Below are 56,994 nucleotides of genomic sequence, written 5' to 3' on the forward strand. Positions count from 1 at the left end.
GCGTACAAGTCAATGCCTGATGACCATAGCAAGTCGGTCCCACCCCTTCCCATCCCGAACAGGACCGTGAAACGACTTTGCGCCGATGATAGTGCTGCAACCAGTGTGAAAGTAGGTTATCGTCAGGCTAGTTATTAGAAAAACCCCTCCTCAGCCTGAACGCGCTCAAGATCGCGCTCAGTGCAGAGGAGGGGTTTTTTGCGTTTTGGAGCGAAAATCGTAAGTGCGTCGCTACGCACCAAAGCAAAAAACCCGCTCTGCCTATGCGGCATGCGGGTTTTTGAGCTTGAATGAAACAAGCTGATTTGTATTCATGGTGCCTCGGGCCGGAATCGAACCGGCACGCCTTGCGGCGGCGGATTTTGAGTCCGCTGCGTCTACCAATTCCACCACCGAGGCGACGCGTCCAGCATTATCACTGATTTGCAACCAGGCCGCAACCCTGCTGGATTTATATTTGTACAAGCTTTTGTGCCCGGTGCGGGGCGGGTATCATCAGCGCATGAATAATTCCAAGATACGCGAAATTATCCTGGGCAAGCCGCTCGATCCGCTGCGCAGCGAAACCCGGCATTCGATGGCGCTGGTGGCCTTCCTGGCCTGGGTCGGGCTGGGCGCGGATGGCCTGTCCTCTTCCGCCTACGGGCCAGAGGAGACCTTCCGCGCGCTGGGCGCCCACACCCATTTGGGTCTGTACATGGCAATCGCCACCGCCGTCACCGTGTTCGTGATCGCGCTGGCCTACAACCAGGTGATCGAACTGTTCCCCACCGGGGGCGGCGGCTACCGTGTCGCCACCAAGCTAGTGGGGCCCTACATGGGGCTGATCTCGGGCTGCGCCCTGATCCTCGACTATGTGCTGACCGTTGCCATCTCCGTTGCTTCCGGGGTGGACGCGCTGGCGTCCTTCCTGCCGCTCGGCTTCCAGCCCTACAAGCTGCAGGCAGAGATGTGCTTCATCGGGCTGCTGATCGTGATGAATTTGCGCGGCCTGAAGGAGGCGATCCAGATCCTGCTGCCGATCTTCCTGGGGTTTGTTGCCACCCACCTGGTCCTGATCGTGTACGGCATCGTGGCCCACGCCGACCATCTGCCGGCCCTGCTGCCCAACACCCTGGCCGAGACCGGCAACCTGGCCGGCCAGATCGGCTGGGCCGGCGTGGCCGGGATGCTGCTGCTGGCCTATTCGCAGGGCGGCGGCACCTACACCGGGTTGGAAGCGGTGTCCAACAACGTCAATCTGCTGGCCGAGCCGCGCGTGCGCACCGGCAAGATGACCATGCTGTACATGGCGCTGTCGCTGGCGGTGACGGCGGGCGGTATCATCCTCCTGTACCTGCTGTGGGATGCGCGACCGGTACCGGGCGAGACCCTCAACGCCACCGCCTTCAAGACCATCATTGCCAGCATGGGACTGGGCGGGCCTGTGCTCAACCAGCTGCTGCTGGCCATCGTGCTGGCCTTCGAGGCCGGGCTGCTGTTCGTGGCGGCCAATACGGGCTTTTTGGGCGGGCCGTCGGTGCTGTCCAACATGGCGGCCGATTCCTGGGTGCCGCACAAGTTCCGCTACCTGTCGACGCGGCTGGTCACGCAGAACGGCATTCTGGTGATGGGGCTGGCGGCGCTGGCCATCCTGGTCTGGACCGGCGGCAGCGTCACCCTGCTGGTGGTGCTGTATTCGATCTCGGTATTCCTGACCTTCGCCATTTCCCTGTTTGGCCTGTGCCTGTACTGGTCGCGCAACCGCAGGAAGGGGGCGCACTGGAAGCGGCGCCTGTTGCTGTCGGCGCTAGGTTTCGTGATCTGCGCCGGCATCCTGGTGGTGCTGTTGGTGGAGCGCTTCACCCAGGGCGGCTGGGCCACCGTGGTCATCATCGCGGCGATTGCCGCGCTGTGCATGTGGATACGCAAGCACTACCGCGAGACCAAGCAGGCCATCCATTCCGTGGACGAGGTGTTTTCGCAGCAGCCGTTCGGCGGCCACCAAGGTGAGATCGCGCCCGATCCGCACCAGCAGACCGCCGTGTTCATCGTCGGCACCTCGCGTGGCGGCGGCCTGCATGCGCTGCTGTGGGTGCTGCGCATGTTCCCCAACCACTTCAAGAACTTCCTGTTCGTGGCGGCGCGCACGGTGGATGCGCACGCCTACGGCGGCGAGGGCGCGATGGAGCAGATGCGCGAGGACGCGGCGCGCACGCTGGAATTCTTTGTCGACTTCTGCCATAGCCACGGGATGGCGGCCTCGTCCTACATTGGCTTCGGCACCGACGCGGTGGAAGAGGTGACGCGCTTGTGCGAACAGATCAGCGAGGAATTCCCGAACGCGATTTTCTTCACCAGCAAGCTGATCTTCGCGTCCGATAACTGGATGACGCGCTTGCTGCACAACCAGGCCGCGCTGGCGGTGCAGCGGCGTTTGCACCTGGAGGGATTGCAGATGGTGATATTGCCGATGAAGGTCTAGGCCACGGCAGCTTTTGTGCAAATCCGTGATCGCGCGCAGTCTCGCAAGCGCATCTTCGATGACGTATTCAGGTACGGTCTCGACGCGCTTGGCCTTGCGCGCTTCCAGGTCCAGCAGGTCTGCTGTCAAATAGTGCCGGCAATATAGCGGCCATGCTACATGGCAGGAAATCATCCATGTGAGTCATCTTTGCGTTCGCCCTACCGTATAACATAGCCATCTTTACCTGAACGGGAGCAGGGGGATGGCGATCAAATGGCGAGTCGCGGTGTTGTTGGGCTGCAGCTTGGGCGGTGGGGCGTGGGCGCAAACGGCACGTGACCTGCCGATGCCGGAGGGCTGCCAGGTGGCGGCGCCGCAGGCGCCATCCGCCGACGTGGTGCAGCCGCCCGTGTTTCCTCCCGTACAGCTGGAAGTGCGCACGCCAGTGCCGCCCACCGCCTTCCGCAGCGCCGGCCGCAGCTATCTGGTGTATGAGCTGCATTTGCGTAACTTTACCGACGAGCCGCTGGCCTTGTATGGGCTCGATGTGATCGCGGATGGCCACGTCATCCAGGCGCTGCGCGGCGCGGCGCTCAAGCGAGTGCTGCAGCTGGCTGGCCCCCGGCAGGCAGGCTTGCAGCTGGGCGGCGGCCAGGGCGCGGTAGCCTTGCTGTGCCTGGCGTTCCAGGACACGCCCGTACCGGCGCGCCTGGGCCATCGCATGCTGCTGGGTGGGGCATATGCCGACGGTCCGGTGCTGGTCGTGGACAGCGCCGTCCCGCCAGTGCTGGGCCCTCCGCTGGAAGGCGAGGGATGGACTGCCGACAACGGCCCCAGCCTGCAATCGCACCACCGCAGCGGCGTATTTGTCGCGGGCGGGCTGGCGCAGCTGTCGCGCCGCTTTGCGCTGGACTGGAAGCAGTACCGCGATGGCGCCAGCTACAGCGGTGATGCGCGCGATGTGCGCTCCTATCACGCCTACGGCAAGACCGTGCTGGCCGTGGCGGACGGTGTGGTGGTGGCCGCGCGCGACGGCATGCCCGACAATATTCCCCGCACCCCGGCCGGCTTCACACCGGCCGTGCCACCCACCATGGACAACCTGGCGGGCAATTTCATCGTCATCGATCTGGGCCAGGGGCGTTACGCCCAGTACGCCCACTTGCAGCCGGGCAGCGTGCTGGTGCAGGCCGGGCAGCGCGTGCGGCGAGGGCAGGCGATGGCGCGGGCCGGCAATTCCGGCGACGCGCGCCAGCCGCATCTGCACTTCCAGGTGGCCAGCACGCCGGACTTCATGGCCAGCGAAGGCTTGCCCTACGTGATAGAGCGCTTCCGTATCCAGGTGGCGCCCGGCAAATGGGAGCAGCGATCCCGGGAATTTCCGCTCGATGGTTCGGTGATCGACTTCAGCCAGCCGTAGCAGGATCAGGCCACCAACTGCGGCACGCAATCCGGCTGCATGCGCTGCTCCAGCAGCTCGAACATCTCGTCCTTGGACAGCACGTAGCGTTCCAGCAGCACGTCGCGCAGGGACACGATCAGTTCACGGTAGTCGGCGATGGAAGCCAGCGTGTAGCTGTACAGCTCGTCGGCCTTGGCTTCCACTTGGGCCAGGGTGCGCTCGCCGCCGGCGTCCGACTTGAAGCGGCTGTAGTCGAGCTTGGAGCGCGAATACATGGACAGGCGGTTGACCATGGTGTCGAGCAGGCTGGTGGCCTTCTCGATGTCGTTCTGGCTGCCCACGGAAATGCCGCGCGCGCCGTAGAACAGTTCCTCGGCCGCGACGCCGCCGTACAGCTGTATCACTTCGCGCTCCAGTTCCTCCAGCGTGCGCAGGGCAACGTCGTCGGCGGCCGACAGCACATAGCCGAGCGCACCCAGCTTGGATACCGACTCGGTACTGATCTTGAGCAGCGGCGAGCGTTCCTTGACCTCGGCCAGGCTCAGCCCTTGGCGCAGCCAGGGATCGATCTGCATGAAGAAGTGGCCCAGCTCGTGCAGGGCCACGCGTTCGCGTTGGCGCTGCTTCTCGGCCGTGGTGGCGCGGTCGGTCAGGCCGATGGTGGCGCGTTCGAAGGCGCGGAACATGAGGGCCGTGTCGATCATGCATTTTTCCTGGATGGCCAGCATGCTGGCGCGCTCCACCACGGTCTGCAGCAGCGCCGGGCTGAGGTTGGCCGTGATGTCGGCGATCTGCTCCAGGTTCAGGTGCTCCCAGTCCACGCAACCCTCGGCCTTGCGGGCCAGGAAGGCGCGCACCAGTTCGCGGCGCTCGCTCTTGTTGGGCAGGCGGAAATTGATCTTGACCGAGAAGCGGCGCAGCATGGCTTCATCCATCTGCGAGTTGGCGTCGTCGAAGTTGGAGGCCACCACCCAGATCACGCCCGCGGCCTGGTCGCTGCGCACCCCGTCCAGCAGGCCCAGCAGGGTATTGGCGGTGTCGTCTTCCCATTTCTTTTCACCACGGCCGCGCGGCATGAACAGGCCCTGGGCCTCGTCCAGGAAGATGATGCAACTGCCGCGTGCGCTGGCCTTGCGGTGCAGGGCGTGCAGGGCCTTGGAGCCGCCGCCGATGTAGCCCGATTCCAACGCCGAGGCCGAGGCCTGGATCAGCGGGATGTCGAGCCGCTTGGCCAGGTAGCCGGCCAGCTTGGTCTTGCCGGTGCCGGCCGGGCCGGTCAACATGACGTTGAAGGGCTTGTCGATGTCGTGCTCCTTGTACAGGGCACGGTTGCGTATCATGTCTTCCAGGTGCAGCACTTCCTGCTTGATGTCTTCCATGCCGATCAGGTCGTCCATGCTGCCCTGCAGCTGGTCCGGCGTCAGCACGCTGGCCGCCACTCCCGTGCCTGGGATGCCGAATTTCAATACGAACAGCACCAGGCCCACCAGCAGGATATCGAAGGCGTGGCGGCGCAGGAAACCGGCCGCGCCGGACAGCGCGCCGGCGTCCTCGTCCTGCAGGGCGGCCTTGTGGGCGGCCAGGAAATCGTCGCGGGCGATGGCGTAGGGAATGCCGTTGCGCAGCAGCACTTCGCGTTCCAGGCTCAGGTGCGAGGTGCTGGGCACCTTGACCACGTGCAGGGAGGGGGCATTCTTGTACTTGAAGATGTAGCGCGGCGTTTCCGTCAGCGGCCCGGCGATCACCAGGTACTCCAGCTTGTCGCGCTGCTGGGCCAGGGCCGTGATCTGGGAAATGTCCTGCGAACGCAGCAGCGGTGCCGGGTCCTGCGCCACGTCGCTGCGCCAGTTGAATACCAGCACGCCTGCCGTGAACAGCAATAACAGCGCCAGGCGCACATAGTTGTTGCGCAGGGCGACTTGAATTTTGTACAGATTGAACATGATGTGATCCGACGGAAACGACATCGGTGCGGGCCAGGGCGCGAGGGTGGGGCGCGGCAGCCGCAGCCACCTAAGGGACTGCCATACACAGTGCTGTACGGCAATAAAGACAGGTAAAACTATAGCGCCTTGGCGGCCGTTTGTGACGTTTTGGGTGGAAAAAAACAGCCGAACGCAACAGCTTATGGATAGCCTGGCAAGCAAATCGCCGCCTGTCGCCTGTTTTTGCAGCCCGTCGCGCATTTTGCGCGCTTGGCCCCCGCATATCTGCGGCCCGTCGCAAGCCGCTGGAGTTGCCAGGCGTGGATGCTAATCTAGCCATGCCTGCCGCTGCAAACGAACCCACACAGCGGGGCGACTACCACTTAAACGACACCCTATTCCATTGGAGCCCATCATGCAAAAGTCCCTGATCGCCGCCGTCTTCGCCCTGTCCGCCATCGCCGCCGGCGCCCATGCCGCGCCGCAAAGCGCCAACGAACCCATCCAGGGCAGCGTGCAGATCAAGCGCGCCCCCGGCTATGACATGACCAAGGCCGAGTTCCTCGACTATGCCTATTCCTACCGCCTGGAAAATGGCCAGGTGGTGGAATTCACCGAAGATTCCGGCCGCTATTTCGCCCAGCTGCGCAGCAAGAACATGGCCTACAACCGCGTGGAAATCTTCCCGGTGGACGCCAGCACCTTCGTCACCAGCAGCGGCGCCCGCATCGCCTTCCGCGACGAGGGCAGCACCGTAGGCGTGAGCAACTTCGAGCGCCTGCCCAACCGCCTGGCCGCCAAGCTGCCTGCCAACACCATCATGATGGCCCGCCGTTAAGCCCGTTCAAACCGGCCATGGCGTCGTTGCGGCTCCTCGCCGTGCATCAGCACTGCCTTCGTCGCCGCGCCTAGCCCTGCCCAGTTTGAACGGGCTTAGGTCGGGCATGGCGTCGTAGCTGCTCCCGCCGTGCATCAGCACTGCCTTCGTCGCCGGGCCTGGCCCTGCCTGGTTTGGACGGGCTTGGGGCAGCCTCATTCCTGATTAGCGCGCCGGTACAGGCGGAACCTTTCCTCTCGGTCGGAAGCGCGCCGGCCCTCCCACAGCAGCTGCCACTGGCCGCCCCGGTAGTCGGGGCGGATCTCGCGCTCATCGCGCACCCTCAAGCTATCCTGCAGCAACAGCAGTTCGCAGCGCCCGCCGGCCGGGCTGGTGAACGGCAAGCCGCCATAATAGGCAAACGAGGCGCGCTGGGCCGGGCCGACATTGGTTTCTATGCAGCGTACCCCGGGCGGCAGCTTGTCCGCAATCTGGCGCGCCACGGCCGCATAGCTCTTGCTGTAATTGACTTCCGGTAGGAACAGGGTCATCAGCAGGATCCAGATCAGTATCAATCCCCCCGACGACAGCACCACGGCGCGCCACAGCACCGAGGGCTGGCGCGACAGGCGCCAGTGCACCAGGGCGATCCAGCCGGCCGTGGCGGCGGCCGCCACCAGCAGCGCCACCAGGCCCAGCTCGGGCGTGAAGCCGGGCACCAGCTTGAGCGCGTTCCTGGCGGCCTTGGGCGGCCAGCCGGTCAGCTTGGCGAACCAGAAGATCCAGATGATGGCCGCGCCCAGGGTCAGCACCATGACCGAGAACCAGTCGATGGCGTTGATGGCGCCGCGCTTCATGGTCAGCAGGCCGAAGGCCGCCATGATGGCCAGCGGCGGCAGCAGTACCAGCAGCTGGCCCTGCTCGGGGGAAGGATGGAACAGCGCCAGCAGGGCGCTCATGGTGACGAAGGTGACCGGCACCACGATGTGCAGCACGTGGCGCTGGCGGCGCCAAGCCCACACGGCCCAGCCGGCAAAGGGCCAGGCCGGCCAGAAGAACCAGATGCCTACCCGCAGGAAGAATTTGATGGAATCCGGGCCGGGCAGTCCCAGCTGCCCCAGGTTCCAGTCCAGCCAGCCGGCCACCGGATCCAGGCCATAGGGTCGCGCCAGCATGGCCGGCGCCAGCCACAGGGCGGCGATGGCGGCGCCCGCCAGCAGGGCCAGGCCCATGTGCGCCAGGCTGCGCGCGGCCGGCATTTCCAGGAAGCGGGTGCAGACAAACAGGGCCAGCACCAGGAAGGCCGGCGTGACCCAGCCCCGGGTCAGGGCCAGCAGCCCCACGGCCAGCCCGGCCAGGGCGGCGTTGCGCACCGACGGCAGTTCCATGTAGCGCACGGCGCGGTACAGCAGCAGGGCGGTCAGGGCCACCTGCAGCGCTTCCGGTGTGGTCTCGTGGCTGTGCGCCAGCAGGCCCAGGCAGCCCAGGTAGATCAGTACGGCGGCATCGGCCAGGGTGCGGCCGAAGTTGTCCGGTTCCGGCTGACCGCCAAAGGCCAGGCGCAGCGGCTGGGCGTCCTGGCGCCGGCCCAGGCTGAAGGTGGCGTACCACAGTGACAGTCCGCCCAGCACGAAGGCGCCCATGGTGCCGATGCGGGCCGCCAGCACGTCGCCCAGCAGCCAGCCGAACAGCTTGATGCCCAGCGCGCCCAGCCAGAAGGCCAGCGGGCCTTCCTCCGGCCAGGCCAGCCCGGCCACGTTGGGCAGCAGCCAGTCCTGCCAGGTCCCGTGCGCCATGCTCCACATGATGCCGAAGCTGGCGGCATCGTCATTCTTCCACGGTTCGCGCCCGATCAGGCCGGGCAGGATGTACAGCAAACCGAGCGCGAACAGGGCCCAGCGGGGCAGCGCCAGGGTGGCGGCGGCGGGAAGACGGACTGGCTTCATCGGGGACATCGGAAAAAAGAATGCAGTATGAATGAAAAAAAGGCAGCCGTAGCTGCCTTTTTTCGCGACGCGGCGGAGATCAGCCTGCGGCGACGGAAGTCTTGGAACCGACGGAACCGAACTTCTGGCGGAATTTTTCCACGCGGCCGGCGGTGTCGACGATCTTGTGCTTGCCGGTGTAGAAGGGGTGCGATTCAGCCGACACCTCGATTTTCACCAGCGGGTACTCTTTACCTTCGTGGGTGATGGTTTCGCGGGTGGCGATGGTGGAGCGGGTGACGAACTTGAAGTCGCACGACAGGTCGTGGAACACAACTTCGCGGTAATCCGGATGGGTATCTGCTTTCATTTGTAGCCTCGGTTGGGTTGGTAGCCAAACAATACTTCGGCGGTCTGTGCTGCTTCTTGACCCGATTACTGTCCACTTGCCAGTGGTTGAAAATAGTGCAACCGCAGATTATACACTGTAGCGTCTGCGGCTGCAATGGCGCGCCTTCCGCCGCCTTTAGCCGCCCCTGCGCATCATGTCGAAGAACTCGGTATTGGTCTTCGTAGCGCGCATCTTGTCGAGGATGAACTCCATCGCCTCGATCTCGTCCATCGAGTACAGCAGCTTGCGCAGTATCCAGATCTTCTGCAGCTGGTCTGGCTTGATCAGCAATTCCTCGCGACGGGTGCCGGACTTGTTCAGGTTGATGGCCGGGTAGACGCGCTTCTCGGCCAGGCGGCGCTCCAGGTGCACCTCCATGTTGCCGGTACCCTTGAATTCCTCGTAGATCACGTCATCCATGCGCGAGCCGGTTTCGATCAGGGCGGTGGCGACGATGGTCAGCGAACCGCCTTCTTCCACGTTGCGGGCGGCGCCGAAGAAGCGCTTGGGACGCTGCAGGGCATTGGCGTCCACACCGCCGGTCAGCACCTTGCCGGAGGCCGGGATCACGGTGTTGTAGGCGCGCGCCAGGCGGGTGATGGAGTCCAGCAGGATCACCACGTCCTTTTTCATCTCGACCAGGCGCTTGGCTTTTTCCATCACCATCTCGGCGACCTGCACGTGGCGGGTGGCCGGCTCGTCGAAGGTGGAGGCCACCACTTCGCCGCGCACCGAACGCTGCATCTCGGTCACTTCCTCGGGACGCTCGTCGATCAGCAGCACGATCAGGGTCACGTCCGGATGGTTGGCCGTGATGGCGTGCGCGATGTGCTGCAGCATGACCGACTTGCCGGACTTGGGCGAGGCCACCAGCAGGCCGCGCTGGCCTTTGCCGATGGGGGCGATCAGGTCGATGATGCGGCCGGTGATGTTCTCGGTGCCGTTGATGTCGCGTTCCAGGCGCAGCGGCTCGTTGGGGTGCAGCGGCGTCAGGTTTTCAAACAGTATGCGGTGTTTCGAGGCTTCCGGCGATTCGCCGTTGACCTTGTCTACCTTGACCAGGGCGAAATAGCGTTCGCCATCCTTGGGGGTGCGCACCTCGCCTTCGATGGAGTCGCCGGTGTGCAGGTTGAAGCGGCGGATCTGCGACGGCGAGATATAGATATCGTCGGTGGACGCCATGTAGCTGGCGTCGGGCGAGCGCAGGAAGCCGAAGCCGTCGGGCAGCACTTCCAGGGCGCCGTCGCCAAAGATTTGTTCGCCGGACTTGGCGCGCTTCTTCAGGATCGCGAACATCAGTTCCTGCTTGCGCAGGCGGGCCGCGTTGTCGATATCCAGGCCGATCGCCATCTCCAGCAGGGCGGAGACGTGTAAGGCCTTCAGTTCAGATAGATGCATAGCTGAGTGTCCCGTGACGGGAAAGTAAAGGTAGGGGAGGGAACTACGAGGCTTGTATTTTTATAAAATCAGGCGGTGCTGCGGGCGCAGCGCCGCCTATAGTACCAGAACCACGTTGCGTTGGGCGCGCGCGGTTTAGATATTGCTGTCGATGAAGGACGTCAGCTGGCCCTTGGCCAGGGCGCCGACCTTCTGCGCGGCGGCCACGCCGTTCTTGAACAGGATCAGGGTCGGGATGCCGCGGATGCCGAACTTGGCCGGGATGGCCTGGTTGGAGTCCACGTCCATCTTGGCGATGGTCAGCTTGCCGTCATATTCCTTGGCCACTTCTTCCAGGATGGGGGCGATGCTCTTGCAGGGACCGCACCATTCGGCCCAGAAATCGACCAGCACGGGGCGGTCGGCTTTCAGCACGTCGGTATCGAAGGATGCATCGGTAATGTGTTTGATATTTTCGCTCATGTTTTCCTCAATGTGAGGGATAGAAATTAATAACGCCTGGTGATTATGCCATTCCTTGTCCGCAATCGCTCAGCGTTGCCTGACTACGGTCAGCAGATGGAGGCGGAGGCCGTGAATTCAATGTGCTGGAAGGGAGTCAGGACCTGGCTGTAGACAGGACGGCAGGCGGGGTTGTCATAAATAATACCCCATTTTTTGGAAATGCGGGCTTTTGTATTCAATCCTCGCTGGCATAGGTGGTGTTGAGCATGATGTGCTCGGAAACGCGCTCCAGCAGTGGCCACAGGCGCGCCAGCAGCGAGGCCGCCCGGGACGCCGCCTGCGGCCCCTCCGGCAGGTGCTCGAGCTGCTCGCACAGGCGCGCCATGCCGAGCGCGCCGACGGTGCGGGCCGAAGACTTGATGCGGTGGCCCAGCTCGCGCGCCGCCTGCAGCTCGCCGCGCGCCAGCGCGCGCTCCATGCCGGCCAGGCCTTCCTGCGTGGTGTGCAGGAACTTGAAGGCGAACTTGCGTATCTTGTCCGGATCGTAGCCCAGCAGCTGGGCCAGGATGGACAGGTCGATCACTTCCGGATCGCCGGCCAGGGTGGCGCGGAAGGCCGGCTGGCGCGCGCGCGGCGCCGCCTCGGCCCGCACTGCCTCGGCCCGCACTGCCTCGTCCATTGTGCGCGGCGGCAGCCAGCTGCAGATGGTCTGGTACATCAGGGCCGGCTGGATCGGCTTGGAAATGAAGTCGTCCATGCCGGCCTCCAGGCAGCGCGCCCGGTCCTCGCTGGTGGCGGTGGCGGTCATGGCCAGCACCCGCAGCCCGGCCAGGGCGGCGTCGGCGCGGATGCGGCGGGTGGCCTCCAGGCCGTCCATGAGCGGCATCTGCACGTCCATCAGCACGCAGTCGAAGCTGGCCTGGCGCAGCAGTTCCAGCGCTTCCAGGCCGTTGGCGGCCAGGCACACCGAGGCCCCGGCCTCCTCCAGCATCTCGAGCGCGATCTGCTGGTTGAAGGCGTTGTCCTCCACCAGCAGGATGCGGGCCTGCCTGAGGGCGGTCATGGCGGCGGCGCTGCGGGCGGCGGCCAGCAGCTCGGCGGCGGCGTCGCCGGCCCGGTCCAGCAGGGCAGGCACGGTGGTGCGCGACACCCCCAGGCGGGCCGTGAACCAGAAGGTGCTGCCTTGGCCGGGCCGGCTGCGGACCCCGACCTCGCCACCCATCAGCTGGGCCAGCTGCTTGCAGATGGACAGGCCCAGGCCGGTGCCGCCATGCTCACGCGTGGTCGAGGTGTCGGCCTGCTGGAAGGACTGGAACAGCTTGTCCAACTCGCTTTCCGACAAGCCGATGCCATGGTCGGTGACCTCGAAGCGCAGCACGCAGTGGCTGGCGTCGCCCACCACGCGCCGGACCCGCACCTCGATCCGGCCCCGCTCGCTGAACTTGATGGCGTTGTTGGTGTAGTTGATCAGCACCTGGCCCAGGCGCAGCGGATCGCCGCGCAGCACCGGCGGCAGGTCGGGCGCCAGGTCGAACACCAGTTCCAGCTCGCGGCTGGCGGCCTTGGGCGCCACCACCGTGGTCAGGGTCTGGATCACATGGTCGAGCGCGAAATCGACTTCCTCGATGTCCAGCTTGCCAGCCTCGATCTTGGAAATGTCCAGGATGTCGTCGATGATGCCCAAGAGATGCTCACCGGCGAAGCGTATTTTTTCCAGGTAGTCGCGCTGGCGCGGATCGAGGTCGGTCTTGAGCGCCAGGTAGGCCATGCCGATCACGCCGTTCATGGGGGTGCGGATCTCGTGGCTCATGTTGGCCAGGAACTGGCCCTTGGCCTGGCTGGCTTCCTCGGCCTGCTGCTTGGCCTGGTCCAGCTGGCGAGTGCGCTCGGCCACCCGCTCCTCCAGGTGCTCGTTCAGTTCGCGCAGGGCGTCCTCGTCGCGCTTGCGGTAGCTGATGTCGGTCAGGCTGACCGCCACCAGGCTGACGGCGCCGCGCTCGTCCAGCATGGGTTCGGCGTTGACCGACAGCCACAGCAGGGCGCCGTCCGGCTGCGCCACGCCGATCACGGCGTCGCGCACGGCCGCGCCGGTGGCCATGGCCAGCCGCACCGGATGGGCCGACGGATGGATGGCGGCCCCATCCTCGCGCACCCCGTCCCACAGCGCAGGCGGGCCGCCGTCCCGCCCCAGCATGCGCGCCGCCGCCGCGTTGCTCTCCAGGATGGCGCCGTCCGGGTCCAGCAGCAGCAGGCCGGCCGGCACCGCGTTGAAGATGGAGGCCAGGCGCAGGGCCGACTGCTGCAGGTCTTCCTCGGCGCGCTGGCGCTGGCTCATGTCACGCAGCGACAGGGCGGTCAGGGTGCGGCCCGGCAGCGGCAGTTCGGCCCAGCGCAGGCTGGCCGGAAAGCGGCTGCCGTCGGCGCGCAGGCCGCTGGCGTGGGAAGGACGCGCCGCCGGCGTTACCTCCGGCAGCAGGCTGGCCAAATTACGGCCGGCCAGGCCGGCGCCGCCCGCCGCCCGGCCAGGCTGCCCGGGTTCGCCAGGCTGGCCGGGCTGCCCGCCATTGGCCGGCTGGCAGCCGAACAGGCGCACGGCGGCCTGGTTGGCGTGCCACACCCTGCCGTCCGGCTCGAGCGCCAGCATGGCGTCCGGGGCCGCCTCCATCACGGCGCGCAGGCGCGCCTTTTCCTTGCCGACCCTGGCGCTGATGTCACTGACGGTGCCGGTGGCGCGCAGCAGCCGCCCGGCGCGGTCGCGTTCGACCGCCATCCCCCGTCCCTGCAGCCAGGTCCAGCCGCCATCCTTGCGCCGCATGCGGTAGTCGACGCTGAAGCTGTCCTGCGGGCCGCCGTCGCGCAAATGGCATTCCACGGTGCGGCGTAACCGTTCGCGGTCGTCCGGGTGCACCTGCTCCAGCCACTGCTGCGGGCCGGGCCGGAACTCGCCCGGAGCGTAGCCCAGCATGGCGCCGTAGCGGTCCGACACCAGCAGCAGACCCTCGGGCGGGCGCCAGTCCCAGGTGCCGTCGCCGGACAGTTCCAGCGCGAAGCTGGCGGCCTGGATCTCGGTAGGCGGCGCGCCGCGCAACACCGGCCCGGCGCCGCCACAGCAGGGCGCCCGCCCCCAACACCAGCAGCACGGCCAGCACGGCGCCGTAGCGCAGCAGCGGCGCCGGCCGGGGCGCCTGGTACAGGAAGCTGCGCAGGGCGCCGTCCTGGGTGTAGGCAGCCGGCAGCTGGCCTTGTTCAGCGTACACGCGGGCGATGGCGCGCCAGCGTTCCGGGTTGCTGTATCCCAGTTCCACCAAGCCGGCTTCCAGCAGCGGGGCGATCAGGCGAGCCTCTTCCAGCAGCTGTTCGCGGGGTTTGCGCTGGGGGTAGCGGGCCCGTATCAGGTCGGCGATCTCGCCCTGGTGCGCCATGGCGTAGCGCCAGCCGCGCAGGGTGGCCTCGCGCATGGCGGCGGCGCGCTCCGGGTGCTGGCGCAGTTCGCGCTCGCTGGTGTACAGGGTGTCGCCATAGAAGTCGATACCGTAGTCGCGCGGGTGCAGCAGCGCGTAGCGCAGGCTGGTGTGGGCCAGTGCGTGGGGCGCCTCGGTGGTGTAGACCGCCATGGCATCTACCCGTCCGGCCAGCAGGTCCTCGTAGCGGTAGGTATGGGGCAGGATCTGGAGCGCGGCGGGCGCCACGCCTAGTTCGTGCAGTAGGGCGCGCAGCTCGCCGTTGTTCGGTCCCAGCATGACGCGGCTGCCGGGCCAGGGGCGGCGCTGGCCATCCGCCTCCAGCCGCACCAGCAGCGCGGAAGCCGAATGCTGGAACACATTGGCCAGCACCACCACGGGCCGCCCGCGCGCCCGGTCCAGCAGAAGGCTGCTGTTGCCGACCCCGTACTGGGCGCGGCCATCCACCACGGCCTGCACCGGGTCGCTGCCGCTGGCCGGCTCCAGCAGGGTCACCTCCAGCCCGGCCTGGCGGTAATAGCCCTGGTCCTGGGCCGCGTAGAAACCGGCGAACTGGAACTGGTGCTGCCATTTCAGCAGCACCGCCACCTTTTCCAGGGCGGCGGCGGGCGCGCAGGCCAGGCCGGCCGCCAGCAGGAGCGGTATGGCAAGGCGCGGATGGCGGACTGGACGTGGCTGCAAGGTGGACCTCGGGTGTTAGTCGGGCAACTATAGCACCACGCGCGGACACCGATCCGGCCCCGAAAAAAGTATTTGATGCGCCACAAACACCATGCCGCTTGCAACGTGCAAGCCGATTGGAGGACGTTTCAACATGAGCGTGGCTAGCCATGGTCATGTTGAAAGGTCTTTTTAGCTGAAGCTGCCCGCGAACTGGTAGCGATGGCCCGGATGCCACATGGTGGCAATGGTGGCCACCTGGCCGGCCGAATGGGTCTGGCGCTTGAGCACCAGGCAGGCCTGGCGCGGGTCGATGGCCAGCATGGCGGCGATCTCGCGCGGCGCCGCCAGCGCCTCGATGCTGTAGCTGGCGCCCTGCAGCGGGGCGGCGCGCATCAGGTATTCATTGGGCGTGATGGCGTTGAAATCCTGCTCCATGTACTCTGGTGCGCACAGCGGATTGACCCAGCGGTCCTCGACCTGGATCGGCACGCCGTTCTCGAAGTGGACGATGACGGAGTGGTACAGCTGGTGTCCGGCCGGCAGCCCGAACTGCTTGGCCAGCAGCTCGCTGGCCTTGCCGCGCTCCAGCAGCTGCAAATGGCTGCGGTGGGCGTGGCCGCGGGCGCGCACCTCGTCGGCGATGTTGCGGATTTCCAGCAGGGTGGCTTGGTATTTTTGCTGCGCCACGAAGGTGCCGGAACCCTGGCGCCGGGTCAGCACCTGCTCGGCGGTGAGCTCGCGCACGGCGCGGTTGACCGTCATGCGCGAGACCCCGAACTGCTTGACCAGGGCTTGCTCGGACGGGATCATGTCGCCTTCCTTCCAGGTGCCGGCGGCGATCTGGCCCAGCAGATAGTCCTTGATGCGCTGGAATATGGGGGTATGCTCTGGTGGTGCGAGTTCGTCCAAACGGCTTCTCCGGGGATGCCACGGGCGGGCAGCTGCTGTCATTCTAGCATTGCTCCCCGGAGGCTTGCAGCGCAGCTACAATTTGAAAACAATTCGAAAGCAAGAGCCGGAGTGCGGCGCGCGACCGGCGCGCCTACCATGGGACTCAATGCAGATTGGATGGAGTCCGCCATGACCTATATCGATGATGAACAGCGCTGGGCCGCCGTGCAGCGCCGCGACGCCGCAGCCGACGGCCAGTTCTATTATTCCGTGCGCAGCACCGGCGTGTATTGCCGCCCCTCGTGCGGGGCGCGGCCCGCGCTGCGGCGCAATGTTGCCTTTCATGCCAGCTGCGCCGATGCCGAGCAGGCCGGCTTCCGGCCCTGCTTGCGCTGCAAGCCGGACCAGCCGCCACTGGCCGAGCGCCAGGCCGCCATCGTGGCGCGGGCCTGCCGCCTGATAGAGACCGCGGAACAGGAGCCGGACCTGGACAGCCTGGCCGCCGCCAGCGGCATGAGCCGCTTCCACTTCCACCGCGTGTTCAAGGCCCACACCGGCCTGACGCCCAAGGCCTACGCCCGGGCCAGCCGCACGCGCCGCCTGCGTGACGGACTGGCCAGCGAGTCCAGCGTCACCGAGGCCATCTACGCGGCCGGCTTCAATTCCAGCGGCCGCTTCTATGCCGATGCCTCCGCCGCGCTGGGCATGACGCCGGGCGCGTTCCGCGCCGGCGGCAGCGGCGCCGTCATCCGCTTCGCCATCGCGGCGTGTTCGCTGGGGGCGGTGCTGGTGGCCAGCACGGACAAGGGCATCTGCGCCATCTTGATCGGCGACGATCCCGACGCGCTGGCGCGCGACCTGCAGGACCGCTTTCCCAAGGCCGAGCTGCGCGGCGCCGAGCCGGACTACGAACTGGTGGTGGCGCGCGTGATCGCCCTGGTCGAGCAGCCGCAACTGGGGCTGGACCTGCCGCTGGACGTGCGCGGCACGGCCTTCCAGCAGCGCGTGTGGCAGGTGCTGCGCGAGATCCCGGCCGGGCGCACGGTCAGCTACGCCGAGCTGGCGCAGATGGTGGGTCTGCCCCGGGGGGCGCGCGCGGTGGCCTCGGCCTGCGCCGCCAACGCCATCGCAGTGGCCATTCCTTGCCACCGGGTGGTGCGCAACGATGGCGGCCTGTCCGGCTACCGCTGGGGCGTGGACCGCAAGGCCGAGCTGCTCAAGCGCGAGTCGGGACGATGAGCGTGCCGCAGCGCATTGCGGCGCTGGACTGGGACGGCATCGCCGCCGCACTGGACGCCCACGGCTGTGCCATCGTCCCCGGCCTGCTCAGCGCCGCTGAATGCCGCGAGGCCGCCGCGCTGTACGCGCAGCCGCAGCTGTTCCGCAGCCGGATTCTGATGGAACGCCACGGCTTCGGGCGCGGCGAGTACCAGTATTTCAGCTATCCGCTGCCTGAGCCGGTGGCGGCCCTGCGCGCCGCCCTGTACGGCCCCCTGGCCGCCATTGCCAACCGCTGGCAGCAGGCCATGGGTTTGCCGGAACGCTTTCCGTCCGCGCATGAAGATTATCTGGCGCTGTGCCACGCGACCGGCCAGCTGCGTCCCACGCCGCTGCTGCTGCAGTATGTGGCGGGCGACTACAACTGCCTGCACCAGGACCTGTATGGCGAACATGTGTTCCCGCTGCAGGCCGCCGTGCTGCTGTCGCGGCCGGGAGAGGATTTCGAGGGCGGCGAGTTCGTGCTGACCGAGCAGCGTCCGCGCATGCAGTCACGCGCCGAGGTGGCGCCGCTGGGGCAGGGCGATATGCTGATCTTCCCGGTGCACCAGCGGCCGGTGGCCGGCACGCGCGGCGTCTACCGCGTCAACATGCGGCACGGCGTGAGCCGGCTGCGCGCCGGCCGCCGCCACACCCTGGGGATCATCTTTCACGACGCCGCCTGAACGCTTTTCTGGGTCTGGTACAGGCGCGCATACATGCCGCCCTGCGCCAGCAGGCTGGCGTGGTCACCCATCTCGGTAATGCGGCCGCCGTCCAGCACCACGATGCGGTCGGCGTTCTCGATGGTGGACAAGCGGTGCGCGATCACCACCGTGGTGCGGCCGCGCATGAGCACCTCCAGCGCCTGCTGCACCAGGCGTTCCGATTCCGTGTCCAGCGCGCTGGTAGCCTCGTCCAGGATCAGGATGGGGGCGTCCTTGTACAGGGCGCGGGCGATGGCCAGGCGCTGGCGCTGGCCGCCCGACAAACGGGTGCCGTTCTCGCCCACCGGGCTCAGATAGCCCTGCGGCTGGCGCGCGATGAATTCATGGGCGTGCGCCGCGCGCGCGGCCGCCTCGATGCGTTCCTGCGACGGATTCGGGTCGCCATACGCGATGTTGGCGGCCAGGGTGTCGTTGAACAGCACCACGTCCTGGCTGACCAGCGCGATCTGGTCGCGCAGCGAATCGAGGCGGTAGTCGCGCAGGTCGACGCCGTCCAGCAGGATGCGCCCATCGGACACGTCGTAGAAGCGCGGCAGCAGGCCGGCCAGGGTGGTCTTGCCGCTGCCCGAGCTGCCCACCAGGGCCACGGTTTCGCCGGCGCGTATGTCCAGCGACACGCCGTCCAGGGCCGACGGCGCGTCCGGATCGGCGCCGTGGTAGCGGAAGCTGACCTGTTCCAGCGCGAGTCGGCCCTGGGCGCGATCGATGGTGCGGGTGCCGTGGTCCGGCTCCGGTTCCGTGTCCACCAGGCTGAACACGGATTCGGCGGCGGCCAGGCCGCGCTGCACCGGCTCGTTGATCTTGGTGAGGTTCTTGATCGGTGATTGCATGGCCAGCAGCGCCGACATGAACGCCACGAAAGCGCCGGCCGACAACGCGCCAGCCTGGTGGCGCAGCAGCGCGAAGTAGATCACGGAAGCCAGCGTGATCCCGATCAGCAGCATGATCAGGCCGGAGTTGAAGGCCGAGGTGGCCGCATGCTTGACCGCCAGTTGGCGGTTGAGCTTGACCACCTCGTCGAAGCGGCGCTGCTCGAACTGCTGGCCGCCGAAGATCTTGACCACGCGCTGGCCGCTGATGCTCTCGTCCAGCAGGTTGGTCAGGTCGCCCATGGCATGCTGGGCGTTCTGGCTCAGCTTGCGCATGCGGCGCCCGGCAAAGGTGACCACCACGGCCACCAGCGGCAGCAGTCCCAGGCAGAACAGCGCCAGTTGCCAGTCCTTGGTGAACAGCACCACCAGGTAACCGATGGCCAGCACCGAATCGCGCACCGCCACGTTGATCACGTTCAGGCCGGCCTGGGCCACCTGGGCCGCGTCAAAGGCCACCCGCGACAGCGTGGTGCCGGTCGAGGTGCTGTCGAAATAACGGTTGGGCAGGCGCAGGATGCGGGCGAACATGGACTCGCGCAGGTTGGCCTGGACCCGGCTGCTCAGCCAGGCGGCGCCATAGTCGCCGGCGAAGCTGGACACCATGCGCAGCAGCGCCAGGCCGAAGATGATGGCGGGGATGGTCCACAGCGCCGCGCCGGCCGGATCGGCCGGCAGCAGGGCGGTCAGCCATTGCCTGACGCTGGCCATCACGCCGCTGTCGGCGGTGCGCGGCTGGCCGGCGCTGCTCAGGGCGTCCACCACGTTTTGCAGCTGGCTGATCAGCATCACATCGGTGGCCGAGGCCACCGCCACCGCCAATATGGTCAGGGCGCCTATCCAGGCGTAGGGACGGAACTGCTGCAGCAGGCGAATATAGAGTTGGCGGCTATTCACAAGTGTGTGGTCAGGGCAGGGAAGCGAGCATTGTACCCGTCCTGCGCGCCGGGCCGCTGTTGGCGGCGTGGGAATTTCGATACACTCTGACAATATTCTACTTTCCCGGAGTCCTGCGATGACCCTGCCGCGCATCACCCTGGCCGTGCTGGCCGCCCTGTCCACTCTCGCCTCGGCGCAGGCCGACACCCTGCTGGTCAACGCCAACGGCTATACCCTGACCGCCACCGGCAAGCTGCAGCGCTTCGACGCCCTGGCCTTCGACGACCAGGGCCGCATCATCGCCGCCGGCGCCGAGAAAAGCGTGGCGGCCAAGGCGCCCGGCGCGCAGCGCATCGACGCCCAGGGCAAGACCGTGCTGCCCGGCCTGATCGACGCCCACGGCCACGTGTTCGAGCTCGGCGAGATCGCCGCCGGGGTGGAGCTGTACAGCCCCGCCTCGCTGGCGGCGGCGCTCAAGGCGGTGGGCGAGTTCGCGGCGTCCCATCCGCAGCGCGCCTGGATCATCGGCTTCGGCTGGAACCAGGAAAACTGGAAGCTGGGCCGCTTCCCCACGGCCGCCGAGCTGGATGCCGTGGTGAGCGACCGTCCCGTGCTGCTGCACCGGGTCGACGGCCACGCCATCTGGGCCAACAGCCGCGCGCTGGCGCTGGCCGGCATCACCAGGGACACCGCCGATCCGCAAGGCGGCAAGATAGAACGCGACGCCGCCGGCAACCCGTCCGGCGTGCTGGTGGACGCCGCCATGGGCTTGCTCAACCGCGTGGTGCCTGCGCCCACCGAGGCCGAATCGCGCGCGGCCCTGAGCGGCGCGCTGGCCTATCTGTCCAGGGTCGGCCTGACCAGCGTGCACGACGCCGGCATCGGCGTGCGCCAGGACGCCCTGTACCGCGACTACGCCGACCACGGCAAGCTGACCACCCGCGTATACGCCATGATAGGCGACACCAAGGAAGACTTCGATGCGCTGTCGAAGAACGGCCCGCTGGCCTCCTACGCCGGCGACCGCTATGCGCTGGCGGCCGTCAAGCTGTACTCGGACGGCGCGCTGGGCAGCCGTGGCGCCGCATTGCTGGCGCCCTACAGCGACATGCCCTCGACTCGCGGCCTGCTGTTCTACCCCAATGAGGAAATGCTGGCCAAGATGGGCAAGGCCATGACAGCGGGCTACCAGGTCAACGTGCACGCCATCGGCGACGCCGGCAACCGCCAGATCCTGGACGCCTACCAGAAGCTGATCCCGCAGTACCGCAACGTGGCGCTGCGGCACCGCATCGAGCATGCGCAAGTGGTGGCGCTGGCCGACATCCCCCGCTTCAAGCAGCTGGGCGTGATTCCGTCCATGCAGCCCACCCATGCGACCTCGGACCAGAACATGGCCGAGCAGCGCGTGGGCCACGAGCGCATCAAGGGCGCCTATGCCTGGCGCACCTTCCTCCAGCAAGGCTCCAGGATCGCGTGCGGCTCCGACTTCCCTATCGAATCGCCCAATCCCTTCGAGGGCTTGCACGCGGCCGTCACGCGCCAGAACAACGCCGGCGTGCCGGACGGCGGCTGGTACAAGAACCAGGCCATGACCCTGACCGAAGCCCTGCGCTGCTTCACCCTGGACGCCGCCTACGCCGCCCACCAGGAAAACGTGCTGGGCAGCCTGGAACCGGGCAAGTGGGCCGACTTCATCATCATCGACCAGGACCTGTTCAAGATCCCCGCCAGCGAGATCGGCAAGACAACGGTGCTGCAAACCTGGGTGGCGGGCCAGCAGGTCTACAAGAAATAATGGTGAGGGATGGCCCGCTGAAAAAGCGCTAAAAAACTGGTTGACTTGGTTGTATAGACAACCTATGCTGTTGACATCCCATCTACGGCAGGAGTCCATCATGAGCCCGGTCAACCATCCCGACAGCGATCCCCGCTACGACGCCAGCCGCGTGATACGCGCGCCGCGCGGGGCCGAGCGCACTTGCAAGAACTGGGGCGCGGAGGCGGCCTACCGCATGATCCAGAACAACCTGGACCGCGAGGTGGCCGAGAACCCCGCTCACCTGGTGGTGTACGGCGGCATAGGCCGCGCCGCCCGCAACTGGGCCTGCTACGACCAGATCCTGGCCTCGCTGCGCGAGCTGGAGGAGGACCAGACCCTGCTCATCCAGTCCGGCAAGCCGGTCGGCGTGTTCCAGACCCATGCCGACGCGCCGCGCGTCCTGATCGCCAATTCCAACCTGGTGCCCAAGTGGGCCAACTGGGAACACTTCAATGAGCTGGACCGCAAGGGCCTGTTCATGTACGGCCAGATGACGGCCGGCAGCTGGATCTATATCGGCACCCAGGGCATCGTCCAGGGCACCTACGAGACCTTCGCCGAAGCGGGCCGCCAGCATTTCGGCGGCGACCTGAAAGGCCGCTGGGTGCTGACCGCCGGCCTGGGCGGCATGGGCGGCGCCCAGCCGCTGGCCGCCACCATGGCCGGCGCGGTGTCGCTCACCATCGAGTGCCAGCAGAGCAGCATCGACTTCCGCCTGCGCACCCGCTACCTCGACAAGCAAGCCGCCGACATCGACCAGGCCCTGGCCATGGTGCGCGAACACAAGGAGCGCGGCGACGCCATTTCCATAGGCCTCCTGGGCAACGCGGCCGAGCTCCTGCCGCAGCTGGTCGAGCGGGCCCGCGCCGGCGGCCTGATCCCCGACCTGGTGACCGACCAGACCTCGGCCCACGACCTGGTCAACGGCTACTTGCCGCTGGGCTGGACCGTCGGGCAGTGGAAGGCCGCGCAGCAGGACGCCGGCCGCCACGCGGAGCTGACCGCCGCCGCCGCGCGCTCCTGCGCCGTGCACGTGCAAGCCATGCTGGACTTCCAGCAGCTGGGCGCCAAGGTGGTCGACTATGGCAACAACATCCGCCAGGTGGCGTACGACCAGGGCGTGAAGAACGCCTTCGATTTCCCCGGCTTCGTGCCGGCCTACATCCGGCCGCAGTTCTGCGAGGGACGCGGCCCGTTCCGCTGGGTGGCGCTGTCCGGCGACCCGGAGGATATCTACAAGACCGACGCCAGGATCAAGCAACTGTTCCCGCACCACGCGCAAGTGCACCGCTGGCTGGACATGGCGCGCGAGCGCATCGCCTTCCAGGGGCTGCCGGCGCGCATCTGCTGGCTGGGCCTGGGCGAACGCCATCTGGCCGGCCTGGCCTTCAACGAGATGGTACGCACGGGCCAACTGAAGGCGCCCATCGTGATCGGCCGCGACCACCTGGACACCGGCTCCGTCGCCAGCCCCAATCGCGAGACGGAAAGCATGAAGGACGGCACCGACGCCGTTTCCGACTGGCCGCTGCTGAACGCCCTGCTGAACACGGCCGGCGGCGCCACCTGGGTCTCGCTGCACCATGGCGGCGGGGTCGGCATGGGATACTCGCAGCACGCGGGCGTGGTGATCGTGGCAGACGGCAGCGAGGCCGCCGCGCGCCGCCTGGCCCGCGTGCTGGTCAACGACAGCGGCTCGGGCGTGATGCGCCATGCCGACGCCGGCTACGAATCCGCCATCGCCTGCGCCCAGCGTAACGGCCTCAACCTCCCTATGGTGAATAACCCATGAGCTCTCCCCACCTCCTGATCCTGAAACCCGGCGCGCTGACCCTGGCCGACCTGCGCGGCGTGTGGTCCGCCCAGGGCCGCCTCGACCTGGCTGCCGACGCCTACGCCGCCATCGACGCCTCGGCCGCCGCCGTGCAGGCCATCGTCGCCAAGGGCGACGCCGCCTACGGCATCAACACCGGCTTCGGCCTGCTGGCCAAGACCCGCATCCCGGACGACAAGCTGGAACAGCTGCAGCGCAACCTGATCCTGTCGCACTCGGTCGGCACCGGCGAACTGCTGTCCGACGCCGTGGTGCGCCTGATCATGCTGATGAAGATAGGCAGCCTGGCGCGCGGCTATTCCGGCGTGCGCCGCATCATCATCGATACCCTGCTGGCGCTGTACAACGCCGGCATCATGCCGGCCATCCCGGCCAAGGGCTCGGTGGGCGCCTCGGGCGACCTGGCGCCGCTGTCGCACATGACCCTGACCGTGATGGGCGTAGGCCAGGTGCGGGTGCGCGGCGGCGCCCTGCAGGATGCCGCCGAGGCCCTGCGCAACGCCCATATCGAGCCGGTCACCCTGGCCGCCAAGGAAGGGCTGGCGCTGATCAACGGCACCCAGGTCTCGGCCGCGCTGGCGCTGCACGGCCTGTTCATGGCCGAACGCCTGCTGGAAGCCGGCATGGTGGCGGGCGCCCTGTCGCTGGACGCCGCCAAGGGCAGCGACGCCCCCTTCGACGCCCGCGTGCACGCCGTGCGCGGCCAGCCGGGCCAGATCGCCGCCGCCGCCATCTACCGCCAGCTGGTCAGCGGCAGCGCCATCCGCGCCTCGCACCTGGTGGGCGACGAACGGGTGCAGGATCCCTACAGCCTGCGCTGCCAGCCGCAGGTCATGGGCGCCTGCTGGGACCTGATCGCCAACGCCGCCCGCACCCTGCTGATCGAGGCCAACGCCGTCACCGACAATCCGCTGATCTTCCCGGACAGCGCGGGCGGCCTGCCTGCCATTGTCTCGGGCGGCAACTTCCACGCCGAGCCGGTGGCCTTCGCGGCCGACACCCTGGCCCTGGCCATCGCCGAAATCGGCGCCCTGGCCGAACGCCGCATCGCGCTGCTGATCGACGCCACCCTGTCCGGCCTGCCGCCCTTCCTGGTGCGCGAGCCGGGCGTCAATTCCGGCTTCATGATCGCCCACGTGACGGCCGCCGCGCTGGCTTCCGAGAACAAGTCGCTGGCCCATCCGGCCAGCGTGGACAGCCTGCCGACCTCCGCCAACCAGGAGGACCACGTCAGCATGGCCACCTACGCGGCGCGCCGCCTGGACGATATGGCGCACAATACCGCCGTCATCGTCGGCATCGAACTGCTGGCGGCGGCGCAGGGCATAGACTTCCACCGGCCGCTGTCCACCTCGCCGCACCTGGAGCATGTGCATGAACAGCTGCGCCGGCGCGTGCCCTTCTTCGACGCCGACCGCTTTTTCGCGCCCGATATCGAGCACGCCAAGCGCATGGTGCTGGCCGGCGAGCTGAGCGCGCATTGCAAGGACTTGTTCACGCCGCTGCATCCCTGACGGAGGGAGTGATGGACTATCAGTTCAAGATGGGCAGGATACCGCTGCTGGTGTCCATGCCGCACGTGGGCACCGACATCCCGGACCACATCGCCGCGCGCATGGCGCCCGCCGCGCTGGACAGGCAGGATACCGACTGGCACCTGGAGCGGCTGTACGATTTCCTCGGCGAGCTGGGCGCCTCGGTGCTGTCGGCGCGCTGGTCGCGCTATGTGATCGACCTGAACCGCCCGCCCGAGGACAGCAGCCTGTATCCGGGCCAGGACACCACCGGCCTGTGCCCGGTCGACACCTTCCACCGCGAACCGCTGTACCTGCAAGGGCAGGCACCCGATGCGGCCGAGGTGCGAGAGCGTTTGCGGCGGTACTGGCAGCCCTACCACGACTGCCTGCGCGGCGAATTGGACCGCCTGCGCGCCATGCACGGCAAGGCCGTGCTGTGGGACGCCCACTCCATCGCCTCGGTGCTGCCGCGCTTCTTCGACGGTAAGCTGCCCGACCTGAACTTCGGCACCGCCGGCGGCGCCAGCTGCGCGCCGGCGCTGAGCGAGGCCGTGCTGGATCAGGTGCGTGGCCAGGACCGCTACAGCATTGCCGTCAACGGCCGCTTCAAGGGCGGCCACATCACGCGCCATTACGGCCGTCCGGCTGACCACATGCACGCCATCCAGCTGGAGATGTGCCAGTCCACCTACATGGACGAGACGGCGCCCTACGCCTACCGCGCGGACCTGGCGAACCAGGTGCGCGTACCGCTGCGCCGCATGCTGCAGGCCGCCGCCGATTGGGCGCAGGCATGAACGCGCTGCTGGCCCGCCACGCGCTGCTGCCGGAGGGCTGGCGCCAGGACGTGCTGCTGGAATGGGACGCCGGCGGCACGCTGACGGCCGTTACGCCAGGCGCCAAGCCGGGAGCCGCCACGCCCACGGTGGAGTACGCGCTGCCCGGCATGGTCAACCTGCACTCGCACAGCTTCCAGCGCGCCCTGGCCGGCCGCACCGAATGCGCCGGCGACGGCCCGGACAGCTTCTGGACCTGGCGCGAGCTGATGTACCGCATGGCGCGCAGCATCACCCCGGAACAGATGGAAGCCATCGCGGCCCAGCTGTTTTCCGAATGCCTGCGCCATGGCTACACCAGCGTGTGCGAATTCCATTACCTCCAGCGCCAGCCGGATGGCGCTTTCTACGCCAACCCGGCCGAAACCGCCGCCAGGGTGGCCTCCGCCGCACGCCTGGCCGGAATCGGCCTTACCCTGCTGCCGGTGTTGTATAGTTATTCCGGCTTTGGCGAAAAGCCCTTGCAACCGCAGCAGCTAAGGTTTAAAACGGATGCGCAGGAGGTGCTGGCCGTGGCGGACGCACTGGAAGGCTTGCGCGATGGCCAGACCGAGGTCGGCGTGGCGCCGCACTCGCTGCGCGCCGCGTCGGTGGAACAGATACGGGAAGTGCTGGCAGGATTGCCGCCGCAGCGTCCGGTGCACATCCACATCGCCGAGCAGCAGGGCGAGGTGGCGCAGGCGCTGGACTGGTGCGGACGGCGCCCGGTGCAGTGGCTGCTGGAACAGCTACCGGTGGATGGCCGCTGGTGCCTGGTGCATGCCACCCACCTGCTGCCGGACGAGGTGAGTGGCATCGCCCGCAGCGGCGCCGTGGCGGGATTGTGCCCGACCACCGAGGCCAACCTGGGCGACGGCCTGTTCCCACTGCCGGCTTTCCTGGAAGCCGGCGGCAGTTTCGGCATCGGCAGCGATAGCCATGTGTCGCACAGCGCAGTGGAAGAACTGCGCTGGCTGGAATACGGACAGCGCCTGCGGCTGCAGCGCCGCAATGTGGCGGTGTCGGCGGCGCAGCGTAACGTGGGCGACTTCCTGTGGCAGTCGGCGCTGCGCGGCGGCGCCCGGGCCGCGGGCCGTCCGGTGGGCGCGCTGCGGGCCGGCTGCCGCGCCGACCTGCTGGTGCTGGACGACGGCCACCCGAACCTGTATGGACTGGCGCTGGACGAGGTGCTCGGCAGCTTCATCTTCAGCGGCAACGACAACCTGGTGCGTGACGTGATGGTCTGCGGCCAGTGGGTAGTACGCGGCGGGCGGCATGCGGCGCAAGACGCCATCGCCGCGCGCTTCCGGCAGACCATGGCCGAACTGAGGGAGTTGCGATGACCCAGCTGATCCAGTACGCAAGCCTGCATCCCAAGCCGTGGAAGAATGGCGGCGGCAGCACCACGGAAATCGCGGCGGCGCCGCCCGGCGCGGGACTGGATGCCTTCGACTGGCGCGTCAGCCTGGCCACCATCGCCCACAGCGGGCCGTTTTCCTCCTTCCCCGGCATCGACCGTTCGCTGGCGCTGGTGCAGGGCGACGGCGTGCTGCTCGATTTCGGCGACGAGCGCTTCGTGCTCAGCCCCAGCGAACCGCTGATCGAATTCGCCGGCGAGACGCCGGTGCACGCCACCCTGGCCGATGGCACGGCCACCATCGATTTCAACGTGATGACGCGGCGCGCCCGCTGCCGCCACCGGCTCACGCCATGCGTGGTGCGCGGCAGAGAGACCGTGCGCCGCCGCGGCGACACCACCCTGCTGTTCCTGGCCGACGGCGAAAGCCTGACCCTGGGCAGCGCGCGCGAACGCATCGCCATGGTGCGCTACGATACCGTGCTGCTGGGCGACGGCGAGTGGACGCTGGAGGCGCCGCTGGCCACCGTGTTCGTGGTCGATATCGTCTCCAGCGGCGAAAGGCAGCAATGACGGTGGAGTGGGATATCCTGTACTTCAACGCCCACCTGGCCACCATGGCCGCCGCGGACACCATGGCCGCCGTGGACACCACGGCCACCACGGCCGCCGGCTACGGCGACATCCGCGACGGCGCCCTGGCCGTGAAAGACGGCCGCATCGCCTGGGTCGGCCCCTGCGCGCAATTGCCGCCCGGGGCGCGCATCAGCACCAGCCATGACTGCGGCGGCGCCTGGATCACGCCCGGCCTGGTCGACTGCCACAGCCATATCGTTCACGCCGGCAACCGCAGCGACGAATTCGAGGCGCGCCTGAACGGCGCCAGCTACGAGGATATCGCCCGCGCCGGCGGCGGCATCATGTCCACCGTGCGCGCCACCCGCGCCGCCAGCGAGGACGAGCTGCTGGCGCAAAGCCTGCCGCGCGTGCGCAGCCTGCTGGCCGAGGGCGTGACCACCATCGAGATCAAGTCCGGCTACGGCCTCACGCTGGAGGCGGAGGCCAGGATGCTGCGCGTGGCGCGCCGCATCGCCCGCGAACTGCCGGTCGGTGTCGCCACCACCTTTCTCGGCGCCCACGCCCTGCCGCCCGAATACGCGGGCCGCGCCGATGAGTACGTGGACGCCGTGTGCGCCATGCTGGCGCCGCTGGCGGCCGAGGGCCTGGTCGATGCGGTGGACGCCTACTGCGAACGGATCGCCTTCAGCACGGCGCAAACGGCACGGCTGTTCGACGCCGCCCGCGCCCACGGCTTGCCAGTCAAGCTGCACGCCGAGCAGCTGTCCGACCAGGGCGGGGCGCAGCTGGTGGCGCGCTACGGCGGGCTGTCGGCCGACCACCTGGAACACCTGTCCCAGGCCGGGGTGGACGCCATGGCCGCCGCCGGCACGGTGGCGGTGCTGCTGCCCGGCGCCTACTACTTCCTGCGCGACACCACCCCGCCGCCGGTGGCCGCGCTGCGCGCCGCCGGCGTGCCCATGGCGGTCGCCACTGACTGCAATCCCGGCACCTCGCCCATGGCCTCGCTGCTGCTGGCCATGAACATGGCCTGCACCCTGTGGCGCTTGACGCCGCTGGAGGCGCTGGCCGGCTGCACCATCCACGCCGCCCGCGCGCTGGGGCGGCAGGACAGCATCGGCAGCCTGGAGGTGGGCAAGCGCGCCGACCTGGCGCTGTGGCGCATCGCCCGCCCGGCCGACCTGTCGTACGCCATCGGTTTCAATCCCTGCGTTGGCGCCGTGCATGGCGGCGTCCTGCATCCCCGCGCCGCCTGAGGCGCAGTCCGCGCTGTGCCGGCTTCGGTGGTAAGCTGGCGGCATGTCTCCCTCTCGCGGCGTGCTCCCCCATCCCACCTTCCTGCGCCGGCTGTGCGCGCTGTTGTTGTCCGTGCTCCTGTGCTGGAGCGCGCTGGCGCATGCCGACACGCTGCGCATCGGTTCCAAGCGCTTCACTGAATCCTATATCCTGGGCGAGCTGCTCCTGCAGACGGCGGCGCCGCATGCGCAGGCCGAGCACCTGCAGGGACTGGGCAACACCGCCATCGTGCTGGGCGCCCTGCAGGCCGGTAAGATCGACGTCTATCCGGAATATATAGGTACCATCGAACTGGAAATCCTCAAGCACCAGCAGGCGGCGCCGCGCGAGCAGACCTTGCGCGAACTGGCCGCCATGGGACTGGGCATGGCGGTGCCGCTGGGTTTCAACAACACCTATGCGCTGGCCATGCGCGGCGATGCCGGGCTGCACAGCGTGAGCCAGCTGGCGGGGCAGGGCGCTTTGCGTTTCGGGCTGTCCCATGAATTCATCGGCCGCGCGGATGGCTGGCCCGGGCTGGCGCGGCAATACGGCCTGCCGCAGCAGCCTTCGGGCCTGGACCACGGCATCGCCTACGAGGCGCTGGTGCAGCGCCAGGTCGACGTCATCGACATCTATTCCACCGACGCCAAGATCAAACAGTACGGCCTGCGCGTGCTGGAGGACGACAAGGGCTATTTTCCGCGCTACGACGCCGTGCTGCTGTACCGGCTGGACGTGACGCGGCGCTTTCCCGCCGCCTGGCGCGCCATCGCCGCGCTCGAGGGGCGCATCAGCGCGGCCGACATGATCGCCATGAACGCCGCCGCCGAAATCGACGGCCAGCCCTTCGCACGCATCGCCCGGGACTGGCTGGCCCGCCGTCCCGGCGGCGCAACCGCATCCACGTCGCATCCGGACGCCGGGGCGGGCCGGCCTGCCAACCCCGGCACCCACAGCGGCTTGTGGGCGAAACTGTTCGCCCCCGACCTGTGGCCGCTGACGCGCCAGCACCTGACCCTGGTGCTGCTGTCGGTGGCGCTGGCCTGTGCGGTGGGGATACCGCTTGGCGTGCTGGCCGCCTATGTACCGCGCATACGCCAGCCGGTGCTGGCCGTGGCAGGCGTGCTGCAGACCGTGCCTTCGCTGGCCCTGCTGGCGCTGCTGATCCCGCTGCTGGGCCGCATAGGCGCCGTGCCCGCGCTGCTGGCCCTGTTCGTGTACGCCCTGCTGCCCATAGTACGCAACACCTGCGCCGGCATGCTGCAGCTGCCGCAGGGATTACGGCTGGCGGCGCAGGCGCTGGGCTTGCGCGCGCACCAGCGTCTGCTGCACGTGGAACTGCCGTTGGCGCTGCCCGTGATACTGGCCGGCGTCAAGATCGCCGCTGTGACCTGCGTCGGCACCGCCACCATCGCCGCCTTCATCGGCGCCGGCGGTTACGGCGAACGCATCACCATCGGCCTGGCCCTGAACGACCACGGCATGCTGCTGGCCGGCGCCATTCCGGCCGCCGTGCTGGCGCTGGTGACCCAGGCCGGGTTCGAGCTGCTGGAGCGATGGGCAGTCCCCAAAATTTCGCCAAATCAATAACAGGCCGGACACACAAGTTAAGGGGAAATCGCTTTTTGTAAAGCCGTGTAAGGGCTGCGGGCGCGCGGGTAAGGATTTGTAAAGTGGGCGGAAATGCGGGTCGCGCCTCGCTATAGTGGATCCCGTTGATTCAATCTCCCCTCCCACTGACAACGGGTTCTCCCCCCTGGACGGCAACGTTCCGGGGGATTTTTTTTATTGCCCTGCCAATTTCTGCAAGGCCTCGCCGGTGACGCGGCAGATGCGCCAGTCCGGCAGGACTGAAGCGCCCACGCCTTCGTAGAAGCGGATCGCATTCTCGTTCCAATCCAGCACGCTCCACTCGAAGCGCCCGCAATCGCGCTCCACCGCCAGCCTGGCCAGCGCCTCCAGCATTTGCTTGCCATAGCCCTTGCCGCGGTGGGATTGCTTGACGTACAGGTCTTCCAGGTACAGGCCCTTCTTGCAGAGGAAGGTGGAAAAATTGTGGAAGAACAGGGAGAACACGACCGGTGCGCCGTCCTCCTCGCCGATCAGGGCTTCGCAGGATGGGTGCGGACCGAACAGTTGCTGCTCCAGCATGGCCGGAGTGCCGCTGATCATGTGTTCCAGTTTTTCAAACACGGCCAGTTCGTGGATCATGCCGTAGATGGCGGCCACGTCGTCCGGACGGGCGGGGCGGATATGCAGTGAGCTCATGAGGCTTTCAGTGTGGAGTCATCGGAAACCGGCGGCGCGTCGGACCTCAGGGCCCAGGCCACGCTGGCCAGGCACAGTATCATGCCGGCCCATTCCAGGGCGCCGGGACGGAAGTGTTCCAGCTGTATCGACAGCAGCACCGAGATCACCGGCGTCACCACGCCTATGTACACGGCCTTCTGGGCGCTGATGCGGTGGATCAGGGTGAAATAGGCGGCAAAGGCGATCACCGAGCCGAGCACGGACAGGTACAGCAGTCCGCCCCAGTAGGGCAGCGACCGCGGCAGGCGGAATGGATCGCCGCTGGCGAGCGCCCAGACCGCCACCATCAGCGTGCCCCACAGCATGGCCCAGGCCATGGTCAGCGGCACATCGGACGATTGCTCGCGCACCTTGACCACGAATACATTCCCGACCGAGCTGGCGATGGTGGCGGCCAGCGCCAGGCCCAGGCCCAGCAGGAAGTGGCCGTTGCCGCCTGCGCGCAGCTCGGCCAGCGAGGCCAGGATGGGATGGAAGAACAGCAGCGTCACGCCGGCGGTGGCGGCGATACCCGCGCCCAGCATGCGCCAGGTGAGCGGCGTGCCGAAGGCGATGCGGCTGCACAGCGGCGTCCAGAACACCATCAGCGCGAACAGCACGGCCACCACGGCCGACACCAGGTATTGCTCCGAGTTGTAGGTGCAGATATAGCTGATGCAGAAGGTCGCTGCTCCCTGCGGGATCAGCCAGCGCTGTACGCGCCAGGGCAGCATCAGCTTGCGTCCATGCAGCTTGCACCAGGCAAACAGCAGCGCCGATGCCAGGGCGAAACGGTACACCACCGAGACGGCCGGCGCGATGTCACCGAGCTGCAACGTGATGGCGAAAAAGGTGGAACCCCAAATAAGGCTCGCTATGATGAACAAGAGGGGAGAGGACATCGGCGCAGTATACCGGCCTCCGTCATGAATTTCCTAGCCTCCACTTTTTGTTGCGGCGCAACACAATAGCCTTGATGCAGCGCAGTTTTGGCAGATATTTAGAGTATTTTGTTGAAAATATAAGTATTATGGAAAAACTAAGTTATTCCAAGTTGGGAGCAGGAAATGAGCACCGCCTTACAGTTCAAGGTCGCCACCGTGGTCGGCTATGTTGTGCTGGCCACCGTCGTGGTAGTGTTGCTGGCCGACCAGGCTGAGGTGCTGGCGCCAGCCTCCATCGTCATGCCGCGCCTGCCTTAGCTTAATACGCCAGCTTCAGGCGGCGGTACAGGAAACTCAGCACGAACAGCGGCCCCACCAGCAGGAAGCGCAGGTCGTCGAAAAACGACGGTTTCTTGCCCTCGATCTTGTGGCCGATGAACTGGCCTATCCACGCCAGCACGAAGATCACCAGCGACAGCGGCAGCACGGCCTGCGGCGGCACGGCCGCCAGCAGCACCAGCATTACGGCCGTCATCAGGGCCATGCCCAACGCGAACGGGCGCGACAGCCGCAGGTAATACCACAGCGAGGCTGCGCAGAAGGCCAGCGTGGCCAGCGGATGCAGGGCCCACAGCAGGCCCAGCAGGGTGAACATAATCAGCGGCACGCATACGAAGTGGATCAGCTCGTTGGTGGGATGGCGGTGGCTGTCGCGGTACTGGTCCAGCAGGGTGTCGATGGTGCGGGTGGCGGGCATGGTGTCTCCTGTTTTTGTTCAGCAAATTCTACACCCGCCGCCGCGCGCGCCTTACAATGCGGCCATGTCCATGGAACTTGCGCGCAAGCGCTGCTTTGATCCCGTTGTCGATGAGCGCACCCGTTTGCTGGTGCTGGGCAGCCTGCCGGGCGAGAAGTCGCTGGCGGTGCAGGAGTACTATGGCAATCCGCAGAATGCATTCTGGCGTTTGATGTCGGAAGTCATCGGCGTGCCACTGGTGCCGCTGCCCTACGCGCAGCGCCTGCAGACGCTGCTGGCGCATGGCGTGGGCCTGTGGGACGTGGTGGCCGAAGCCCACCGCCCCGGCAGCCTGGACAGCGCGATCCGCCACCGCGACGACAACGACCTGCCGAGCCTCCTGGCGCGCTTCCCCGGCATCCGCGCGGTCGCCTTCAATGGCGGCACAGCAGCCAAACTGGGCTTGAAGGTACTCGGCGTAACGGCATCGCGCTACCAGATATTTCAACTCCCGTCGAGCAGCCCGGCTTATACGCTGGCTTATGATGAAAAGGCGCGGCTGTGGCAAGTCTTGAACGCAGCGCGCAGCATATAAGCCACTTTACCCGATTGGTCGCAGCGCTGTGAGGCGCTTATTGCCGGCTTCCGGCTATAGCTTGCTCGGATCGCCTTATTGGTTTTGACCAAAGTCGAATCAGGCAGGTTTCCTTTCAGTTGTTCGCAGCCTGCAGGGTATGATCGAGATTCTCATCGGAGGTAACTATGGCGGAGCAATTTGAACGACTTGCCGCAGAAGCTTTGGCGCTTGATCCGGAGCGGCGTGAACAACTGGTGCAATTACTGGTTGCCAGCTTGGAAGGGCATTCGGATGATGATGTACTGGCCGCAGAAGTCGAACGACGTAGTGCGGACATGGAGAGTGGGGCGACGCAGGGCCTCGCCTTGAGCGAAGCGCTGGACCTGATACGCGCCAGGTTGAAGTGAGACTGATCATTGCTCCGGCCGCGGTGATCGAGCTGCAGGATGCTGCGGCGTTCCACCATGCATACTACAGTCCACAGTCAGCGATGGACTTGCTGGCGGAATTCAAGCGGGTCGCCGACATCATATTGATGCATCCTCAGCTTGGAAGCCCCTTTCGTGGCCGGCGGCGGAAATACGTGCTACGTAAATTTCCATATAGCGTCATTTACGAGTTTAGTCCGACGGAGTTGAGGGTATTAGCCTTTGCTCATCAACGACGGAGACCCGGTTACTGGATTGGGCGCAAGTAGGCGGTATGCGCCCACCCCGCGCGGCGGGGCGGGCGCTTTGCTGCCGCTTAGGGCAGCGGCTTGCCGTCGGCGTCGAGCTTGCGCACTTCGCCCAGGTTGAGCTCGCGGATGCCCGCTTCCACCTTGCTCATGTCGCCCACCACCAGCCACACCAGCTGGCCAGGCAGGATGTATTGCTTGGCCAGGCCGTTGGCCTGCTCCGGCGTCAGCGACATCACCTTCTGGGTATAGCTGTTGTAGTAGTCCTCCGGCAGCTTGTACTGGATGATGCTGGCGTAGGCGCGCGCCAGCTGGTCCACGCCTTCATACGAACCCGGCAGCGACAAGGCTTCGTTGGTCTGCGCCGCCAGCAGTTCGTCGGCAGTGATGGGCTTGGCGCCGGCGATGTTGCGGTACTCCCGCACCAGTTCCTGCAGCGCTTCCTTGGTCTTGTCGGTCTGCACCGGCGAGCGGCTCATGTAGGGCCGCTGGCCCCGGGCCGGCGAGATGCCGGCATTGACGCCATACGACCAGTGCTTGTCCTCGCGCAAATTCATGTTGATGCGCGAGCTGAAGGTGCCGCCAAACACATTGTTGACCACGCCCAGCTGCACCTCGTCCGGCGAGTTGCGCGGCGGCGCCAGCTGGGCCGCCGCGATCACGCTTTGCTGCGCGCCCGGACGGTCGATCAGGTACACCACCGGCTTGGCCGGCTGCGCCACCTCGGCCACGTTCTTGACCGGCGTCTCGCCCGGCTTCCAGCCGCCCAGCGCCTTCTCCAGCTGCGGCACGATCTCGGCCAGGGTGGTGTCGCCCACCACCAGCACGGTGGCGTTGTTGGGCTTGAACCAGGACTGGTAATACTTGACCGCGTCCTCGCGGGTCAGCTTGGCGACGGCGGCCTCGGTGCCGCTGCCGCTCCACGGCAGCGAGTAGGCGTGGCCGGCGCCGTACAGCAGCCCCGGCATGACCCGGTTCACCAGCGACGGCGGCGCGGCCTTCTCGCGCTGGATTTCGGCCAGGCGGTCCTTCTGCAGGCGGGTGAATTCCTTCTCGGGGAAGGAAGGATGCAGCAGCACGTCGGCATACACGTCCAGCGCCTGCGGCAGGGTGGCCTTGAGCGCGTTCAGGTTGACGCTGCTGCCGTCCAGGCTCATGCCGGTGCTGAACTGGGCGCCCAGCGCCTCGAAGTCCTCGCCGATGCGCAGCGAGTCGCGGCGCGGCGTGCCTTCCTCCAGCATGCGCAGCGAGAGGCGCGCCAGGCCGGCCTTGTCCGCCGTGTCGGAAGCAAAGCCGCCATCGATCAGGGTGCTGATGTTGACCACCGGCGCGCCGTGGCGCTCCACCACCACCACTTTCAGGCCGTTGGACAGGGTGGCTTTCTGCATGGGCGGCAGGTTGAGCTTTTCAGCCTGGCCCAGGGCCGGTTCCTTGCTGCGGTCCAGCTTGTTCGGGCCGGCCGCCAGCGCGGGCGGGTAGGGCAGCACGTTGAGCACATAGTCGCCATCGCTGAGCCAGGCGTCGGCGGCCTGCTTGACGCTGGCCGGCGTGGCTTCCTTGATCCACTTCAGGTAATCCTTGTAGCAGTCGGGATTGCCGGTGAAGGTGGTGCATTGGGCCAGCAGGTCGCTCTTGCCGCCAAAGCCGCCCACGTGCTCCGTGATGCGGGCGAACTGGGCCAGGATGGAGGTCTTGGCCAGCTGCAGTTCGGACGCCGTGATGCCATCCTTGAGCAGCTTGCCCAGCTCCTCGGCCGCCGCCTGTTCCACCTTGGCCGCATCGCCGCCCGGACGGGCGTTGAGCACCAGCATGAACTGGCCGGCGATCTCGTTGGAGCTGTTGAAGGCGCTGGCGCTGGTGGCGATCTGGTCCTTGTACACCAGGCGCTTGTACAGGCGCGAATTCTTGCCGCCGCCCAGCACGTGCGCGGCCAAATCCAGCAGCGCCGATTCCTTGGTGTTATCGCCGGGGACGTTCCAGACCCGGTAGGTGCGCGCCTGCGGCACGCGGTCCTGCACCGTGCTGCGGTGGGTGCCGCTGCGCTTGGCGACCCAGGCTTCCTGCTTGGCCAGCGGCGGGCCGGGCGGGATGTCGCCATAGTATTTCTCGACCTTTTCCAGGGCCTGCTGCGGCGTGATGTCGCCGGCCAGCACCAGGGTCACGTTATTCGGGCCGTAGTTGGTCTTGAACCAATCCTGCACGTCTTTCATGGAAGCGGCGTCCAGGTCGGCCATGGAGCCGATCACGGTCCAGGAATAGGGGTGGCCGGCCGGCCAGGTGTTTTCCACCAGCAGCTGGCGCGCCACGCCGTAGGGCTGGTTCTCGCCCTGGCGCTTCTCGTTCTGCACCACGCCGCGCTGCAGGTCCAGCTTCTTCTGGTCCAGCACACCCAGCAGATGGCCCATGCGGTCGCTTTCGGCGAACAGGGTGTAGTCCAGCATGGAGGTGGGCACGTTCTGGAAGTAGTTTGTGCGGTCGTTGTTGGTGGTGCCGTTCAGGTTGGTCGCACCGATGCGTTCCATGGCGTTGATGTAGGTGCGGTTGAAGTTGTCGCTGCCGCTGAACATCAGGTGCTCGAACAGGTGGGCGAAGCCGGTCTTGCCCGGCTTCTCGTTCTTGGAGCCCACGTGGTACCAGGTATTGACCGCCACCACCGGCAGCTTGTGGTCCTCGTGCACCAGCAGGGTCAGGCCGTTCTTCAGCACGAACTTGGTGTAGGGAATGTCGGGGATGGGAATGTCGGCCGCTGCGGCCGCCTTGGATGCCGGGGCGGCCTTGTTGGTCGGGGCCGCCTGCTGGGCCGATGCGCCCAGGGACAGCAGGGCCAGCGCGACGGCGCCGGCCAGCTTGCGTGCTACGAACTTCGCCATACTTTCTCCTTGTGGGAATGGACATTGCATTCCATGAAATTATACCAATGGGAAAGTATGGCAAGTCTGGAATTATTACGGTTTATTGACGTAGAACAGTATGCGATTCGTAGGCCCGCAGCCGGTCCAGCTTGCCCGCATACAGCAGGCGCTCGCCCGGGGTGGTGCTGTTTTCCAGGGCCTGCTTCATGTGCTGGTCCGCTTCCTTGTAATTGCCCAGCTGTAGGGCGGCGCTGGCCAGGGCGAAGTGGAATTCATGGTAGTAGGGCGAGCGCTCCAGTTCGCGCAGGAACAAACGGCGCGCCTCGGCGTAGTCCTGGCGTTCCATGGCCTGCTGGCCCAGCTTGTAGAAGTAAAACGGCGGATAGGGCTCGATGCGGGCCAGCAGCTCGCGCACGGACTGCGCTTCCGGCAGCCGTCCGGCCTGCTCCAGGGTCTGGGCCAGGTTGAACAGGAAGATGGTGTTCTCGGGCGCTTGCTTGAGGGCCAGGCGCAGGGCACGCTCCGCCGCATCCAGCTCGCCGTGGCGGCGGTAGATCACGCCCAGGGTGTTGTAGGCGTTGACGAAGGCGGGATCGGCCACGATGGCCTGGCGCGCCCACCAGTAGGCCTCGTCCAGCTTGCCGTCGACCATGAACTCGGCGGCGCGGTTGTTCATGTACATGGCAATAATGGTTTTGTCCTCCACCGGCTGGGCCCGCATCCGGGCCTGCTCGGAGGCGGGGATGAAATCCACCACCAGGTACTGGTCGGCGTCGTAGCCATACCTGGAATCGCGCTGGGGCCGGCCCAGCACCAGGTTGACGTGGTTGCTGTTGAAATACAGGTCGCCGGCCCGGCTCCAGCTGTCCTCCGTCAGCACGCGCTGGAATTGCACCGTCAGGCCCAGCTCGCGCGCCATGGCGGCCGTCATGATGGCCAGCGACATGCAATTGCCCATGCGCGCCTCGAAGGTTTCGGCGGCGTTGCGGGTGACGGCGGCGTCATAGTCCAGCTTGAGCGCGCCCTTGCGGTACAGGGCGTCGAACAGGGCATGGCGCGCATCCTTGCCGTGCATGTTCTGCAGGATGTCTTCCTTGAGGTAGCGCTTCATCTCGGGACTGAGCGCGAAGATCCGGGCCGCGCCCAGCTCGCCGCTGGCCGGCTGGAAGCGCTGGTCCTCGAACAGCCCGGCGGCCGGCGTGTCCCGGGCCGGCTGGCTGGCGCAGCCGCACAGCAGGGCGGCAAGCAATAGCAGGTATTTCATTTCCGTCTCCCCGGCCCGCCGCGGCACTGGCGGCCGCGTTAAATAAAGTATGGTCGGGAGAGGGGCGGCTGTCAAACCGCAGTGCAGCGCGAACGTGGCCGCGCTTGCCTGCTCAATGGGGCGGCATGGGATGGACCGCCACCGGCTGGCCATCGGCGTCCAGGTCTTCCGCAACGCACAACTGGCCCAGGCCCAGGCTTTCCAGTGCGTCGGCCAGGTCTTCGATTTCTTCCTGGATGTCGGCCGCGATATCGAGCGGCTTGTCGGCGCTGGCCAGGGTGGCGCCGCCGGCCTGCAGCAGCACCCGCAGCGCCAGCTGGCCGCCTTCCTGCACCGGGACGATGACGGCGCTGGCCGCGGCCGCCTCCACGCCGGCCGCGGCCAGCCCCTGGTTCAGGGCCGACAGCAGCTGCAGCACGGCGTATTCGCCCAGCGCGGTATCCTTGGCGCTGAAGAACAGGTCCTGGTACAGGAAGCTGACGCGGCCCTCGGCCAGGCCCAGGCAGCGCTGCACCAGCGGCGCGTACTGTCCGGTCCACTTCTGGAAGCGCTGCAGGCGCTGCTCGAAATAGGCATCGGCCTTGGCCGGGCTGGACGGCACCTTGTAGAACGGATCGTCGCTGCGCTTGAGGGCGAAGCCGACCAGGAAGCGCAGTTCCAGCGCCGCCTCGTCCGCTGCGAAGCCGCCCGGGCCCCAGCCCGAGATGCTGCGCTCCAGGGCCGGCGCCGCCGCCAGTTTTTTCTCGGTCAGCGAACGCGCCGCGTCGTGCACCATGGCGTGCAGGCCGCTGTAGGTGATGCGGTCCATCTCGGCCAGGTCGTAGGCGTGGCCGACCAGCACCACCTTGGCCTTGGGGCCCTCCAGGCCGGCCTGCACGATGCTGTCCACCAGGGCGTCGTAGGCGTCCGGATCCTGGAAGTCGCGGGCCGGGTCCAGTCCGCCCGTGCTGTGGACGAACAGGGGAATGGCGAAGGCGTTGATCTCCATCTCGGGCGCGCCCTCGCGGCGCAGGATCACGGTGCCGGAGGCTTCCTGCAGCTGTTCGCGCAGGTAGGCGTAGGCGCCCAGGTCGTCGTAGCGGGCATGCTCGATGGCGCCGTACAGCACCTCGTCCTTTTTCTGGTTGAGCAGCTTGCGCACCAGGCGCTGGAAGTCCAGGTCCTTCTGCTGCATCTCCTCGCTCAGTTCCTCGTACTGGTCCTTTTCGGCCAGGTCCAGCGCCAGCTCGGCCAGCAGGCGGGCGTTTTCCTCATCGCGTACTTCGGGCGAGTTGGCGGATTTGCGGGGCACGGGGCGCTTGTTCTTGGGCATGGTTGCGGTGTGTTTCGGATTGATGAAAAGGGGACGGCGCGTGTCCTGCACGCGCGGCCCCGCAGGGTACAGCGTGGACGGATTACCGTTCAGTATGGAAGGCTTCGTGCAGCTCTTCCAGCAAGTCCTCGGTCTCGTCCTGGTCCAGGCCCAGGTGCTGGCAGGCCAGATCGCCGCCTTTTTCCCATTCCATGGACATGCGGCGGCCATGGTAGCGCTGTATGCCTTTCTCGGCCAGCAGCGACAACGCCACCAGCGAGCGGATCGCGTCGTCCGTATCGGGGTCGCTCAGCACGCGGTAGTCGTGATGGTGCAGGATGGCCCAGGACACGTCCGGCGACAGTCCCCAGTTGCGCGCCAGCAGACAGCCGATGGCGGCGTGGTTGGTACTGTACCGTTCATCCTCCAGCGCAGTGAACGGACGCTCTGCTTCGTCGCAGCAGGCGTTGTAGGTGGCGTCGTAGTCGGGGAAGCGGTCTAGCAGCAGCGGCACGCCGATGTCGCAGAACAGGCCGAAGGTGTGGGCGATGTCGGGCGGGGCGATGCGCAGCTTGCGCGAGGTGAATACCAGGGCCTGGGCGCGCCGCGCCGACAATTCCCAGAACAGCGACAGGTCGCGGCCGCTGCCCTCCATGGCCTGGCGCGCCAGCAGGCCGGTGAGCAGGGCGGCGCACTGGTTGATGCCGAGGAAATTGATGGCCTGCTCCACCGACTTGGCCTTGCGCGCGGCGCCGAAGAAAGGCGAGTTGGCCAGCTTGAGCAGGGCGCCGGACATGCCGACGTCGTTGCCGATGATGCGGGCAATGATGCGCGGCGACGGGTCTTCCTTGGCCAGCTCGCGCTGCAGGTCGACCAGCAGGCTGGGCCGCGGCGGAATACGGATGGAACGCATCAGGGCGTCTTCCACCTGGTTGGCTGCGGGCATGGCTGGGCTTGCTGCTGTTGTCATCTTGATTACCGGGATAGGCGCGGGCATATGCACTATAAACCAGTCGCGCCGCACATGCTGGACTGGAACCTCTCATTATCGCTTAAGTATCGCTTAAAGTCGTTCCGTGGAGCACTTTTTTTGGACCGTGTACGGCACGCCAAGCTGGCTTTTCCATTCGTCGCTACAATGTTTGCATGACGATATTGGCTGGCATCGATTTTAGCGCGTCCGCGCACGAGGTGGCGCCGCAACTGGTGGGCGCCGTGCTGTTGTTCAACGGCGTGGGCGGCCGTATCGTCGAGGTCGAGGCCTATGACCGCAGCGATCCGGCATCGCATTGCTACGGCGGCATGACGGCGCGCAATTTCTCCATGTTCGGGCCGCCGGCGCGCAGCTATGTCTACCGTTCGCATGGATTGCACTGGTGCCTCAATTTCGTGTGCCGCGAGGAGGGGCATGGCGCCGGCGTGCTGCTGCGCGCCATCGAACCGCTGCTGGGACTGGACCGCATGCGCGAGCGGCGCGCCATGGAGGATGTGCGCCTGCTGTGTTCCGGGCCGGGGCGGCTGTGCCAGGCGCTGGGCGTGACGCGCGAGCACAACAACCTGCCCCTGGATGCGCCGCCGTTCGAGCTGCTGGCGCGCGACCCGGACCAGCCGCTGGAGGTGGTGGCCGGGCCGCGCATCGGGATATCCAAGGCGGTGGAGTTGCCGTGGCGCTTCGGGCTGGCCGGCTCGCGTTACCTGAGCCGGCCGTTCCGCTGACCGGCAAGGCAGCGGGGCGGGGAGGCCTGACGAACACGGTGTCTTGCACGGCCAGGGGGCCTGGTCTTGCTGGAACCGGTGCTAAGCCCGCTTCTGGGCCGGCCGCGCATCAGGCGGCAATACGGGGCGCCGGCCGCGCAGCGGGCTGTCCGGCGCCCGCCGTTCCGGGCGGCCATCGGTCAAGGCGGGCGGCGCCGCGCGCTGCGGCGGTGGCGGCGCTTCCTCGCCCTCGAATCGGAACACCGCCACCGCCTGCGACAGATGCACGGTCTGCTCCTGCAGGCTGGCCGCCGCCGCCGCCGCCTGCTCCACCAGCGCCGCGTTCTGCTGGGTCGCATCGTCCATCTGGCCGACCGCCTGGTTGACTTCCGCGATGCCCTGGGCCTGCTCGGCGCTGGCCTGGCTGATGCGCGCGATGATCTCGTTCACCTGGCGCACCGCCGCCACGATATCGTCCATGCTGCCGCCGGCCTGCTGCACCGAGCTGCTGCCGCTGGCGATGGTGGCCACGTTGGCGTCGATCAGGATCTTGATTTCCTTGGCGGCCGCCGCCGAGCGCTGCGCCAGGGTGCGCACCTCGGCCGCCACCACCGCGAAGCCGCGACCCTGCTCGCCGGCGCGGGCCGCCTCCACGGCCGCGTTCAAGGCCAGGATATTGGTCTGGAACGAGATGCCGTCGATGACGCTGATGATGTCCACGATCTGGCGCGAGCTGTCCCGTATCGATTCCATGGTCTGCACCGCCTGGCCAACGGCGGCGCCGCCGCGCTGGGCCAGGGCCGCCGCGTCGGCTGCCAGGGTGCAGGCCTGGCGCGCGTGGCCGGCGTTCTCCTGCACCGCCTGGGTCAGGGTGGCCATGGCGCCTGCGGTCTGCTCCAGCGAGCTGGCCTGCATCTCGGTGCGGGTCGACAGGTCCATGTTGCCGCTGGCGATTTCGCGCGCCGCCACGTCGATGGAACGCACCGATTGCAGCACCGCCCGCAGGGTTTGCGTCAGCGTCGCCATGGACTGGTCCAGCAGCCGCGAGGTGTCGGCGATCTCGTCGCGCCCCTGCTGGCCGCCGCGCCGGCCCAGGCGGCCGGCCGCCAGCTCCTGCACCACCTCGGCGATGCCGCGTATGTCGCGCAGCATGCCGGAGCGCACCGCCATCGACACCAGCAGCGACAGCGCCACCGACAGCAACACCAGCACCCCCATGCTCACCCCCAGCGACTGGAACTCGGCCTTGGCGGCGGCGTGGGCCTGGGCGCTGAGCCGTTGCTCCAGCGCCTGCAGCGCCGCCAGCTGGCTGTTGAGCAGGCCGAATTGCTGCTCGGCGCGCTGCATGAAGTTGGTGGCGATGGACTGGTCGGCCTGCGCCATCTCCATGGTCTGCGCCACCGCCTGGCGGTAGGCCGCCAGCAGCGGCAGGGCGGCGTCGGCGATGCGGCGCTCGGCGGGATCGTGCGCGGCCAGGCGCGACAGCTCGCGCAAACGCGTGTCCAGCGCCGCGTGGCGCTGGCGGATACGGGCGGCCAGCTCATCCAGCCGCTCCTGGGCGAAGCTGCCGTTGACCCAGGCCAGCAGCTGGTAGATGTGGGCATGGGCGTGGCGCGCGTCGCCGGCCAGGTCGGCCGCCAGCTGCAGGCGCGTGGCGCGCACCTGCACCATGTTTTCCAGGGTGGCGTTCTGGCGCACCATGCCGTAGTAGGCGCCGGCGGCGGTCAGCATCAACAGCAGCAGCACCAGGCCGGGCGCCAGCAGCAGCTTGGGACCGATACGGAGTTTGCTCAGCATGGCGCTACTTCTTGTAAATGCCGGCTTCCAGCACCACGTCGCCCACCCGCAGGATATAGGTGGTCTTGGGCTCGATCTTGCCGCTGGTGGGATTCTTGTACTGGTAGTCTACCCAGCCGTGGCCCTTCTTCGCGGCCAGTTCGATGATGTCGCGGCGGTAGCGCTTGCCGCTGGCGTCCGGCACGTCGGTCAGGTCCTTGCCGACGATGGAGGGGTTGATGGGGTGGGCCAGCACGATGCCGGTGTTGATGTCGCGCATGTCCACGTACAGCGAACCCTGCACGAATTCCGGGTCCTTGGCGCTGAGCTTCTTCATCATCTCGTCCTTGCCGTGCGCCTTGATGTAGGCGGCGCCGCGTTCGGCCATGGCGATGGCGTCCTTCTCTGTCGGTTCGGCGGCGCCGGCCATGGCCGTGGTGGCCAATGCGGCCAGGCTGAGCAGGGCGACCGCAAGCGGGCGTTGAGCATTCATGATAGATCCTTGTCGGGAGGGAAGATGGTCCACTGTACGACGTCCATGCCCAAAGGAAATTGAGCAAACGCAAGAGCTGGCGGCCACGCGAGGCCCCGGCATGTTGTTGCATCAAGGACTTATTCTTAAAAGAAATCTTTCCCTGAGTCACTTGATTTTGGGCAATTCGACAGGTGGCGAGGGGCCTAGCATGGACTCACCATCCAACCCACCGAGGAGTCCACCATGTCCACCGTCACCCCGCTGGCCGCGCAGGCCGTCAAGTTCAAGCCCTACACCCGTCAAACCATCAGCCAGGCGCGCCAATGGGCCTGGATGCCGCCCGAGCTGCAGGAAGCGGTGCAGGTGGTGTCCCATGTGCTGCCGTTCCGCGTCAATGAGTATGTGCTGGAACGCCTTATAGAGTGGGGCAACATCCCAGACGATCCGATCTTCCGCCTGACCTTCCCGCACCGCGACATGCTGCGCCCGGACGACTATGCCGCTCTGCGCCATCTGGTGCTGGAGCGGCCCGATCCCGAGGCCCTGCAGCAGCTGGTGCGGCGCATCCGCCTGCACATGAATCCCCACCCGGCCGGCCAGCTGACCCATAACGTGCCGCAGCTGGACGGCGTCCCGCTGCCCGGCCTGCAGCACAAGTACAAGGAGACCGTGCTGTTCTTCCCCAGCTCGGGCCAGACCTGCCACGCCTATTGCACCTTCTGCTTCCGCTGGCCGCAGTTCGTCGGCATGGAGGAGCTCAAGTTCGACGCCAGCGAGACCAGCCAGCTGGCCGCCTACCTCAAGCAGCACACCGAAGTGACCGATGTGCTCATTACCGGCGGCGATCCGCTGATCATGAACACGCGCTCGCTGGCGGCCTTCATCGAGCCGCTGCTGGCGCCGGAGCTGGCCCACATCCAGAACATCCGCCTGGGCACCAAGTCGGTGGCCTACTGGCCGCAGCGCTTCGTCACCGACCGCGACGCCGACGACCTGCTGCGCTTGTTCGGGAAGGTGGTCGCCAGCGGCAAGAACCTGGCCGTGATGGGACACTACAACCACGCCGCCGAGCTGCGCCCCGAGATTGCCCAGCGCGCCGTGCAGCGTATCGTCGGCAGCGGCGCCACCTTGCGCATGCAGGGGCCGCTGATACGCCACATCAACGAAGACCCGCGCAGCTGGGCCGAGCTGTGGCAGACCGGGGTGCGCCTGGGCGCCATCCCTTACTACATGTTCGTCGAGCGCGACACCGGCCCGCATGAATATTTCCGCCTGCCGCTGGCGCGCGCCCACCAGGTATTCAAGGAGGCTTACCAGATGGTGTCCGGCCTGGCGCGCACCGTGCGCGGCCCATCCATGAGCGCCTTCCCGGGCAAGGTGATGATAGACGGCGTGACCGAGATCCACGGCGAAAAGGTGTTCGCCCTGCAGTTCCTGCAGGCCCGCAATCCGGACTGGGTGCGGCGTCCCTTCTACGCCCGCTACGACGAGCAGGCGGCCTGGCTGGACGACCTCAAGCCGGCTTTCGGGCAGCGGGAGTTCTTCTTCGAGCGCGAGGGCGGCAGCCTCCAGGCGCCGGCCGACCATGGCGTAGCACCGCGCGGCAAGGTGATCCCGCTGCTGCCGGCGCGCCAGGCCGCCGCCGCCCACTGCGCCTCGCACGGCAATGCGGCCTAGGTGACGCCATGGCGCCCCGCAATGCTGAATCGCTGCCGCCGCTGGCCTCCCCCGCGGCGCGGCCCCTGTCCGGCACGGCCTTGTTCCTGCTGGTGTTCCTGCCCTATGCCTTGGGCCACTACCTGTCCACCCTGGTGCGCAGCGTGAACGCGGTGCTGGCGCCGCAGCTGACGGCGGCGCTGGCCCTGACGCCCGGCGAGCTGGGCCTGCTGACCAGCGCCTTCTTCCTGGCCTTCGCCGTGGCCCAGCTGCCGGTCGGGCTGTCGCTGGACCGCTGGGGACCGCGCACGGTGCAGCTATCCCTGCTGCTGGTGGCGGCGGTGGGCGCGCTGGCCTTTTCCGGCGGCCGCAGCTTCGCCGAGCTGGTATGTGCACGCGCCATCATGGGCCTGGGCCTGGGCGGCTGCTTCATGTCGGCCGTGAAAGCGCTGTCGACCTGGATCGCGCCGGCGCGGCTGCCGTCCATGCACGGCTACCTGATCGCGGCCGGTGGCCTGGGTTCGGCCAGCGCCACCCTGCCGGTGCAGGCGGCGCTGCAGCACACCGACTGGCGCGGCCTGTTCGTGGCGCTGGCCGTGGCCACCGCCGCCGCCGCCTTGCTGATACGTGCGCTGACCCCGGCCTCGCCGCGGCGCGAACCGCTGCCGGTGACCTGGGCCGGACTGGTGGAGGTCTACCGCCATCCCGTGTTCCGCCGCGCGGCGTTGCTGGTGCTGCCGGCGCACGCCGTGTTTTTTGGCCTGCAGGGCCTGTGGCTGGGGCGCTGGCTGAGCGACGTGGGCGGCTACAGCGAACCGCAGGTGGCCTATCTGCTGTACCTGGGCATGGCGGCCATCATCTTCGGCGCCATCGCGGTCGGCATGCTGACGGAGCGGGCGGCGCGCCGGGGCATACCGGCCATGCGGGTGGCAGCCGTGGGCATCGCCTTGTTCGTGGCGGTCCAACTGGCCATGATGGGAGGCCTAGCCCCCGGCGCCGGGCTGCTGTCGGTGCTGTTCACGCTGCTGGGCACCATTACCGGCATCGAGTACGCCATCGTGGCCCAGGGCATGCCGAAGGAAATGACGGGACGCGCCTCCACCTGTCTGAACCTGCTGATCTTCGCCGGCGCATTCGCCGTGCAGGCGGGCTTCGGCCAGGTGCTGGAATGCTGGCGGCCCTCACCGGGCAACCACTATCCGGCCCAGGCCTACCAGCTGGCGTTCGGCCTGTGCGCGCTGCTGCAGCTGCCCGGCCTGGCGCACTATTTGCTGCGTCAGAGACAGGAGACGATCCGGTAGAATAGGCCGCATGTTCCCCTACCGGACCATGCGATGACTGACTCTCACTCGGCATTTGGCGCGCTGCCCCAGGAGTGGCGCGACTGGATCACGGACAACCTGGCGCGCGGCTGCAATCCCCTGGAAATGGCCAACAGCATGGCGCGCGCGGGGCAGCACAGCATGGCGCTGGCGCGCGCCGCCATCGCCGAGGGCGTGCGCCTGCGCACCGGCGCCATGCCCTTGTTTGCGCCGCCGCAGGATGTGCCGCGCATAGACACCAGCGCCAACACCGTGCTGGCGCTGGACCGCCAGGTCGAGCTGCTGTTCGTGCTGCGCCAGCCGCAGGTGATCCTGCTGGGCAATGTGCTGAGCATGGAAGAGTGCGACGCCATCGTGGCCCATTGCGGCGACCGCTACACGCGCTCCACCGTGACCGGCGAGGCCGACGGCTCCAGCGTGGTGCACGAGGGCCGCACCAGCGAGATGGCTTTTATCTCGCGCGGCGAAGCGGAGGTGGCCGAGCGCATCGAACAGCGCCTGGCGGCGCTGGCCAACTGGCCGGCCGAATGCGGCGAACCGTTCCAGCTGCAGAAGTACGGTCCCACCCAGGAATACCGTCCGCACTACGACTGGCTCAATCCCGACACGCCCGGCCATCGCGGCCATTTGCAGCGCGGCGGCCAGCGTCTGGCGACCTTCATCCTGTATCTCAGCGACGTGGAGCAGGGCGGCGGCACGCTGTTCCCGCAGCTCGGGCTGGAAGTCTATCCGCGCAAGGGCAACGCCTTGTTCTTCCTCAACACGGACAGCGACCACCAGCCCGACGCCCGCACCCTGCACGGCGGCAGCCCGGTGATAAAGGGCACCAAGATCATCGCCAACAAATGGCTGCGGCAGGGGCGCTACGCCTGAAGCCGTCCGGGCCCTCGGTTACAATCGGGATTTTCAAGGTAACCGAAGGAGCAGTATGAGACTCGTGCGCTATGGCCGTCCCGGCAAAGAGAAACCAGGCCTGATCGATGAAGAAGGCCGCTTGCGCGACCTGTCCGGCGTGATCGCCGACATCGGTCCCGAACAGCTGGCGCCCAAGGCCCTGCGCAAGCTGGCGAAGATTCCGCACGCCGAGCTGCCGCTGGTGCGCGGCAATCCACGCTTCGGCGTGCCGCTGTCCGGGGTTGGCAAATTCATCGGCATCGGCCTGAATTACTCCGACCACGCGGCCGAATCTAACATGCCGATACCCAAGGAACCCATCGTGTTCATGAAGGCCACCAGCTCGCTGAACGGCCCGGACGATCCCATCATGCTGCCGCAAGGCTCCAAGAAAACCGACTGGGAAGTGGAGCTGGGCGTGGTGATCGGCACCCGCGCGCAGTACGTCAGCGAGGAGGATGCCCTCCAGTACGTGGCCGGCTACACGGTGGTCAACGACGTCTCCGAGCGCTCCTACCAGCTGGAGCGCGGACCGCAATGGGACAAGGGCAAGGGCTGCGACACCTTCGGCCCGGTCGGTCCCTGGCTGGTGACGCCGGACGACATCTACGACGTGCAGCAGCTGGACCTGTACCTGGAACTGAACGGCAAGCGCATGCAGACCGGTAGCACCGCCACCATGATCTTCACGGTGGCGCAGATCGTCAGCTACCTGTCGCGCTTCATGACGCTGGAGCCGGGCGACATCATCGCCACCGGCACCCCGCCCGGCGTGGGCCAGGGCCGCAAGCCGCAGCGCTTCCTGAAGGCGGGCGACAGCCTGCGCCTGGGCATCGCCGGCCTGGGCGAGCAGCAGGCCGAGGTCATCGCCTGGAAGAAGGGCTGACAGGACCGCCCACGGCTGGCCGGGCTGGCGCCTGCCGCGCAACGCCCTTCTAGACTGCCTCGCGCAGGGCGGCGGCCAGAGCGCTGTCCAGGCGTGACACGATCTCCCCCAGTTCGGCGTCGGTCACCGTGAAGGGCGGCGCCAGCAGGATATGGTCGCCGTGCAGGCCATCGATGGTGCCGCCCATGGGATAGACCATCAGGCCATGCGCCATGGCCTGGCGCTTGACCGCCGCGTGCAGCTGGCGCTCCGGCGCAAACGGCGACTTGTCGTCACGCTCGCGCACCAGTTCCAGCGCCATCAGCAGGCCACGTCCGCGGATGTCGCCCACATGCGGATGCTGGCCGAAAGCCTGCTGCAGCAGGCGCCGCAGGGTGCTGCCGCGCGCCATCACGGCGCCCAGGAGGTTGTCGCGCCGTATCACGTCCTGCACCGCCAGGGCGGCGGCCGCCGCCACCGGATGTCCCATGTAGGTATGGCCGTGCTGGAATACGCCGCTGCCGGTGCGCAGCCGCTCCACCAGGGCGCCGCGCGCCAGCACCGCGCCGATTGGCTGGTAGCCCGCCCCCAGCCCCTTGCCCAGGGTGACCAGGTCCGGCAGCACGCCCTCCTGCTCGATGGCGTACAGGGTGCCGGTGCGGCCCATGCCGCACATGACTTCATCGATGATCAGCAGCATGCCGTACTTGTCGCACAGCTTGCGCACGGCGCGGAAGTAGCCGGGCGTGGGCGGGATGGCGCCGCCGGTGGCGCCGACCACGGTTTCGGCCACGAAGCCGATCACGTTTTCCGGCCCGGTGTGCAGGATGCAGGCTTCCAGTTCGGCCACCAGCCCGGCCGTGTAGTCCTGGGTGGTGCTGCCGGGCGCGCGGCCACGGTATTCGTAGCAGGGCGATACCCGTGGCACCTCCATCAGCAGCGGCTCGAACTGGCGCCGGCGCCAGGCGTTGCCGCCCACCGCCAGCGCGCCCAGGGTGTTGCCGTGGTAGCTCTGGCGACGGGCTATGAAGACGCTGCGCTGCGGCTGTCCGGCCTCCACGAAGTACTGGCGCGCCAGCTTGAGCGCCGTCTCCACCGCCTCCGATCCGCCCGACACCAGATAGACCTGGTCCAGGTCGCCGGGAGCGTCCTGGGCCAGGCGTTCGGCCAGCCGCTCGGCCGGCTCGCTGGTGAAAAATCCCGTGTGGGCGTAGGCGACGGCGTCGATCTGCGCATGCATGGCGGCCAGCACCTCGGGATGGGCGTGGCCCAGCGAGGACACGGCGGCGCCGCCGCTGGCGTCCAGGTAGGTCCTGCCGGCGGCGTCGCGCACGGTGATGCCGGAGGCGGCGGCCACTACGGGCGGGCGGCTGCGCAGGTTGCGGTGGATGATGTGGCTCATGGAATTCCTCGCGATGGTGGATGGCCATCAGACGATAGCCGCGAACGCCGGCCGTTTCTTTGAGGTATGCCTGAACCTGGTCAAATAAACGCTAGGGCAGTGGCGCCGCCGTCGATGCCGGCACCGCCGTGCGCGCCGTGTTCATCACCATGGCCAGGAAGGTGTAATAGCCGTTGATGCCCACCAGGTCGACCACGCCATGTTCGCCGAAGCGCCGCAGCGCAGCCTGGTAAATACGGTCGCTAACCTGCTTGTGCTGGTGCAGCTCGATGCAGAAGTCATGCACCAGGGCCTCGTCCTCGCCCATGCCGTCCGGGCGGCGGCGCTGGGCGATGGCGGCGATGATATCGTCCGGGATGCCGGCCTGCTGCGCGATGGGGGCGTGGATGGCCCACTCCACCTGCTGGTCCCACTGGCGCGCCGTGACCAGGATGGCCAGTTCCGACAAGCGGGTGCCGATGGCGCTGCGGTAGCGCAGGTACTCGCCCATCTGCTGCGCCGGCGACATCAGCTCCGGGCTGCGGACCAGCGCCACGAACGGCCCGACCAGCGCCCCGCGCGGCCCATCGATCACGGCCTGCGCCACCATCTGCTGGGCGGCGCTCAATTGCGGGAAGGGGATGGGCGGCAGGCGTTCGGTCATGGCGGTGATAGTTGATGGTGGATGGTGACCATCTTCGGGGAAAGAAGCGCAAAACACAACGCCGGCGCAGGGGAGTGCGCCCATCAAAATGTACAAGCACCTCGGTAAACGCATGCCAGCCTCCTTGCTGAATAAAATGCAATTGTTGACGCATGCCAGGCGCAGCGCTTGAGCCGGCGCAAACAATGCCAAAACCGCAAGCGGATTTGGTATCAGGTGTAACAAGATGTGGCAAAAACTGGTAAAAATACCAAGAATGCCGGCGCGACCTTTGCGCAGGAAAGCTTGTCTGTACATTCTTTATTTAATGTTTGAATGATTTATTGATGAAAAGTTTTGCGTTTGAGTTTGTCGAATGGAACGGTTGCCATATTTCTTAGGAATTACTTAATGTAGGGCTGTTTTTACACTTGTAACGGATGAGTGCGGCTTTTTGGAGACGCTGCCCTTGGTGTGCCGTGGTCATCATGTTGTCATACGCCCCGATCTTGAAACCGCTGTCAGGGTCGCTAATCAATCGGGAATCAACATGACCAAAGAAAAAATTATTTCGCGTTCGCTGCGCCTGATGTTCTCGGGCACGCTGGCGCTGGGCGCCATCCATGCCCAGGCCCAGAACGCGCCGGATGCGCCCATGACGCGCGTCGAAATCACGGGCTCGTCCATCAAGCGCGCGCAGGCCGAAGGCGCGCTGCCGGTGCAGACCGTCACCCATGAAGACATCGCCAAGTCCGGCGTCACCAGCACCGAAGCGCTGCTGGCCAACATCACCGCCAACACCGCCGTGGGCGGCACCGTGACCGCCCAGGGCGCCGGTTCCGCCACCTACGGCCTGGCCGCCGCCTCGCTGCGCGGCATAGGCGCCAGCAAGACCCTGGTGCTGGTGAACGGCCGCCGCCTGGCCAACTTCGCCACCGACGGCACCGCCGTCGACATCAACTCGATCCCGCTGGCCGCCGTCGACCACGTCGAGATCCTCAAGGATGGCGCCTCCGGCGTGTACGGTTCCGACGCCATCGGCGGCGTGATCAACTTCATCCTGCGCAACAACTACAACGGCGTGGAAGTGACCGGCTACGGCAGCGGCACCAAGGATGGCGGCGGCGCCAACGCCAAGGCCTCCATCATCGCCGGCTTCGGCGACTTCGATGCCGACCGCTACAACTTCACCGTGTCGGCCGACGTCTCCAAGGACAAGGCCATCTACGGCGCCCAGCGCGGCTACGCGAAAGAGGCCTGGAACAACAACGGCCTGCGCGACGCCTCGGCCACCCCAAGCGGCAACCTGAGCACATTCGATCCGACCCGCACCCCAAATTCGGCCGGCATCATCCCGAATTCGCTGGCCTCGCTGGGCGCCGGCCTGGGGAATCCGCTCAACGGCGGCGACTGCACCACCAACGGCAGCCAGTGGGACGCCAACACCGGCTCCTGCCGCTACAATTCCTCGCCGCTGGTGCCGCTGTTCCCCGAAGTGGAGCGCGCCAGCGTGTCGGCCAGCTTCCGCTTCAAGCTCAATGAGCAGAATGAATTCTTCGTCGAAGGCTTCCATTCGCAGCAGAAGACCACCACCAACGAGCAATCGTCGCCGTACAGCGCCTCCTTCCTGTCGACCGACAACGCCTTCGCCGGCGCCAATGTGTACCCGGCCATCATCCTGTCGCCGAGCAGCCCGTACTACCCGAGCGCCTACCTGGCCAAGAACTACCCGGCCATCAACGGCCAGCCGGTGACGGTCAGCTACCGCGCGGTGGACGGCGGCGGCCGCTCGCACGAGGACATGGCCAAGATGAGCCACCTGGTGATGGGTTTCCGCGGCACCGTCAAGGGCTACGATTACGACCTGGCCTACACCCACAACTCCAGCAACGTCAGCGAAGACACCATCTCCGGCTACCAGTCCCAGCTGGCGCTGGTCAAGCTGCTGAGCAATAACAACGCCTTCAACCCCTGGGCCAAGACCCAGTCGCCGGCGCTGGCGCAGCAGATCTACGCCACCAACTACGTCGGCAACATGATCAACTCGACCCTATCGAACGACTCGCTGGCGGGCCGCATCTCGGGCGACCTGGTGCAGCTGCCGGCCGGCATGGCCAAGTTCGCGGTGGGCGCCTCGATCACCGACGAGAAGCTGGACCTGAATCCGTCGGCTGCCTACCAGTCGGGCGACATCTCGGGTTATGGCGGCCAGACCCTGCCGCTGTCGGCCTCGCGCAATTCCTCGGCCCTGTTCGCCGAGCTGAACGCGCCGCTGCTGAAGAACCTGGAAGGCGACCTGGCCGTGCGCAGCGACCGCTATCCGAACGCCACCGCCACCAACCCCAAGGTCAGCCTGCGCTACCAGCCGCTGTCGCAAGTGCTGGTGCGCGCCTCGTATGGCCGCGGCTTCCGCGAAGCGGCCCTGCCTGAGCTGAACAACCCGCAGACCCTGGGCACCAGCGCCACCTTCACCGATCCCAAGACCGGCACCAATGGCCAGTTCAACGTGCTGGCCGGCGGCAATCCCAACCTGAAGCCCGAGAAATCGGAGCAGACCTCGTTCGGCCTGGTGATCGATCCGGTGCCGGGCGCCTCGATCGCGATCGACTACTGGAAGATCAACGTCAACAACCTGGTGACCACGCTGAATCCCGAGTTCATCGTCGAGCAGGCGTTTGCCGGCAACGGCAACTACACCGGCCTGGTACAGCGTGATTCGGTGGGCAACATCACCCAGATCACCAGCACCAACCTGAACGCCGGTTCGCTCAAGACCGAGGGTATCGACGTGGATGCCCGCTGGACCATCGCCAAGACCGCCAACTACGGCACTTTCGCGACCCGCCTGAACGGCACCTACACCACCAAGTACGACCTGACCCTGCCGGACGGCACGGTGCAGCCCAGTGTGGCCCACACCATCGGGCCGGATGGTTCGCCGCTGAACGCGGTGGCCAACGGCGGCATCATCTTCCGCTGGAAGCACCAGCTGTCGCTGGACTGGAAATACCAGAAATGGGGTGTCAACCTGACCCAGAACTTCCAGTCGGGCTACTGGGATGCGGCGCGCGCCGACTCCGCCACCGGCACCGACGCGGTGCACGTGGGCGCGTTCTCGACCTGGGATACGCAAGTGTCGTACACCGGCTTCAAGAACCTGACCCTGCGCGCCGGCGTGAAGAACCTGTTCAACCGCCAGCCGCCTGAAGTGGTCACCCTGGGCACCTACTTCCAGTCGGGCTACGACCCGAGCTGGTACGACGCCCACGGCGCCACCGGCTACGTATCGGCCAGCTACAAGTTCTAAGCTGACCGTGTAGAGGAAGCTTGACCCCGGCTAGTCCGGGGTTTTTTTATGCTCCACCACATTCAGACATCGGCATCAACTTCGATGTCACACACTTCGGTGTCAGGTCTGCCATTGGTACATGAGCTTGCCATGGCAAGCAGACTCATGTACCAATGGCAGACCTGACACCAGGTTGGACACCAGGTTGGTGGACACCGCGTTGAAACCACCCTGACCGGTGTTTCAGGCCAGGACGCGTTTGAGCCAGGCGGCGATGTGCTGGACTTCCTCGGCGCACACCGAGTGCGGCATGGGATAGTCGTGCCATTCGACCTGGTAGCCCAGCTTGACCAGCAGGTCGCGCGAGGCGGTGGCGCGCGCCAGCGGGATCACCGGGTCCTGGCGGCCGTGCACCATGAATACCGGCGTGGCCAGGCTGGCCTGGGTGAACTCGGCCGCCGATTTGTCGGCGATCGGCACGTAGCCGGACAGGCACATCAGCCCGGCCAGCTTTTCCGGCTGGCGCATGCCGGTCATCAGGGTCATGGCGCAGCCTTGCGAGAAGCCGGCCAAGATGATGCGGCCGGCCGGCACGCCGCGCGACTTCTCGCGCGCGATCAGGGCTTCCACCTGGGCCTGCGAACGGCGCAGGCCGGTCTCGTCTTCCTGCCGTCCCAGGTCGGTCACGGCGATGTCGTACCAGGCCCGCATCACGTAGCCGTTGTTGACGGTGACCGGGATGCGCTCGGCGTTGGGGAACACGAAGCGGATGCCCGGCAGGCCGCGCAGGTCCAGCTCCTTGACGATGGGAACGAAGTCGTTGGCGTCGGCGCCCAGGCCATGCATCCAGATGATGGACACGGTGGGATTCGGCGCCGATTCGATTTCTATGGTTTCCAGCAGAGTGCTCATGGTTTTCCTTGCAGGAGTAGGGGTATTCTTGGGCGCGGCCCGCGCCGTGAGCACGGCGGCGGCGACAGCCGAAAGCAGCAGCCGCCGCGTCGCCATCAGGCCGAGGGCGAGGCCGGTGCCGGGCGCAGCGCCGACTTGGGCCGGAACGCCTTGCACACGGCGGTATCGGTTTCCATGTACGGGCCGCCGATCAGGTCCACGCAATACGGCACGGCGGCGAAGATGCCGGGCACGATGGACTTGCCTTCTTCATCCTTCAAGCCTTCCAGCGTCTCCTTGATGGACTTGGGCTGGCCGGGCAAATTCATGATCAGGGCCGCATGGTCGGCCGTTTCGCGTATCACGGCGGTCTGGCGCGACAGGATGGCGGTCGGCACGAAGCGCAGGCTGATCTGGCGCATCTGCTCGCCGAAACCGGGCATTTCCTTGGTACCCACGGCCAGCGTGGCCTCGGGCGTGACGTCGCGCCGCGCCGGGCCGGTGCCGCCGGTGGTCAGCACCAGGTGGCAGCGCGCGCCATCGACCAGCTCCACCAGCGCCGCCTCGATGGCGGGGCGCTCGTCGGCCACCAGCCGGGTCTCGATGCGGAATGGCGTCGTCAGCGCGGTAGCCAGCCAGTCGCGCAGGGCCGGGATGCCCTGGTCCTGGTACACGCCGGCGCTGGCGCGGTCCGATACCGACACCAGCCCGATCACCAGTTCGCCGTCCTTACTCGTCATCTTCGTCGGTCTCGTCTTCGGCAGCGGCGGCGGATTTCTTGCCGGCTTCCAGCTGCTTGAGGATCTGGAAGATTTCGCGGTAGGCCTTGGGCGGCTTGTTCTCGGCCTGCTCCTTGCGGGCGTTGCGGATCAGGGTGCGCAGCTGCTGCACGTCCAGTTCCGGATGCTCGGCCAGCAGCGTGGTCAGGGCCTGGTCGTCGGCCAGCAGCTTTTCGCGGCGGCGCTCCAGCGCGTGCATGGCGGCCGTTTCGGCCTTGGAGGCCCCTTTCCAGCTGTCGATGGCCTGCTGTATCACCGCCACCTCGTTTTCATCCAGGGTGCGCATCTTCTTGCCGACGAACTGCATCTGGCGGCGGCGGCCCTCGTGGTTGGTGATGCTCTGGCAGGCCAGGATGGCTTCCAGCACATCCTCCGGCATGGGCACGCGCTTGACGCGGTCGCGCGGCGCTTCCACCAGGGTTTCGCCCAGCTTCTGCAGGGCGTCGGACTGGCGCTTCATTTCGGATTTGGAGGGGCGCTCGTACTCCTGTTCGAATTCAGCCGAGCTGAATCCGACCGCGCCGCGATTGGGATTTACCATAATATTAACTTTCAGGGGCGCGCAAGCCGGCCCTGTCTAAACTGTGAACGACTGCTATGATAACTGTTTTTCCCGCAGTCCCTCCCATTCCGCAGATGAGCAACAGCCAGTTTACCCACACCCAGGACCAGTTGAAACAGCTTGCCAGCGACGTGCTGGCCTACGCCAGGCAGGCCGGCGGCAGCGATTGCGCGGTCGATTTCAGCGAGGGCAGCGGGCTGTCGGTCAGCGTCCGCAAGGGCAAGGTCGAGACCATGGAACTGAACAAGGACAAGGGCATGGGGGTCACGGTGTATGTCGGCGACAAGCGCGGCAACGCCAGCACCTCCGACTTTTCACCGGCCTCGCTGCGCGCCGCCGTGGAAGCGGCCTACCACATCGCCCGCTACACGGCCGACGACGCCTGCGCCGCCCTGCCCGAGGAGGAACTGCTGGAACGCGCGCCGCGCGACCTGCAGCTGCACTATCCCTGGAATATCAGCGCCGCGGAAGCCGTGGCCCTGGCCCAGCGCGCCGAGGCGGCCGCCTTCGCCGTCGATCCGCGCGTGACCAACAGCGAGGGCGCCGGCGTGCACGCCCAGGCCTCACACTTCGTCACGGCCAATTCGCGCGGCTTCATGGCCGGCTACCCGTATTCGCGCCACACGCTGTCGGTGGCGCCCATTGCCGGCAAGGGCGCCAAAATGCAGCGCGACGACTGGTACAGTTCCGCGCGCGATCCGGCCCGCCTGGCCGCTCCCGAAGCCATAGGCCGCTACGCCGCCGAGCGCGCCCTGGCGCGCCTGAATGCGCGCTCCATCGACACCCGCACCTGCCCGGTGCTGTTCGAGGCGCCGCTGGCGGTGGGCCTGCTGGGCGCCTATGTGCAGGCCACCTCGGGCGGGGCGCTGTACCGCAAGTCGACCTTCCTGCTCGACTCGCTGGGCAAGCAGGTGCTGCCCTCCCACATCCAGATCCACGAGGATCCGCATGTATTGGGCGCGGTCGGTTCGGCGCCCTTCGACGAGGAAGGCGTGCGCACCGTGGCGCGCGACGTGGTCCGGGATGGCGTGGTGCAGGGCTATTTCCTGTCCACCTATTCGGCCCGCAAGCTGGGCATGCAGACCACCGGTAACGCGGGCGGCTCGCACAACCTGTCGCTCACTTCCACCCTGACTCAGCCGGGCGACGACTTCGCCGCCATGCTGCGCAAGATGGGCACGGGCCTGCTGGTCACGGAGCTGATGGGATCGGGCACCAACTACGTCACCGGCGACTATTCGCGCGGCGCGGCCGGCTATTGGGTGGAGAACGGCATGATCCAGTTCCCTGTGGAGGAAATCACCATTGCCGGCAACATGAAGGACATGCTGGCCGGCATAGTCGCGGTGGGAACCGATGTGCTGGTGCGGGGCACCAAGCAGACCGGCTCCATTTTGATCGACAGGATGGTGATAGGCGGAGCCTGAGAATACTCTACGAGCGGAACAGGATGGCCTCGCGCTTGCACCATTGTATGCACAGGGCCAGCAGGGCGGCCG

General features: G+C 66.9%; 46 protein-coding genes, 1 tRNA gene, 1 rRNA gene and 1 pseudogene (1 of these 49 only partly in view). 24 read left to right on the top strand and 25 right to left on the bottom strand.

Annotated features, from left to right (window positions below):
* Window positions 1-15: 15 nt before the first annotated feature.
* Window positions 16-128, top strand: a 5S ribosomal RNA gene (rrf, locus tag ACLB1G_RS16035).
* Window positions 129-314: 186 nt separating this feature from the next.
* Here the strand turns inward: rrf and ACLB1G_RS16040 are convergent.
* A tRNA-Leu gene (locus ACLB1G_RS16040) sits at window positions 315-399 on the bottom strand.
* 103 nt (window positions 400-502) lie between these two features.
* On the opposite strand from ACLB1G_RS16040, the gene ACLB1G_RS16045 reads away from it, so the two are divergent.
* Both ACLB1G_RS16045 and ACLB1G_RS16050 read left to right on the top strand, forming a co-directional pair.
* Entirely contained in the window at window positions 503-2,464 is a 1,962-nt protein-coding gene (locus tag ACLB1G_RS16045; protein WP_491628232.1) for an APC family permease, read from the top strand.
* Window positions 2,465-2,792: 328 nt separating this feature from the next.
* Window positions 2,793-3,866, top strand: a complete 1,074-nt coding sequence (locus tag ACLB1G_RS16050; RefSeq protein ID WP_491628233.1) for a M23 family metallopeptidase — start codon at window positions 2,793-2,795, stop codon at window positions 3,864-3,866.
* A gap of 5 nt (window positions 3,867-3,871) precedes the next feature.
* Here ACLB1G_RS16050 and ACLB1G_RS16055 read toward each other — a convergent pair whose 3' ends face one another.
* A complete protein-coding gene (locus ACLB1G_RS16055; protein WP_491628234.1) occupies window positions 3,872-5,791 on the bottom strand; it encodes an AAA family ATPase in 1,920 nt (639 codons plus the stop codon).
* A gap of 397 nt (window positions 5,792-6,188) precedes the next feature.
* On the opposite strand from ACLB1G_RS16055, the gene ACLB1G_RS16060 reads away from it, so the two are divergent.
* Window positions 6,189-6,611 carry a hypothetical protein gene (locus ACLB1G_RS16060; RefSeq protein WP_491628235.1) on the top strand — a complete coding sequence of 141 codons (423 nt, stop codon included), beginning with the start codon at window positions 6,189-6,191 and terminating at the stop codon, window positions 6,609-6,611.
* A 194-nt stretch (window positions 6,612-6,805) separates the two neighbouring features.
* Here the strand turns inward: ACLB1G_RS16060 and ACLB1G_RS16065 are convergent, their stop codons facing one another.
* The 7 genes and pseudogenes from ACLB1G_RS16065 to hutC all read right to left on the bottom strand — a co-directional run bounded on the left by ACLB1G_RS16065 (window position 6,806) and on the right by hutC (window position 15,823).
* A complete protein-coding gene (locus ACLB1G_RS16065) occupies window positions 6,806-8,536 on the bottom strand; it encodes an ArnT family glycosyltransferase (RefSeq protein WP_491628236.1) in 1,731 nt (576 codons plus the stop codon).
* A 79-nt stretch (window positions 8,537-8,615) separates the two neighbouring features.
* A complete protein-coding gene (locus ACLB1G_RS16070; RefSeq protein ID WP_491628237.1) occupies window positions 8,616-8,885 on the bottom strand; it encodes a type B 50S ribosomal protein L31 in 270 nt (89 codons plus the stop codon).
* Between the two features lie 156 nt (window positions 8,886-9,041).
* Window positions 9,042-10,304 (bottom strand): transcription termination factor Rho, encoded by a 1,263-nt coding sequence (gene rho / locus ACLB1G_RS16075; protein WP_491628238.1) that lies wholly within the window; start codon window positions 10,302-10,304, stop codon window positions 9,042-9,044.
* A gap of 135 nt (window positions 10,305-10,439) precedes the next feature.
* On the bottom strand, window positions 10,440-10,766 hold the full coding sequence (gene trxA, locus ACLB1G_RS16080) for a thioredoxin TrxA (RefSeq protein ID WP_491628239.1): 327 nt from the start codon (window positions 10,764-10,766) through the stop codon (window positions 10,440-10,442).
* 217 nt (window positions 10,767-10,983) lie between these two features.
* Window positions 10,984-13,839, bottom strand: coding sequence for an ATP-binding protein (locus ACLB1G_RS16085; RefSeq protein WP_491628240.1), 2,856 nt, complete (start codon window positions 13,837-13,839; stop codon window positions 10,984-10,986).
* Window positions 13,840-14,212: 373 nt separating this feature from the next.
* A pseudogene (locus ACLB1G_RS16090) lies at window positions 14,213-14,797 on the bottom strand (ABC transporter substrate-binding protein); the annotation flags it as partial.
* A gap of 264 nt (window positions 14,798-15,061) precedes the next feature.
* The gene (gene hutC, locus ACLB1G_RS16095; protein WP_491628241.1) at window positions 15,062-15,823 is read right to left on the bottom strand and encodes a histidine utilization transcriptional repressor HutC; all 762 of its coding nucleotides are present in this window, start codon (window positions 15,821-15,823) and stop codon (window positions 15,062-15,064) included.
* 129 nt (window positions 15,824-15,952) lie between these two features.
* On the opposite strand from hutC, the gene ada reads away from it, so the two are divergent.
* Window positions 15,953-17,002: a bifunctional DNA-binding transcriptional regulator/O6-methylguanine-DNA methyltransferase Ada gene (gene ada / locus ACLB1G_RS16100; RefSeq protein ID WP_491628242.1), complete on the top strand. Its 1,050-nt coding sequence runs from the start codon at window positions 15,953-15,955 to the stop codon at window positions 17,000-17,002.
* On the top strand, window positions 16,999-17,706 hold the full coding sequence (locus ACLB1G_RS16105) for a 2OG-Fe(II) oxygenase (RefSeq protein ID WP_491628243.1): 708 nt from the start codon (window positions 16,999-17,001) through the stop codon (window positions 17,704-17,706). The genes ada and ACLB1G_RS16105 overlap by 4 nt, the downstream gene beginning before the upstream one ends.
* On the opposite strand, the gene msbA is transcribed toward ACLB1G_RS16105, so the two are convergent.
* Window positions 17,691-19,514 carry a lipid A export permease/ATP-binding protein MsbA gene (gene msbA / locus ACLB1G_RS16110; RefSeq protein ID WP_491628244.1) on the bottom strand — a complete coding sequence of 608 codons (1,824 nt, stop codon included), beginning with the start codon at window positions 19,512-19,514 and terminating at the stop codon, window positions 17,691-17,693. The genes ACLB1G_RS16105 and msbA overlap by 16 nt on opposite strands.
* A 118-nt stretch (window positions 19,515-19,632) precedes the next feature.
* Here msbA and ACLB1G_RS16115 point away from each other — a divergent pair, with 118 nt between their 5' ends.
* From ACLB1G_RS16115 to ACLB1G_RS16150, 8 genes are all read left to right on the top strand, one after another.
* The gene (locus ACLB1G_RS16115) at window positions 19,633-21,294 is read left to right on the top strand and encodes an amidohydrolase (RefSeq protein WP_491628245.1); all 1,662 of its coding nucleotides are present in this window, start codon (window positions 19,633-19,635) and stop codon (window positions 21,292-21,294) included.
* 100 nt (window positions 21,295-21,394) lie between these two features.
* Entirely contained in the window at window positions 21,395-23,110 is a 1,716-nt protein-coding gene (hutU, locus tag ACLB1G_RS16120) for a urocanate hydratase (RefSeq protein WP_491628246.1), read from the top strand.
* Entirely contained in the window at window positions 23,107-24,666 is a 1,560-nt protein-coding gene (gene hutH, locus ACLB1G_RS16125; protein ID WP_491628247.1) for a histidine ammonia-lyase, read from the top strand. The genes hutU and hutH overlap by 4 nt, the downstream gene beginning before the upstream one ends.
* Before the next feature lie 11 nt (window positions 24,667-24,677).
* Window positions 24,678-25,466, top strand: a complete 789-nt coding sequence (gene hutG / locus ACLB1G_RS16130; RefSeq protein ID WP_491628248.1) for an N-formylglutamate deformylase — start codon at window positions 24,678-24,680, stop codon at window positions 25,464-25,466.
* Window positions 25,463-26,827 carry a formimidoylglutamate deiminase gene (locus tag ACLB1G_RS16135; protein WP_491628249.1) on the top strand — a complete coding sequence of 455 codons (1,365 nt, stop codon included), beginning with the start codon at window positions 25,463-25,465 and terminating at the stop codon, window positions 26,825-26,827. Before hutG ends, ACLB1G_RS16135 begins: the two co-directional genes overlap by 4 nt.
* A complete protein-coding gene (locus ACLB1G_RS16140; protein WP_491628250.1) occupies window positions 26,824-27,414 on the top strand; it encodes a HutD/Ves family protein in 591 nt (196 codons plus the stop codon). The genes ACLB1G_RS16135 and ACLB1G_RS16140 overlap by 4 nt, the downstream gene beginning before the upstream one ends.
* On the top strand, window positions 27,411-28,676 hold the full coding sequence (gene hutI, locus ACLB1G_RS16145; protein WP_491628251.1) for an imidazolonepropionase: 1,266 nt from the start codon (window positions 27,411-27,413) through the stop codon (window positions 28,674-28,676). The genes ACLB1G_RS16140 and hutI overlap by 4 nt, the downstream gene beginning before the upstream one ends.
* 43 nt (window positions 28,677-28,719) lie before the next feature.
* Window positions 28,720-30,288: a glycine betaine ABC transporter substrate-binding protein gene (locus ACLB1G_RS16150; protein ID WP_491628252.1), complete on the top strand. Its 1,569-nt coding sequence runs from the start codon at window positions 28,720-28,722 to the stop codon at window positions 30,286-30,288.
* Between the two features lie 195 nt (window positions 30,289-30,483).
* Here the strand turns inward: ACLB1G_RS16150 and ACLB1G_RS16155 are convergent, their stop codons facing one another.
* Window positions 30,484-30,966, bottom strand: a complete 483-nt coding sequence (locus tag ACLB1G_RS16155; protein WP_491628253.1) for a GNAT family N-acetyltransferase — start codon at window positions 30,964-30,966, stop codon at window positions 30,484-30,486.
* Window positions 30,963-31,889 carry a DMT family transporter gene (locus ACLB1G_RS16160; RefSeq protein ID WP_491628254.1) on the bottom strand — a complete coding sequence of 309 codons (927 nt, stop codon included), beginning with the start codon at window positions 31,887-31,889 and terminating at the stop codon, window positions 30,963-30,965. The genes ACLB1G_RS16155 and ACLB1G_RS16160 overlap by 4 nt, the downstream gene beginning before the upstream one ends.
* Window positions 31,890-32,054: 165 nt before the next feature.
* Here ACLB1G_RS16160 and ACLB1G_RS16165 point away from each other — a divergent pair, with 165 nt between their 5' ends.
* A complete protein-coding gene (locus tag ACLB1G_RS16165) occupies window positions 32,055-32,189 on the top strand; it encodes a hypothetical protein (RefSeq protein ID WP_491628255.1) in 135 nt (44 codons plus the stop codon).
* Between the two features lies 1 nt (window position 32,190).
* Here the strand turns inward: ACLB1G_RS16165 and ACLB1G_RS16170 are convergent, their stop codons facing one another.
* On the bottom strand, window positions 32,191-32,628 hold the full coding sequence (locus ACLB1G_RS16170; protein WP_491628256.1) for an Mpo1 family 2-hydroxy fatty acid dioxygenase: 438 nt from the start codon (window positions 32,626-32,628) through the stop codon (window positions 32,191-32,193).
* A 64-nt stretch (window positions 32,629-32,692) separates the two neighbouring features.
* On the opposite strand from ACLB1G_RS16170, the gene ACLB1G_RS16175 reads away from it, so the two are divergent.
* Together ACLB1G_RS16175 and ACLB1G_RS16180 are read left to right on the top strand one after the other, a co-directional pair.
* Complete coding sequence (locus ACLB1G_RS16175; protein WP_491628257.1) at window positions 32,693-33,202, top strand: DNA-deoxyinosine glycosylase; 510 nt, start codon at window positions 32,693-32,695, stop codon at window positions 33,200-33,202.
* 167 nt (window positions 33,203-33,369) lie between these two features.
* Window positions 33,370-33,591 carry an addiction module protein gene (locus ACLB1G_RS16180; RefSeq protein ID WP_491628258.1) on the top strand — a complete coding sequence of 74 codons (222 nt, stop codon included), beginning with the start codon at window positions 33,370-33,372 and terminating at the stop codon, window positions 33,589-33,591.
* 337 nt (window positions 33,592-33,928) lie between these two features.
* On the opposite strand, the gene ACLB1G_RS16185 is transcribed toward ACLB1G_RS16180, so the two are convergent.
* From ACLB1G_RS16185 to ACLB1G_RS16200, 4 genes are all read right to left on the bottom strand, one after another.
* On the bottom strand, window positions 33,929-36,730 hold the full coding sequence (locus tag ACLB1G_RS16185) for a M16 family metallopeptidase (protein ID WP_491628259.1): 2,802 nt from the start codon (window positions 36,728-36,730) through the stop codon (window positions 33,929-33,931).
* Window positions 36,731-36,812: 82 nt separating this feature from the next.
* Window positions 36,813-37,976, bottom strand: coding sequence for a tetratricopeptide repeat protein (locus ACLB1G_RS16190; RefSeq protein WP_491628260.1), 1,164 nt, complete (start codon window positions 37,974-37,976; stop codon window positions 36,813-36,815).
* 112 nt (window positions 37,977-38,088) lie between these two features.
* Complete coding sequence (locus tag ACLB1G_RS16195) at window positions 38,089-39,267, bottom strand: hypothetical protein (RefSeq protein WP_491628261.1); 1,179 nt, start codon at window positions 39,265-39,267, stop codon at window positions 38,089-38,091.
* 103 nt (window positions 39,268-39,370) lie between these two features.
* On the bottom strand, window positions 39,371-40,237 hold the full coding sequence (locus ACLB1G_RS16200; RefSeq protein ID WP_491628262.1) for an HDOD domain-containing protein: 867 nt from the start codon (window positions 40,235-40,237) through the stop codon (window positions 39,371-39,373).
* A 176-nt stretch (window positions 40,238-40,413) separates the two neighbouring features.
* On the opposite strand from ACLB1G_RS16200, the gene ACLB1G_RS16205 reads away from it, so the two are divergent.
* Window positions 40,414-40,983: a DNA-3-methyladenine glycosylase gene (locus ACLB1G_RS16205; protein WP_491628263.1), complete on the top strand. Its 570-nt coding sequence runs from the start codon at window positions 40,414-40,416 to the stop codon at window positions 40,981-40,983.
* Window positions 40,984-41,064: 81 nt separating this feature from the next.
* On the opposite strand, the gene ACLB1G_RS16210 is transcribed toward ACLB1G_RS16205, so the two are convergent.
* Both ACLB1G_RS16210 and ACLB1G_RS16215 read right to left on the bottom strand, forming a co-directional pair.
* Entirely contained in the window at window positions 41,065-42,759 is a 1,695-nt protein-coding gene (locus ACLB1G_RS16210; protein WP_491628264.1) for a methyl-accepting chemotaxis protein, read from the bottom strand.
* 4 nt (window positions 42,760-42,763) lie between these two features.
* Window positions 42,764-43,231 carry a cache domain-containing protein gene (locus ACLB1G_RS16215; protein WP_491628265.1) on the bottom strand — a complete coding sequence of 156 codons (468 nt, stop codon included), beginning with the start codon at window positions 43,229-43,231 and terminating at the stop codon, window positions 42,764-42,766.
* A gap of 225 nt (window positions 43,232-43,456) precedes the next feature.
* Between ACLB1G_RS16215 and ACLB1G_RS16220 the strand changes: the two genes are divergently transcribed.
* The 4 genes from ACLB1G_RS16220 to ACLB1G_RS16235 are packed head-to-tail and all read left to right on the top strand — an operon-like array spanning window position 43,457 to window position 47,971.
* Window positions 43,457-44,890, top strand: coding sequence for a KamA family radical SAM protein (locus tag ACLB1G_RS16220; RefSeq protein WP_491628266.1), 1,434 nt, complete (start codon window positions 43,457-43,459; stop codon window positions 44,888-44,890).
* Window positions 44,891-44,898: 8 nt separating this feature from the next.
* Entirely contained in the window at window positions 44,899-46,170 is a 1,272-nt protein-coding gene (locus ACLB1G_RS16225; protein WP_491628267.1) for an MFS transporter, read from the top strand.
* A gap of 33 nt (window positions 46,171-46,203) precedes the next feature.
* The gene (locus ACLB1G_RS16230; RefSeq protein ID WP_491628268.1) at window positions 46,204-47,064 is read left to right on the top strand and encodes a 2OG-Fe(II) oxygenase; all 861 of its coding nucleotides are present in this window, start codon (window positions 46,204-46,206) and stop codon (window positions 47,062-47,064) included.
* A 55-nt stretch (window positions 47,065-47,119) separates the two neighbouring features.
* A complete protein-coding gene (locus tag ACLB1G_RS16235) occupies window positions 47,120-47,971 on the top strand; it encodes a fumarylacetoacetate hydrolase family protein (RefSeq protein WP_491628269.1) in 852 nt (283 codons plus the stop codon).
* 49 nt (window positions 47,972-48,020) lie between these two features.
* On the opposite strand, the gene ACLB1G_RS16240 is transcribed toward ACLB1G_RS16235, so the two are convergent.
* Together ACLB1G_RS16240 and ACLB1G_RS16245 are read right to left on the bottom strand one after the other, a co-directional pair.
* Window positions 48,021-49,352, bottom strand: coding sequence for an aspartate aminotransferase family protein (locus tag ACLB1G_RS16240; RefSeq protein ID WP_491628270.1), 1,332 nt, complete (start codon window positions 49,350-49,352; stop codon window positions 48,021-48,023).
* Window positions 49,353-49,443: 91 nt separating this feature from the next.
* Window positions 49,444-49,995, bottom strand: coding sequence for a carboxymuconolactone decarboxylase family protein (locus tag ACLB1G_RS16245; protein WP_491628271.1), 552 nt, complete (start codon window positions 49,993-49,995; stop codon window positions 49,444-49,446).
* 529 nt (window positions 49,996-50,524) lie between these two features.
* On the opposite strand from ACLB1G_RS16245, the gene ACLB1G_RS16250 reads away from it, so the two are divergent.
* Entirely contained in the window at window positions 50,525-53,281 is a 2,757-nt protein-coding gene (locus ACLB1G_RS16250) for a TonB-dependent receptor (RefSeq protein WP_491628272.1), read from the top strand.
* 225 nt (window positions 53,282-53,506) lie between these two features.
* Here ACLB1G_RS16250 and ACLB1G_RS16255 read toward each other — a convergent pair whose 3' ends face one another.
* The 3 genes from ACLB1G_RS16255 to yjgA all read right to left on the bottom strand — a co-directional run bounded on the left by ACLB1G_RS16255 (window position 53,507) and on the right by yjgA (window position 55,474).
* Window positions 53,507-54,175 (bottom strand): alpha/beta hydrolase, encoded by a 669-nt coding sequence (locus ACLB1G_RS16255; RefSeq protein ID WP_491628273.1) that lies wholly within the window; start codon window positions 54,173-54,175, stop codon window positions 53,507-53,509.
* A 95-nt stretch (window positions 54,176-54,270) separates the two neighbouring features.
* On the bottom strand, window positions 54,271-54,894 hold the full coding sequence (mog, locus tag ACLB1G_RS16260) for a molybdopterin adenylyltransferase (RefSeq protein ID WP_491628274.1): 624 nt from the start codon (window positions 54,892-54,894) through the stop codon (window positions 54,271-54,273).
* On the bottom strand, window positions 54,884-55,474 hold the full coding sequence (yjgA, locus tag ACLB1G_RS16265) for a ribosome biogenesis factor YjgA (RefSeq protein ID WP_491628275.1): 591 nt from the start codon (window positions 55,472-55,474) through the stop codon (window positions 54,884-54,886). Before yjgA ends, mog begins: the two co-directional genes overlap by 11 nt.
* A 95-nt stretch (window positions 55,475-55,569) precedes the next feature.
* On the opposite strand from yjgA, the gene pmbA reads away from it, so the two are divergent.
* The gene (gene pmbA, locus ACLB1G_RS16270) at window positions 55,570-56,922 is read left to right on the top strand and encodes a metalloprotease PmbA (RefSeq protein ID WP_491628276.1); all 1,353 of its coding nucleotides are present in this window, start codon (window positions 55,570-55,572) and stop codon (window positions 56,920-56,922) included.
* 7 nt (window positions 56,923-56,929) lie between these two features.
* Here pmbA and ACLB1G_RS16275 read toward each other — a convergent pair whose 3' ends face one another.
* On the bottom strand, window positions 56,930-56,994 hold the final stretch of the coding sequence (locus tag ACLB1G_RS16275; protein WP_491628277.1) for an ABC transporter permease. The gene runs 1,138 nt beyond the window's last position; only the last 65 of its 1,203 coding nucleotides appear in the window; its start codon lies beyond the right edge, outside the window; the stop codon is at window positions 56,930-56,932.

It is taken from the genome of Duganella kummerowiae (genome assembly GCF_053572355.1).

Bases quoted from the DNA above. Each gene is read 5' to 3' on its own strand.
- hutG (WP_491628248.1), top strand. From the start codon at position 24,678: ATGGACTATCAGTTCAAGATGGGCAGGATACCGCTGCTGGTGTCCATG.
- ACLB1G_RS16050 (WP_491628233.1), top strand. From the start codon at position 2,793: ATGCCGGAGGGCTGCCAGGTGGCGGCGCCGCAGGCGCCATCCGCCGAC.
- mog (WP_491628274.1), bottom strand. From the start codon at position 54,894: ATGACGAGTAAGGACGGCGAACTGGTGATCGGGCTGGTGTCGGTATCG.
- ACLB1G_RS16245 (WP_491628271.1), bottom strand. From the start codon at position 49,995: ATGACCGAACGCCTGCCGCCCATCCCCTTCCCGCAATTGAGCGCCGCC.
- yjgA (WP_491628275.1), bottom strand. From the start codon at position 55,474: ATGGTAAATCCCAATCGCGGCGCGGTCGGATTCAGCTCGGCTGAATTC.
- ACLB1G_RS16210 (WP_491628264.1), bottom strand. From the start codon at position 42,759: ATGCTGAGCAAACTCCGTATCGGTCCCAAGCTGCTGCTGGCGCCCGGC.
- ACLB1G_RS16155 (WP_491628253.1), bottom strand. From the start codon at position 30,966: ATGAGCTCACTGCATATCCGCCCCGCCCGTCCGGACGACGTGGCCGCC.
- ACLB1G_RS16205 (WP_491628263.1), top strand. From the start codon at position 40,414: ATGACGATATTGGCTGGCATCGATTTTAGCGCGTCCGCGCACGAGGTG.
- ACLB1G_RS16185 (WP_491628259.1), bottom strand. From the start codon at position 36,730: ATGGCGAAGTTCGTAGCACGCAAGCTGGCCGGCGCCGTCGCGCTGGCC.
- ACLB1G_RS16140 (WP_491628250.1), top strand. From the start codon at position 26,824: ATGACCCAGCTGATCCAGTACGCAAGCCTGCATCCCAAGCCGTGGAAG.
- ACLB1G_RS16230 (WP_491628268.1), top strand. From the start codon at position 46,204: ATGACTGACTCTCACTCGGCATTTGGCGCGCTGCCCCAGGAGTGGCGC.
- hutH (WP_491628247.1), top strand. From the start codon at position 23,107: ATGAGCTCTCCCCACCTCCTGATCCTGAAACCCGGCGCGCTGACCCTG.
- ACLB1G_RS16055 (WP_491628234.1), bottom strand. From the start codon at position 5,791: ATGTTCAATCTGTACAAAATTCAAGTCGCCCTGCGCAACAACTATGTG.
- ACLB1G_RS16175 (WP_491628257.1), top strand. From the start codon at position 32,693: ATGTCCATGGAACTTGCGCGCAAGCGCTGCTTTGATCCCGTTGTCGAT.
- ACLB1G_RS16105 (WP_491628243.1), top strand. From the start codon at position 16,999: ATGAGCGTGCCGCAGCGCATTGCGGCGCTGGACTGGGACGGCATCGCC.
- hutC (WP_491628241.1), bottom strand. From the start codon at position 15,823: ATGACAGCAGCTGCCCGCCCGTGGCATCCCCGGAGAAGCCGTTTGGAC.
- ACLB1G_RS16150 (WP_491628252.1), top strand. From the start codon at position 28,720: ATGTCTCCCTCTCGCGGCGTGCTCCCCCATCCCACCTTCCTGCGCCGG.
- ada (WP_491628242.1), top strand. From the start codon at position 15,953: ATGACCTATATCGATGATGAACAGCGCTGGGCCGCCGTGCAGCGCCGC.
- ACLB1G_RS16190 (WP_491628260.1), bottom strand. From the start codon at position 37,976: ATGAAATACCTGCTATTGCTTGCCGCCCTGCTGTGCGGCTGCGCCAGC.
- ACLB1G_RS16135 (WP_491628249.1), top strand. From the start codon at position 25,463: ATGAACGCGCTGCTGGCCCGCCACGCGCTGCTGCCGGAGGGCTGGCGC.
- ACLB1G_RS16160 (WP_491628254.1), bottom strand. From the start codon at position 31,889: ATGTCCTCTCCCCTCTTGTTCATCATAGCGAGCCTTATTTGGGGTTCC.
- ACLB1G_RS16255 (WP_491628273.1), bottom strand. From the start codon at position 54,175: ATGAGCACTCTGCTGGAAACCATAGAAATCGAATCGGCGCCGAATCCC.
- ACLB1G_RS16220 (WP_491628266.1), top strand. From the start codon at position 43,457: ATGTCCACCGTCACCCCGCTGGCCGCGCAGGCCGTCAAGTTCAAGCCC.
- ACLB1G_RS16070 (WP_491628237.1), bottom strand. From the start codon at position 8,885: ATGAAAGCAGATACCCATCCGGATTACCGCGAAGTTGTGTTCCACGAC.
- ACLB1G_RS16180 (WP_491628258.1), top strand. From the start codon at position 33,370: ATGGCGGAGCAATTTGAACGACTTGCCGCAGAAGCTTTGGCGCTTGAT.
- ACLB1G_RS16165 (WP_491628255.1), top strand. From the start codon at position 32,055: ATGAGCACCGCCTTACAGTTCAAGGTCGCCACCGTGGTCGGCTATGTT.
- ACLB1G_RS16240 (WP_491628270.1), bottom strand. From the start codon at position 49,352: ATGAGCCACATCATCCACCGCAACCTGCGCAGCCGCCCGCCCGTAGTG.
- trxA (WP_491628239.1), bottom strand. From the start codon at position 10,766: ATGAGCGAAAATATCAAACACATTACCGATGCATCCTTCGATACCGAC.
- ACLB1G_RS16235 (WP_491628269.1), top strand. From the start codon at position 47,120: ATGAGACTCGTGCGCTATGGCCGTCCCGGCAAAGAGAAACCAGGCCTG.
- hutI (WP_491628251.1), top strand. From the start codon at position 27,411: ATGACGGTGGAGTGGGATATCCTGTACTTCAACGCCCACCTGGCCACC.
- ACLB1G_RS16200 (WP_491628262.1), bottom strand. From the start codon at position 40,237: ATGACAACAGCAGCAAGCCCAGCCATGCCCGCAGCCAACCAGGTGGAA.
- ACLB1G_RS16045 (WP_491628232.1), top strand. From the start codon at position 503: ATGAATAATTCCAAGATACGCGAAATTATCCTGGGCAAGCCGCTCGAT.
- ACLB1G_RS16060 (WP_491628235.1), top strand. From the start codon at position 6,189: ATGCAAAAGTCCCTGATCGCCGCCGTCTTCGCCCTGTCCGCCATCGCC.
- ACLB1G_RS16215 (WP_491628265.1), bottom strand. From the start codon at position 43,231: ATGAATGCTCAACGCCCGCTTGCGGTCGCCCTGCTCAGCCTGGCCGCA.
- ACLB1G_RS16065 (WP_491628236.1), bottom strand. From the start codon at position 8,536: ATGAAGCCAGTCCGTCTTCCCGCCGCCGCCACCCTGGCGCTGCCCCGC.
- ACLB1G_RS16170 (WP_491628256.1), bottom strand. From the start codon at position 32,628: ATGCCCGCCACCCGCACCATCGACACCCTGCTGGACCAGTACCGCGAC.
- hutU (WP_491628246.1), top strand. From the start codon at position 21,395: ATGAGCCCGGTCAACCATCCCGACAGCGATCCCCGCTACGACGCCAGC.
- ACLB1G_RS16115 (WP_491628245.1), top strand. From the start codon at position 19,633: ATGACCCTGCCGCGCATCACCCTGGCCGTGCTGGCCGCCCTGTCCACT.
- pmbA (WP_491628276.1), top strand. From the start codon at position 55,570: ATGAGCAACAGCCAGTTTACCCACACCCAGGACCAGTTGAAACAGCTT.
- ACLB1G_RS16250 (WP_491628272.1), top strand. From the start codon at position 50,525: ATGACCAAAGAAAAAATTATTTCGCGTTCGCTGCGCCTGATGTTCTCG.
- rho (WP_491628238.1), bottom strand. From the start codon at position 10,304: ATGCATCTATCTGAACTGAAGGCCTTACACGTCTCCGCCCTGCTGGAG.
- ACLB1G_RS16225 (WP_491628267.1), top strand. From the start codon at position 44,899: ATGGCGCCCCGCAATGCTGAATCGCTGCCGCCGCTGGCCTCCCCCGCG.